Origin of the sequence: Brevibacillus sp. NRRL NRS-603, from assembly GCF_003013445.1 — a bacterium.
GTDB lineage: Bacteria > Bacillota > Bacilli > Brevibacillales > Brevibacillaceae > Brevibacillus > Brevibacillus formosus.
In genome coordinates, this window is sequence record NZ_PXZN01000011.1 from 115,344 (window position 1) to 172,735 (window position 57,392).

The 57,392-nt window shown below is 46.8% G+C and carries 58 protein-coding genes and 2 riboswitches (2 of these 60 cut by a window edge); of the genes, 45 read left to right on the forward strand and 13 right to left on the reverse strand.

Translation table 11 applies throughout. From position 1 onward, the window contains the following. The 17 genes from C7R94_RS06535 to C7R94_RS06620 all read left to right on the forward strand — a co-directional run. Positions 1 to 51, forward strand: the 3' portion of a protein-coding gene (locus tag C7R94_RS06535) for a hypothetical protein (RefSeq protein WP_106779257.1). It extends 777 nt beyond the left edge of the window; 51 of the gene's 828 nt are visible here — the last part of the coding sequence; its start codon lies beyond the left edge, outside the window; it ends in the stop codon at positions 49 to 51. A 4-nt stretch (positions 52 to 55) separates the two neighbouring features. Next, positions 56 to 343 (forward strand): EutN/CcmL family microcompartment protein, encoded by a 288-nt coding sequence (locus C7R94_RS06540; protein ID WP_007720099.1) that lies wholly within the window; start codon positions 56 to 58, stop codon positions 341 to 343. A 2-nt stretch (positions 344 to 345) separates the two neighbouring features. Further along, positions 346 to 687, forward strand: a complete 342-nt coding sequence (gene eutS / locus C7R94_RS06545) for an ethanolamine utilization microcompartment protein EutS (RefSeq protein WP_007720097.1) — start codon at positions 346 to 348, stop codon at positions 685 to 687. Then, complete coding sequence (locus tag C7R94_RS06550) at positions 684 to 1,127, forward strand: EutP/PduV family microcompartment system protein (RefSeq protein ID WP_106779260.1); 444 nt, start codon at positions 684 to 686, stop codon at positions 1,125 to 1,127. The genes eutS and C7R94_RS06550 overlap by 4 nt, the downstream gene beginning before the upstream one ends. A gap of 93 nt (positions 1,128 to 1,220) precedes the next feature. Further along, positions 1,221 to 2,681, forward strand: a complete 1,461-nt coding sequence (locus tag C7R94_RS06555) for a sensor histidine kinase (protein ID WP_106779263.1) — start codon at positions 1,221 to 1,223, stop codon at positions 2,679 to 2,681. Continuing rightward, on the forward strand, positions 2,647 to 3,243 hold the full coding sequence (locus C7R94_RS06560) for an ANTAR domain-containing response regulator (RefSeq protein WP_429780242.1): 597 nt from the start codon (positions 2,647 to 2,649) through the stop codon (positions 3,241 to 3,243). The genes C7R94_RS06555 and C7R94_RS06560 overlap by 35 nt, the downstream gene beginning before the upstream one ends. Before the next feature lie 142 nt (positions 3,244 to 3,385). Beyond that, positions 3,386 to 4,846, forward strand: coding sequence for an ethanolamine ammonia-lyase reactivating factor EutA (locus C7R94_RS06565; RefSeq protein WP_106779265.1), 1,461 nt, complete (start codon positions 3,386 to 3,388; stop codon positions 4,844 to 4,846). A 20-nt stretch (positions 4,847 to 4,866) separates the two neighbouring features. After that, complete coding sequence (locus C7R94_RS06570) at positions 4,867 to 6,228, forward strand: ethanolamine ammonia-lyase subunit EutB (RefSeq protein WP_047069976.1); 1,362 nt, start codon at positions 4,867 to 4,869, stop codon at positions 6,226 to 6,228. A 20-nt stretch (positions 6,229 to 6,248) separates the two neighbouring features. Then, complete coding sequence (gene eutC / locus C7R94_RS06575) at positions 6,249 to 7,190, forward strand: ethanolamine ammonia-lyase subunit EutC (protein ID WP_106779268.1); 942 nt, start codon at positions 6,249 to 6,251, stop codon at positions 7,188 to 7,190. A gap of 30 nt (positions 7,191 to 7,220) precedes the next feature. Then, positions 7,221 to 8,162, forward strand: a complete 942-nt coding sequence (gene mdh / locus C7R94_RS06580) for a malate dehydrogenase (protein WP_015893779.1) — start codon at positions 7,221 to 7,223, stop codon at positions 8,160 to 8,162. Positions 8,163 to 8,590: 428 nt separating this feature from the next. Continuing rightward, positions 8,591 to 9,976 (forward strand): helix-turn-helix domain-containing protein, encoded by a 1,386-nt coding sequence (locus tag C7R94_RS06585; protein WP_106779270.1) that lies wholly within the window; start codon positions 8,591 to 8,593, stop codon positions 9,974 to 9,976. 592 nt (positions 9,977 to 10,568) lie between these two features. Then, positions 10,569 to 10,859 carry an aspartyl-phosphate phosphatase Spo0E family protein gene (locus C7R94_RS06590; protein ID WP_106779272.1) on the forward strand — a complete coding sequence of 97 codons (291 nt, stop codon included), beginning with the start codon at positions 10,569 to 10,571 and terminating at the stop codon, positions 10,857 to 10,859. Between the two features lie 175 nt (positions 10,860 to 11,034). Then, positions 11,035 to 12,390 (forward strand): helix-turn-helix domain-containing protein, encoded by a 1,356-nt coding sequence (locus C7R94_RS06595; protein ID WP_106779273.1) that lies wholly within the window; start codon positions 11,035 to 11,037, stop codon positions 12,388 to 12,390. 119 nt (positions 12,391 to 12,509) lie between these two features. Next, the gene (locus C7R94_RS06600) at positions 12,510 to 13,841 is read left to right on the forward strand and encodes a helix-turn-helix domain-containing protein (protein WP_106779274.1); all 1,332 of its coding nucleotides are present in this window, start codon (positions 12,510 to 12,512) and stop codon (positions 13,839 to 13,841) included. A 963-nt stretch (positions 13,842 to 14,804) separates the two neighbouring features. Continuing rightward, entirely contained in the window at positions 14,805 to 15,104 is a 300-nt protein-coding gene (locus C7R94_RS06610; protein WP_233220489.1) for an aspartyl-phosphate phosphatase Spo0E family protein, read from the forward strand. A gap of 288 nt (positions 15,105 to 15,392) precedes the next feature. Beyond that, the gene (locus tag C7R94_RS06615; RefSeq protein WP_197238596.1) at positions 15,393 to 15,827 is read left to right on the forward strand and encodes a hypothetical protein; all 435 of its coding nucleotides are present in this window, start codon (positions 15,393 to 15,395) and stop codon (positions 15,825 to 15,827) included. A 25-nt stretch (positions 15,828 to 15,852) separates the two neighbouring features. After that, positions 15,853 to 16,734, forward strand: a complete 882-nt coding sequence (locus C7R94_RS06620) for a DUF4279 domain-containing protein (RefSeq protein ID WP_158264655.1) — start codon at positions 15,853 to 15,855, stop codon at positions 16,732 to 16,734. Between the two features lie 820 nt (positions 16,735 to 17,554). Here C7R94_RS06620 and C7R94_RS06630 read toward each other — a convergent pair. Beyond that, a complete protein-coding gene (locus C7R94_RS06630; RefSeq protein WP_106779283.1) occupies positions 17,555 to 18,517 on the reverse strand; it encodes a hypothetical protein in 963 nt (320 codons plus the stop codon). A gap of 330 nt (positions 18,518 to 18,847) precedes the next feature. On the opposite strand from C7R94_RS06630, the gene C7R94_RS06635 reads away from it, so the two are divergent. From C7R94_RS06635 to C7R94_RS06655, 5 genes are all read left to right on the forward strand, one after another. Then, positions 18,848 to 19,252, forward strand: coding sequence for an Rv0361 family membrane protein (locus tag C7R94_RS06635; protein ID WP_106779285.1), 405 nt, complete (start codon positions 18,848 to 18,850; stop codon positions 19,250 to 19,252). A gap of 70 nt (positions 19,253 to 19,322) precedes the next feature. Next, the gene (locus C7R94_RS06640) at positions 19,323 to 19,784 is read left to right on the forward strand and encodes a hypothetical protein (protein WP_106779288.1); all 462 of its coding nucleotides are present in this window, start codon (positions 19,323 to 19,325) and stop codon (positions 19,782 to 19,784) included. A gap of 169 nt (positions 19,785 to 19,953) precedes the next feature. Next, positions 19,954 to 20,574 carry a hypothetical protein gene (locus C7R94_RS06645; RefSeq protein WP_233220490.1) on the forward strand — a complete coding sequence of 207 codons (621 nt, stop codon included), beginning with the start codon at positions 19,954 to 19,956 and terminating at the stop codon, positions 20,572 to 20,574. Between the two features lie 243 nt (positions 20,575 to 20,817). After that, a complete protein-coding gene (locus C7R94_RS06650; protein ID WP_106779622.1) occupies positions 20,818 to 21,390 on the forward strand; it encodes an RNA polymerase sigma factor in 573 nt (190 codons plus the stop codon). Then, positions 21,383 to 22,849 (forward strand): DUF4179 domain-containing protein, encoded by a 1,467-nt coding sequence (locus C7R94_RS06655; RefSeq protein ID WP_106779293.1) that lies wholly within the window; start codon positions 21,383 to 21,385, stop codon positions 22,847 to 22,849. Before C7R94_RS06650 ends, C7R94_RS06655 begins: the two co-directional genes overlap by 8 nt. Positions 22,850 to 22,887: 38 nt before the next feature. Here C7R94_RS06655 and C7R94_RS06660 read toward each other — a convergent pair whose 3' ends face one another. Next, the gene (locus tag C7R94_RS06660) at positions 22,888 to 24,171 is read right to left on the reverse strand and encodes a haloacid dehalogenase-like hydrolase (RefSeq protein WP_106779295.1); all 1,284 of its coding nucleotides are present in this window, start codon (positions 24,169 to 24,171) and stop codon (positions 22,888 to 22,890) included. A gap of 289 nt (positions 24,172 to 24,460) precedes the next feature. On the opposite strand from C7R94_RS06660, the gene C7R94_RS06665 reads away from it, so the two are divergent. Together C7R94_RS06665 and cls are read left to right on the forward strand one after the other, a co-directional pair. After that, the gene (locus C7R94_RS06665; RefSeq protein WP_047069951.1) at positions 24,461 to 25,405 is read left to right on the forward strand and encodes an aminopeptidase; all 945 of its coding nucleotides are present in this window, start codon (positions 24,461 to 24,463) and stop codon (positions 25,403 to 25,405) included. Between the two features lie 82 nt (positions 25,406 to 25,487). After that, positions 25,488 to 26,936, forward strand: coding sequence for a cardiolipin synthase (gene cls / locus C7R94_RS06670; RefSeq protein ID WP_106779298.1), 1,449 nt, complete (start codon positions 25,488 to 25,490; stop codon positions 26,934 to 26,936). 142 nt (positions 26,937 to 27,078) lie between these two features. Here the strand turns inward: cls and C7R94_RS06675 are convergent, their stop codons facing one another. The 3 genes from C7R94_RS06675 to C7R94_RS06685 form a co-directional block, all read right to left on the reverse strand. After that, on the reverse strand, positions 27,079 to 27,468 hold the full coding sequence (locus C7R94_RS06675) for an OsmC family protein (RefSeq protein WP_106779300.1): 390 nt from the start codon (positions 27,466 to 27,468) through the stop codon (positions 27,079 to 27,081). 93 nt (positions 27,469 to 27,561) lie between these two features. After that, the gene (locus C7R94_RS06680; RefSeq protein WP_106779303.1) at positions 27,562 to 29,199 is read right to left on the reverse strand and encodes a M20/M25/M40 family metallo-hydrolase; all 1,638 of its coding nucleotides are present in this window, start codon (positions 29,197 to 29,199) and stop codon (positions 27,562 to 27,564) included. Positions 29,200 to 29,257: 58 nt separating this feature from the next. After that, positions 29,258 to 29,998 (reverse strand): IclR family transcriptional regulator, encoded by a 741-nt coding sequence (locus tag C7R94_RS06685; RefSeq protein ID WP_106779305.1) that lies wholly within the window; start codon positions 29,996 to 29,998, stop codon positions 29,258 to 29,260. A gap of 353 nt (positions 29,999 to 30,351) precedes the next feature. On the opposite strand from C7R94_RS06685, the gene C7R94_RS06690 reads away from it, so the two are divergent. Together C7R94_RS06690 and C7R94_RS06695 are read left to right on the forward strand one after the other, a co-directional pair. Then, entirely contained in the window at positions 30,352 to 31,116 is a 765-nt protein-coding gene (locus tag C7R94_RS06690; protein ID WP_106779625.1) for a dimethylarginine dimethylaminohydrolase family protein, read from the forward strand. A 72-nt stretch (positions 31,117 to 31,188) separates the two neighbouring features. Then, positions 31,189 to 32,598 (forward strand): amino acid permease, encoded by a 1,410-nt coding sequence (locus C7R94_RS06695; protein WP_047069944.1) that lies wholly within the window; start codon positions 31,189 to 31,191, stop codon positions 32,596 to 32,598. Between the two features lie 77 nt (positions 32,599 to 32,675). On the opposite strand, the gene C7R94_RS29980 is transcribed toward C7R94_RS06695, so the two are convergent. Beyond that, a complete protein-coding gene (locus C7R94_RS29980) occupies positions 32,676 to 32,864 on the reverse strand; it encodes a hypothetical protein (protein WP_106779308.1) in 189 nt (62 codons plus the stop codon). 115 nt (positions 32,865 to 32,979) lie between these two features. On the opposite strand from C7R94_RS29980, the gene C7R94_RS06705 reads away from it, so the two are divergent. From C7R94_RS06705 to C7R94_RS06715, 3 genes are all read left to right on the forward strand, one after another. Beyond that, complete coding sequence (locus C7R94_RS06705) at positions 32,980 to 33,738, forward strand: sigma-70 family RNA polymerase sigma factor (protein WP_106779310.1); 759 nt, start codon at positions 32,980 to 32,982, stop codon at positions 33,736 to 33,738. 13 nt (positions 33,739 to 33,751) lie between these two features. After that, positions 33,752 to 33,913 carry a helix-turn-helix domain-containing protein gene (locus C7R94_RS06710; protein WP_233220494.1) on the forward strand — a complete coding sequence of 54 codons (162 nt, stop codon included), beginning with the start codon at positions 33,752 to 33,754 and terminating at the stop codon, positions 33,911 to 33,913. Positions 33,914 to 34,024: 111 nt separating this feature from the next. Next, a complete protein-coding gene (locus tag C7R94_RS06715) occupies positions 34,025 to 34,468 on the forward strand; it encodes a hypothetical protein (RefSeq protein WP_106779315.1) in 444 nt (147 codons plus the stop codon). A gap of 139 nt (positions 34,469 to 34,607) precedes the next feature. Here C7R94_RS06715 and C7R94_RS06720 read toward each other — a convergent pair whose 3' ends face one another. The 3 genes from C7R94_RS06720 to C7R94_RS06730 all read right to left on the reverse strand — a co-directional run bounded on the left by C7R94_RS06720 (position 34,608) and on the right by C7R94_RS06730 (position 38,483). Continuing rightward, positions 34,608 to 35,048 (reverse strand): hypothetical protein, encoded by a 441-nt coding sequence (locus C7R94_RS06720; protein ID WP_106779317.1) that lies wholly within the window; start codon positions 35,046 to 35,048, stop codon positions 34,608 to 34,610. Positions 35,049 to 35,991: 943 nt separating this feature from the next. After that, a complete protein-coding gene (locus C7R94_RS06725; RefSeq protein WP_106779319.1) occupies positions 35,992 to 37,308 on the reverse strand; it encodes a D-arabinono-1,4-lactone oxidase in 1,317 nt (438 codons plus the stop codon). Further along, positions 37,296 to 38,483, reverse strand: coding sequence for an amino acid deaminase/aldolase (locus C7R94_RS06730; protein ID WP_106779322.1), 1,188 nt, complete (start codon positions 38,481 to 38,483; stop codon positions 37,296 to 37,298). The genes C7R94_RS06725 and C7R94_RS06730 overlap by 13 nt, the downstream gene beginning before the upstream one ends. 292 nt (positions 38,484 to 38,775) lie before the next feature. Then, positions 38,776 to 38,875: riboswitch (purine riboswitch) on the forward strand. A gap of 52 nt (positions 38,876 to 38,927) precedes the next feature. Between C7R94_RS06730 and C7R94_RS06735 the strand changes: the two genes are divergently transcribed. From C7R94_RS06735 to C7R94_RS06745, 3 genes are all read left to right on the forward strand, one after another. Continuing rightward, positions 38,928 to 40,361: an NAD(P)/FAD-dependent oxidoreductase gene (locus C7R94_RS06735; RefSeq protein WP_047069940.1), complete on the forward strand. Its 1,434-nt coding sequence runs from the start codon at positions 38,928 to 38,930 to the stop codon at positions 40,359 to 40,361. Positions 40,362 to 40,544: 183 nt separating this feature from the next. Then, the gene (locus tag C7R94_RS06740) at positions 40,545 to 40,877 is read left to right on the forward strand and encodes a hypothetical protein (RefSeq protein WP_047069939.1); all 333 of its coding nucleotides are present in this window, start codon (positions 40,545 to 40,547) and stop codon (positions 40,875 to 40,877) included. Continuing rightward, positions 40,852 to 41,127, forward strand: coding sequence for a hypothetical protein (locus tag C7R94_RS06745; RefSeq protein WP_047069937.1), 276 nt, complete (start codon positions 40,852 to 40,854; stop codon positions 41,125 to 41,127). The genes C7R94_RS06740 and C7R94_RS06745 overlap by 26 nt, the downstream gene beginning before the upstream one ends. A gap of 48 nt (positions 41,128 to 41,175) precedes the next feature. Here C7R94_RS06745 and C7R94_RS06750 read toward each other — a convergent pair whose 3' ends face one another. Together C7R94_RS06750 and C7R94_RS06755 are read right to left on the reverse strand one after the other, a co-directional pair. Next, entirely contained in the window at positions 41,176 to 41,589 is a 414-nt protein-coding gene (locus tag C7R94_RS06750) for a MarR family winged helix-turn-helix transcriptional regulator (RefSeq protein WP_047069936.1), read from the reverse strand. A 206-nt stretch (positions 41,590 to 41,795) separates the two neighbouring features. Further along, positions 41,796 to 42,413 carry a DUF3298 and DUF4163 domain-containing protein gene (locus C7R94_RS06755; RefSeq protein WP_047069934.1) on the reverse strand — a complete coding sequence of 206 codons (618 nt, stop codon included), beginning with the start codon at positions 42,411 to 42,413 and terminating at the stop codon, positions 41,796 to 41,798. Between the two features lie 154 nt (positions 42,414 to 42,567). Between C7R94_RS06755 and C7R94_RS06760 the strand changes: the two genes are divergently transcribed. From C7R94_RS06760 to C7R94_RS06790, 7 genes are all read left to right on the forward strand, one after another. Next, positions 42,568 to 44,043, forward strand: a complete 1,476-nt coding sequence (locus C7R94_RS06760) for a methyl-accepting chemotaxis protein (protein ID WP_106779324.1) — start codon at positions 42,568 to 42,570, stop codon at positions 44,041 to 44,043. A gap of 150 nt (positions 44,044 to 44,193) precedes the next feature. Then, positions 44,194 to 44,316, forward strand: a riboswitch (SAM riboswitch). Between the two features lie 201 nt (positions 44,317 to 44,517). Continuing rightward, positions 44,518 to 45,546, forward strand: coding sequence for a BMP family lipoprotein (locus C7R94_RS06765; RefSeq protein WP_106779326.1), 1,029 nt, complete (start codon positions 44,518 to 44,520; stop codon positions 45,544 to 45,546). 106 nt (positions 45,547 to 45,652) lie between these two features. Then, positions 45,653 to 47,182 carry an ABC transporter ATP-binding protein gene (locus tag C7R94_RS06770; protein ID WP_106779329.1) on the forward strand — a complete coding sequence of 510 codons (1,530 nt, stop codon included), beginning with the start codon at positions 45,653 to 45,655 and terminating at the stop codon, positions 47,180 to 47,182. Further along, on the forward strand, positions 47,157 to 48,227 hold the full coding sequence (locus C7R94_RS06775) for an ABC transporter permease (RefSeq protein ID WP_106779331.1): 1,071 nt from the start codon (positions 47,157 to 47,159) through the stop codon (positions 48,225 to 48,227). Before C7R94_RS06770 ends, C7R94_RS06775 begins: the two co-directional genes overlap by 26 nt. Then, on the forward strand, positions 48,214 to 49,128 hold the full coding sequence (locus tag C7R94_RS06780) for an ABC transporter permease (protein WP_106779333.1): 915 nt from the start codon (positions 48,214 to 48,216) through the stop codon (positions 49,126 to 49,128). Before C7R94_RS06775 ends, C7R94_RS06780 begins: the two co-directional genes overlap by 14 nt. Positions 49,129 to 49,165: 37 nt before the next feature. Beyond that, on the forward strand, positions 49,166 to 49,831 hold the full coding sequence (locus tag C7R94_RS06785; protein WP_106779335.1) for a sulfite oxidase-like oxidoreductase: 666 nt from the start codon (positions 49,166 to 49,168) through the stop codon (positions 49,829 to 49,831). A 1-nt stretch (position 49,832) separates the two neighbouring features. Continuing rightward, a complete protein-coding gene (locus C7R94_RS06790) occupies positions 49,833 to 50,555 on the forward strand; it encodes a nucleoside phosphorylase (RefSeq protein WP_106779338.1) in 723 nt (240 codons plus the stop codon). Between the two features lie 60 nt (positions 50,556 to 50,615). Here C7R94_RS06790 and C7R94_RS06795 read toward each other — a convergent pair whose 3' ends face one another. Together C7R94_RS06795 and C7R94_RS06800 are read right to left on the reverse strand one after the other, a co-directional pair. Next, a complete protein-coding gene (locus C7R94_RS06795) occupies positions 50,616 to 51,059 on the reverse strand; it encodes a DUF2269 family protein (protein WP_106779340.1) in 444 nt (147 codons plus the stop codon). A 2-nt stretch (positions 51,060 to 51,061) separates the two neighbouring features. Continuing rightward, entirely contained in the window at positions 51,062 to 51,415 is a 354-nt protein-coding gene (locus tag C7R94_RS06800) for an ASCH domain-containing protein (RefSeq protein WP_106779342.1), read from the reverse strand. 539 nt (positions 51,416 to 51,954) lie between these two features. On the opposite strand from C7R94_RS06800, the gene C7R94_RS06805 reads away from it, so the two are divergent. The 6 genes in view from C7R94_RS06805 to C7R94_RS06830 are tightly spaced (at most 32 nt apart) and all read left to right on the forward strand, a layout consistent with a single transcriptional unit that may run on beyond the window. Continuing rightward, positions 51,955 to 52,554 carry a glycerol-3-phosphate responsive antiterminator gene (locus C7R94_RS06805; RefSeq protein ID WP_047069924.1) on the forward strand — a complete coding sequence of 200 codons (600 nt, stop codon included), beginning with the start codon at positions 51,955 to 51,957 and terminating at the stop codon, positions 52,552 to 52,554. Continuing rightward, the gene (locus C7R94_RS06810) at positions 52,532 to 53,194 is read left to right on the forward strand and encodes an HAD family hydrolase (protein ID WP_106779344.1); all 663 of its coding nucleotides are present in this window, start codon (positions 52,532 to 52,534) and stop codon (positions 53,192 to 53,194) included. The genes C7R94_RS06805 and C7R94_RS06810 overlap by 23 nt, the downstream gene beginning before the upstream one ends. Positions 53,195 to 53,200: 6 nt before the next feature. Next, on the forward strand, positions 53,201 to 54,268 hold the full coding sequence (locus C7R94_RS06815) for an ABC transporter ATP-binding protein (RefSeq protein WP_106779346.1): 1,068 nt from the start codon (positions 53,201 to 53,203) through the stop codon (positions 54,266 to 54,268). Further along, positions 54,268 to 55,224, forward strand: coding sequence for a carbohydrate ABC transporter permease (locus C7R94_RS06820; RefSeq protein ID WP_106779348.1), 957 nt, complete (start codon positions 54,268 to 54,270; stop codon positions 55,222 to 55,224). Before C7R94_RS06815 ends, C7R94_RS06820 begins: the two co-directional genes overlap by 1 nt. A 27-nt stretch (positions 55,225 to 55,251) precedes the next feature. Continuing rightward, the gene (locus tag C7R94_RS06825; protein ID WP_007720517.1) at positions 55,252 to 56,079 is read left to right on the forward strand and encodes a carbohydrate ABC transporter permease; all 828 of its coding nucleotides are present in this window, start codon (positions 55,252 to 55,254) and stop codon (positions 56,077 to 56,079) included. Positions 56,080 to 56,111: 32 nt separating this feature from the next. Beyond that, positions 56,112 to 57,392, forward strand: the 5' portion of a protein-coding gene (locus C7R94_RS06830; RefSeq protein ID WP_106779351.1) for an ABC transporter substrate-binding protein. Its footprint extends 48 nt past the window's final position; only the first 1,281 of its 1,329 coding nucleotides appear in the window; the start codon lies at positions 56,112 to 56,114; its stop codon lies off the right edge, out of view.

The window sequence follows — 57,392 nt, forward strand, 5'->3', positions numbered from 1 at the left end:
GACAGCATGAGAGAACGCGGTATTACGGTCAGCTATTTAGGAAAAGGGTGATCGCATGTTTTTGGGAAAAGTGATCGGCAGCGTCTGGGCCACGCAAAAAGAAGCAGGTATGGAAAATCTCAAGCTCATGGTGGTTCAGCCGATTGATTGGCGTGGCGAAGAAGGCGGACAAACCGTTATCGCAGCGGATAGGATCGGTGCGGGAATCGGGGAGCAGGTTATCGTCTCTCGTGGGACGCCTGCCCGAATCCTTTTCTCCGGCACCAGTGTGCCGATCGATGCGATCATCGTAGGCATCGTGGATTCGTTTGAGGTGCCGGGTGCCGCAGGAAGAGAGGAATAGGAATGGAACAGGAACGTTCACGAGTCATCCAGGAATTCGTGCCAGGGAAACAGGTCACGTTGGCTCATGTAATCGCAAACCCTGACCCAATGCTCTATACCAAGCTAGGTATCAATGAGGCCGGTGCAATCGGCATTTTGACTTTGACGCCTACCGAAACAGCCATTATTGCCGCAGACATTGCGACAAAGGCTGCTGGCGTCGAGCTTGGGTTTCTCGATCGTTTTACAGGTTCGCTGATTGTCGTAGGAGATGTATCCGCTGTTGAGATGGCAGTCGAGGCGGTCAATCAGGTACTGAGCGAAAAACTGCGGTTTACACCGGCATTGGTGACGAAATCATGACCGGCCGTGTAATGATTATCGGTGCAATCGAAGCAGGAAAGTCTTCTCTGGTGCGGGCGCTGTTCAATGACGAACAGCCTGCCAGGAAGACGCAAGCGCTCGAATATCGGGACTGGGCGATTGACACTCCGGGTGAGTACAGCGAAAACCCGATGTTTTACCGCACGCTTATGGCTACCTCTCTTGAGGCGAAGGTCATTGTGATGGTGCAGGATGCAACAAGGGAACGCAATTATTTCCCTCCTGGCTTTTCACAAGGGTTTCCGCAATCGTGTATCGGGGTCATTACCAAAATGGATCATCCTGATGCAAATGTAGAGAGGGCAGAACAATTCCTGCGTCAATCGCTCGGCAATGCGAAAATTTTCCGGACCTCCTCGCTCACGAGTGAGGGAGTGCCAGAATTGCGAGCGTATTTGCAGGGAATTGTAAACGAGTAAGCGTGATTAACCAGTATTACACCCCTTTCCGCCGCAGCGTGTCTGTGAGAAAATGAGGTCATATCAACTCCTAGCAGGTGAAAAGAGGTTCACATGCAATCAATACGAGAAGTGTGCAAAGCGTCCACGACGTTGAGTGATGACGACATTCGGATTGTGGAGGATCTGGCTTCCAAGCTTCAGATTTTTGCTGATCTGTCTCAAGCGGACATGTTTATCGATTGTCCGACGGTAGATCGGAGCGCTGCGATGGTAGTCGCACAAGCTGCACCGAGTACGGCACGCTCTATGTACAGTGGATCGGTCGTAGGGCATTTGGCGACGGCGATTAATGAGCCGGCTGTTATGTATTGTCTGACTACAGGCAAGCCCGTCATCGGTTCGCGTGGGGTTTCACAGGAGCAGGTCGTGATGCGACAAAGCGTCGTACCCATCACGAATGCGGCTGGAAAAACAATCGGGACCTTGATAACTGAACAAGATATATCCAAACAGGTGGAACAGGAAAAGAACGTCGAAATGCTCAAGGAAACAACGGAGCATTTAAGCGAGACGCTCATCCAGTTCGCTATGCATGATCTGCCCATTTCGTCACTTTTGCACGAGGGTATGATCTTGTTTGATCAGAGCGGGGTTATCACGTACGCGAATGTTCGTGCCCACAAGCTGCTCTCCTTGATTGGCTTTGAACGGCCGGAAAAGGGAGAGAGCATCGAACGTATTTTTTCCTGGAGAGTTACCCCGGAGAATTTTGTGCGCAACGGGGGTTATATTCAGGAGGAGCTGTCAAAAGGCAAACATTTTATCATGATGAAAGCGGTTTCGTCCGTCCGCAAGCAAGACATCATCGGGGGATTCATTCTCCTGCGAGACATATCGGACATTCGGGAAAAAGAAAAGCAATTAATGATCAAATCCGCGGTGATCAAAGAGATTCACCACCGGGTCAAAAACAATTTGCAAACCATCTCTAGCTTGCTGCGCCTGCAAATGCGGCGTTCGCAGTCCAACGAGATTGAAAAGGTATACCGGGAAAGCATCAATCGCATTAACAGCATCGCCATTATTCACGAATACTTGGCACAGGATGGTCTGGAGCAGATTGACTTCAAAGAGATTTTAACCAAAATATCGAAAATAATCGTCTCTTCGATGAGACGTTCTGAGCAAGCTATACACGTCGTGGTGACGGGCGAATCGGTGTATCTGCCGTCCAACAAAGCAACATCGTTTGCCTTGATCGTCACCGAGCTGATTCAAAATTGCATGATTCATGGTTTTCATGAGCAGCAAGAAGGGAAAATCTCTATAGCACTCGTCGCCAAGGAAGACTTCGTGAGTCTGTCTGTGACAGATGACGGTGTAGGCATCGAGGACATGGAGCAAATCCACAAAAAGGGCCATCTCGGCCTGAAAATTGTCGATACACTGGTCAGGGAAGACCTCGAAGGCACGATGCATTTCCGCAACACTGGGAACGGGACAGAGGTTACCATACTCTATCCGATCCAAAAGGAGGATGAAGATGACACAGCCGAAGATTATGGTAGTTGATGACGAGCCGATTATTCGCATGGATTTGCGCGAGATGCTCGAAAATGAAGGGTATTTAGTGGTTGCCGAGGCGAAAAACGGAGAAGAGGCAGTCGAACAGGCCCATCGTCACAAGCCCGATCTGATCATCATGGATGTGAAAATGCCTGTCTTGAATGGAATCAAGGCAAGCAGTATCATTCGTTCCTTTTCAGACAGTTCCATTCTTCTTTTGACGGCTTATAGCCAAAAGGAACTCGTTCAGGATGCCAGAAAAGCGGGTGTGACGGCTTACTTGGTGAAGCCGGTGTCGGAGGATGACTTGATTCCCGCAGTAGAAATCGCACTCAGTCAAAAGGAAAAAGTCGTTTCCCTGAAGAAGGATATAAACGATCTGAAGCAAAAGATCGAGGATCGCAAGGCAGTGGAAAAGGCAAAAGGAAAGCTGATGAGCGCCCTATCCTTGGAAGAGGATGCGGCTTACAAATGGATGCAGCAAGTTAGCATGCAACGGCGCATGCCGCTTGTGAAGCTGGCAGAGGAAATATTGTCAGGCGAGCAGGCCATTTTTACGCAAGGCTAGTACTGACGTTATCATAAAAAGCAGTGACAAGTAGATACGAAGAAAGCAAAGGCGCTTGAATCAGACCGGGAGCGAGGAACCGGCTGTTCAAGCGTTTTTTCGTAGGGCCCGTCTGACACGCCAATGGTTCAAGGAGGTTCATATGGACGAACAATGGATCCAAAGCGTCGGGATCGATGTGGGAACAAGCACGACCAAAATGATCGTAAGCCGATTGCGATTGGGTCGCATGTCCAGCACGTTTTCGCTGCCGCGTTATCAGATCGTGGAGCGACAATTGCTGTATGCGAGTGAAGTACATTCCACACCGCTCATCGGATTTGATGAAATCGACGCAGACGGAATCGGAGCGATTCTTGCAGCCGAGTACGACAAGGCACAAATCAGCTTGTCTCAAATCAAGTCCGGGGCGGTCATCATTACCGGAGAAACAGCCAGCAAAAAGAACGCACAGCATATCGTTCATCTGCTGGCTGAACGCTCCGGGGATTTCGTGGTAGCGACAGCAGGTGCTGACCTTGAAGGCGTGCTGGCGGGCAAGGGCGCTGGCGCAGAGAAACGCTCGCAAGCCATGCAAGGTGTAATCGTCAATGTCGATATTGGCGGAGGCACAGCGAATGCAGCCTACTTCCAACGTGGCCGAGCGATTGCGACGGTTACGTTCCACGTCGGAGGAAGGCTGATCCGTCTCAGTCCACAGGGTGTTGTTCAATACGTGTCGCCGAACATTCAACAATGGCTGACGGCAAAAGGACTGCGTATTCAAGTCGGACAGGAAATCGGATTCGCGCAGCTCACAGAGGTTGCCGAACAGCTGGGACGCAGTATGCTCGATTATTTGACGGGAAAAGAGCGCCAAGTATCAGGCTTGCTCGTAGTGGGGCCGCATTTGCGCGATGCCATCCCTGTTGACGAATTGACTGTCTCAGGCGGTGTGGGTCTGCTCATGAGCGGACCTCCCGTCAGAAATATAGCGGATGCGAGCCGATACGGTGATTTCGGCCCGCTGCTCGGATATGTACTCCAGCAGGAGCGCGAAAAAGGAACGTATCCGGTACAGTGGCTAGACCCGGATCAAACAGTAAGGGCAACGGTAATTGGCGCGGGGATGCAGAGCACGGAGATTAGTGGTTCAACCGTGCATATCAACCCGGAGCTGTTGCCGATTAAAAATATTCCGATTCTCAAGCTGGAGCTTACCGAGGAACAATTGGCAGATGCCACACGACTGCGACAGGAAGTGGCTTCGATCTACCAACTGGGTGAGCGCCTGTTTGAAAAAACGACAGGGATTCCTTGCGCACTCGCGATCTCCGGCATTGGGTACTGCTCGTACGCTCTGTTGCAGACGCTGTCCCAGGAGCTGTCGGAGCAATACCGGGCAACTTTCCCCGAGAGTCAAACGATGGTCGTGATCTGTGAAACAGATATGGCGAAAGCGCTCGGGCAGGCCTTGGCGCTGCGTTGCAAAGGGGCACCGGAAATCATTTGCATCGATCAGGTGCGTGTGGAATACGGCGATTACATCGATCTGGGTGAGCCGATCTCGGGAACGATTATTCCCGTCGTCGTCAAAACACTCGCGTTTGATGAAAAGCCGTAACGTAAGAAGGGGTGGACGTGATGAACACGAAAACGACTGTGCTTGGACAGACCTATCAATTTCGCGATTTGAAAGAAGTTTTCGCGAAAGCTAATGAAGATAAATCAGGCGACCAGCTGGCTGGCATCGCCGCTGCTGATTCCCGGGAACGTGTAGCTGCCAAGCAGGTTTTGGCTGATCTGACATTGGCGGATATCCGCAACAATCCGATGGTTCCGGCAGAAGAAGACGAAGTATCGCGTGTGATCGAAGAAGGCATCAACGAAAAGATTTACAACGAAATCAAGAACTGGAGTGTAGCTGAGCTGCGCGAGTACATTCTGAGCCATCAAGCAGGCGATAATGAACTCAAGCGAATCAGCCGCGGCTTGTCCAGTGAGATGATCGCAGCGACTGCCAAGCTCATGAGCAACCTGGACTTGATTACCGCTGCGTCCAAGATCAAAGTTGTGACGCATGCCAACACGGCAATCGGTCAGAGGGGCGTATTGGCTTCTCGTGTACAGCCGAACCATCCATCCGATAACGTACAAGGCATCAAAGCGTCTCTGTACGAAGGACTGAGCTACGGAATCGGCGATGCGGTTATCGGGATCAACCCGGTTATCGATACAGCGGACAGCGTCAAGGATATTTTGAACATGACCAAAGACGTGATGACCAAGTTTGATATCCCAACGCAAAACTGCGTATTGGCTCACGTATCCACGCAAATGCGTGCCATCCGTAATGGGGCACCAGCAGACTTGATCTTCCAAAGTTTGGCGGGTAGTGAAAAAGGAAACAATGCATTTGGTATTGATGTAGCACTGCTGGATGAGGCAGATGAGCTGATGCGCAAGGAAGGCACCTCCTACGGGCCGAACTTCTGGTATTTCGAGACAGGCCAAGGCTCAGAGCTGTCTGCCGAGGCGCATCACGGCATGGACCAGGTAACAATGGAAGCGCGCTGCTACGGACTTGCTCGCAAGTACAATCCGTTTATCGTGAACACAGTAGTTGGCTTCATTGGACCTGAGTATTTGTACGACAGCCGTCAAGTTATCCGCGCGGGACTGGAAGACCATTACATGGGCAAAATGCACGGTTTGCCGATGGGCTGTGACGTATGCTACACGAACCACATGAAGGTCGATCAAAACGACATGGACAATCTCGGCATTTTGCTCTCGTCGGCAGGGGTTAACTTTGTTATCGGCGTAGCGATGGCTGACGATGTCATGCTCAACTATCAATCGACGAGCTTCCATGATATTGCGGCATTCCGTGAAGTGATGGGACTGCGACCTGCTCCTGATTTTGAAAAATGGCTGGAGAAAATGGGCATCATGGAAAACGGTAGACTGACTGCAAAAGCAGGCGATCCGACAATCTTCATGTAAGATCAGGAGGTGAAAGACGGATGGAACAACAATTAGATTTCTTGGTAGATAAAGTAGTAGCAGAGCTGCAAAAGAAGCTGGGTGAGGCCACAGAACAAGCTCCGTCACCAAAAAAAGAGACAGGCTTGATCCAACTGAGATCGGAGCCAAAGGCAGAGCCAGTAGCAAATGCGACAGCCGCACCGACATCGGCTCCTGTAGTGAATGAGCAGCCTGCTCCATCGAAAGAACCAGAGAGAACCACACATGTGCCGAATCCGAAGTACAAGGAAGGCTTGGATGAATTGCTGTCCAGCACGCCAGCGCGCATCGGAGTTTGGCGTACAGGTGTGAGACCTTTGACCAAAACCATGCTCGAATTGCGCCGCGACCATGCTGCGGCTGTGGATGCTGTATATGGTGAAGTCAGTCAGGCGGTGCTCGACCAGTTCTCTCTGTTCACAGTGGAAACACAGTATGACAACACGGAAAACTATTTGAAGCGCCCAGACATGGGACGTATCCTCACTGAGGAAGGCGTGCGCATGCTCCAAGAGCGCTGCCAAAAGAAACCGCAGGTACAAATCGTCGTTTCAGACGGCTTGAGTGCCGCTGCTGTGGATGCGAACCTGAAAGACGTGCTTCCATCCCTGATGGACTCTTTGAAAAGCTACGGACTGACCTGCGGCACCCCATTTTTTATCAAGGGCGGACGCGTAGCCAGCATGGATCACGTCGGGGAGATTTTGGAGCCAGAAGTATTGGTGCTCTTGATCGGAGAACGTCCAGGACTGGTTACGGCGCATTCCATGAGTGCGTACATGTGCTACCGTCCACGCAAAGGTATGGTAGAATCAGAGCGTACAGTGATCTCGAATATTCATCGTCAAGGTACATCTCCGGTTGAGGCGGGGGCCCACATCGGGACAATCCTCTCCAAAATGCTGGAGCAAAAAGCAAGTGGTGTAAAACTAGTCTTGTAATAGAACCAATGACGACGAGGAGGATTCTACATGACATTCCGCAGAAAAAAAGTAGCCGTAATCGGTAGTGGCTTTACTGGAGCGACAACTGCGTTCATCATGGCGCAAAAAGAGCTGGCTGACATCGTATTGGTGGATATTCCGCAACTGGAAAACCCAACGAAGGGGAAAGCACTCGACATGATGGAAGCTTCCCCAGTTCTCGGCTTCGATGCTAGCATCACAGGTACTTCTGACTACAAAGACATCGAAGGCTCCGATATCGTAATCATCACAGCAGGGATTGCTCGTAAGCCAGGTATGTCCCGCGACGACTTGGTAGCAACGAATGCAGCCATCATGCGCTCGGTTGCCGAGCAAGTGAAAACATATGCGCCAAACTCCATCGTACTCATCCTGTCCAACCCGGTAGATGCGATGACCTATACATTCTACAAAACATCCGGCTTCCCGAAACACCGCGTAATCGGTCAATCCGGCGTACTGGATACAGCTCGCTTCCGTACGTTCGTAGCGATGGAACTGAATGTATCTGTAAATGACGTAACAGGCTTCGTATTGGGCGGTCACGGTGACGACATGGTGCCACTCTTGCGTTACTCCTACGCTGGCGGCATCCCGCTCGAAAAATTGATCCCACAAGATCGTCTGGATGCCATCGTCGAGCGTACACGCAAAGGCGGCGGCGAAATCGTAGCTCTCTTGGGCAACGGTTCCGCTTACTATGCACCTGCGGCAGCTCTGGTAGAAATGGCAGAAGCGATCTTGAAAGACCAGAAGCGCATCCTCCCATCCATCGCTCTACTCCAAGGCGAGTATGGCTACAACGATATCTACCTGGGCGTACCAACTCTCTTGGGCGGAAACGGTATCGAGCAAGTCATCGAGCTGGATCTGACTGCTGCTGAGAAAGCAGCCTTGGATAAATCCGCAGATTCCGTTCGTGCGGTTATGAAAGTAGCTATGCCATAAGCACAGTATGAAAATGAAAGCTTCGCCAGATGTATTGGCGGAGCTTTTTTTACAATGTGGATGGAGTAGCCGTAGTGGAGGGAAGAAGCGGATTTCCAGTCTACGCTTCAGCCTACGCCCTGCTGAGGGCGGGTACTGTTCGCTCCGAAATAAATAGCGGGAGCGCTTCAAAAGTAGAGTTTCGAGGATGTTTTTTCAGAGGTTGAAGCTGAAAACCCCCGCTATTTATTTCGGAGCTGGGTAGGGCTCCAGAGGCGCTAGGACTGGAAATCCGCTTCTTCCTACGAGGCTGTATTCGCAAGACATTGGAGGAATTGTGCGAAGAGTGACGAACTAGATTACTGGAATGTTAAGAATTGTAAAGAAAAATCTTTCAAAAAAATATATTTTATTGTAAAATAAAGGAAAAAAGTAGGGGTTGGTTCTTTATGGGGGGGCTGCAAGGGACGATGCACTGGTCGCTGCGGTCAGAGATTGAAAGACACCGTAGAGAGTGCGGCTATACCTTGAGTAAATTAGGTGAATTGACGGGCATCAACCATGGGAGTTTAAGCGAGATTCTGAACGGAAATCCACCGCGGGCTATGACCATTGGTCAATTAGATGCGCTAGCGGCGGTGTTTGGTCGCGAGCCAGGTTGGTTGTACGAATTGTATACGGAAGAATGCATATCAGAGGGGCGAATATCGCGCCCTCGGTTGATACCATATTTAGTTCGATGCGCGGAGGTTGGGCGGAAAGATTGCATAGACGATGTTGTTCCTAAATTGTTGGACAACCCTAAAAATATTTCGACCCTCTTTTTAGTGGCGGAACAGCTATATGAAAGCGGAAAACAAAAAGAGTCCGTGCCTTTTTATCAGGCTGTCGTTGATAGCGAGAAGGATGGACATTCTGACCAATTCGTAATGAGTCAGTATCGATTGTTTCGGGCTGCACTCGGAACCAATTCAGAAGAAAATGGGGAGGCAGTTATTCGGTTTTCCCCTTATCGGAATCGGCTTCCTGAAAACTATCAGCTGGATGCTTTATTTCAATTAGCACGGGTTTGTTTCGCTTTGCAGAAATGGAAGAAATCAGAGCAGTATGCAGATGAATTACGGTTTCTTGCAGAAACGATTTACATACATGAGTTGGATAGGTTGAAAAGAAACAAGAAGAGTGAACTCCCGGAAGTAGAGCGTCCTCTCGTTTATTACTACGGTATGGGGTATTTATTTAAAGGTGCGGCTTTGGAAATGCAAGGACTGTATGTACAAGCCAAACCGTATGTACAAGGATACGCTGATTTAGGATGGTTTGAACTGCTTGATGAAGCTGGACACCAAGAGGTTGAAAGATTCAGGATTTGGGCAAAGGCTAACCTATACACCTTGGAGGTATTGTCTGGCAATGCAAATATCATTGAGGAGTATGCAGACTATCTCGAAAGTCTTCCCACGATTGAAATACTTGCTGGTTTGATTTCCATTATGAAATCAGCTAATATCTACCGTTTTTGTGTGGATAAGGTAGTGGAGCGGTTTTCCTCACATATTGCCAGTTTTGGTCAATTTACAGATGCAATTGGGTTAGACCGACATCTTCAGTTTCAGTATCAGACAGCCATTTATGAATTCGGTAAAGGGAGGATAGAGAAAGGGATTGAAGAAACCTTATGTTGCCTTACCTTAGCTGATTTGATGAGCCGATATGAGGATACTCTTAAATGTGTTACATTATTTGAAGAGTATCGGCAGTATGCATCCACAACACAAGTGGAACAATATAAAGCAATTGTTACAGGTAGAAAGAAGGCTGACTTGATTTTCTAAAATTATTAAAAAGTAATACGCATTTCCACCTTGCCTAAAGGCTGAGTCCATTCTTTATTTATGGGTTCTCCACTTATAGAAAAGCGATCTAACATCAGTATTGTTATGTTAGAGCATGGTACTGATGGTTAGGTCTCAATCCAATATTCAAACAAATGTTTGAAAACGATTAGTAAGTAGAGGGAGGGGATGGAAGGATGAAAGTTTTTATCCTGGCATTTTTTATTACGTTTGGACTTTTTGGGGGTATACTTAATACGCCGGATCATTATGACAAAATTACGGCCAAGGCCTACCAACATGGCACTCAAGGGTAGGGAAACTTAACAGACAAAGCGATGTCTAATCAAGGTAGAATGGCTAAAATTTCACGTGCCTCCGGGTGTCAATGTTGAAAGTGAACCAGCAAAGATATCTAATGATGGAGTAGTCATTCAATATGGTAATGGAATAGGCGGTTAAATATATAGCAGACCCTAGAAAACATCCCCCTGATGGGATGTTTTTTTCTATTCAATTTTTCTTAATCGGTGAATTTCTGCACATCCCTGTATAGTAAATATATGTAATAAATTGTAAAAGAGAGGGGGCGTTGGACATTACTGCTATCGCAAATTTTTTAGATAGGGATGTTTCTTTTCACCCTGGAAACTCCCCCAAAAGAGGAACAGCATCAGCCCCTAAAAGTAAGTGTACGATCCGGGGCATGGTAAAGGAAATCGGTTGCCACTTAGAGTTGGATAATAGAATTGAACAGTTACGACAGGAAATGATGGAATTGGCAGGAAAGTATGGTCTCTCACATGATAAGGTATTGGCTGTAAGCCAACAATTAGATAAATATATTGTCATTGCACAAAACAGATTGAAAACGGAAAAGTAAAGATAAGGTCATTCTTCTAACACTTCAAGGCCCCCAAAAACCCTTCCGTTAAGTCATTGTCCGAATATCTGCTGACTCCTAGGTCAAAAAGTTATGAACTTGATGACGAAACGCTAGGAAGGTAAAGTAGTGTATTTCAAAAAAATTGTGAAATAAAGCGAAGGGATGAACCTATATGGTAGGGCTGCAAGGGACATTGTATCAGTCACTGCGGTCAGAAATCGAACAATGTCGGAGAAAGCACGGTTATACATTAAGCAAACTGGGTGAATTAACGGGCATTAACCCCGGTAGTTTGAGTGAGATATTAAATGGAAATCCCCCGAGGGCTATGACCATAGGGCAATTAGATGCGTTCGCTGAGGTATTTGGACGTGAGCAGGGTTGGTTATATGAATTGTATACAGAAGAATGTTTATCGGAGCAGAGAATATCGCGCCCACGATTAATTCCTTATTTGACTCGATGCGTGGAGGTTGGGAGAAAAGATTGCATAGAGGCTGCCGTTCCCATATTGCTGGAGAATCCGAAAAATATCTCAATTCTGTTTGCAATTGCAGAACAGCTATATGAGAAAGGGCAACTGAAAGAATCGGTGTCCTTTTATGAATATGTCATTGAGAATGAGAAAGATAGCTTTTCTGACCACTTTGTGATGAGTCAGTACAGGCTTTTTCGAATAGTTGTACAAGGAACGAATTTTGAAGAAAATTGGAAAGCAGTTATTCGATTTGATCCGTATCGAAGGCGCTTACCGGAATATATCCAGTTGGATGCTCTTCTGCAATTGGCCAATGTTTGTTATACGCTGCATAAGTGGAGGCAAATGGAGCATTATTCAGATGAATTAAGAGAATTGTCTACAATTGTCTATGCGGATGAGTTGCGGAGGCGAAAAAACAACATACCGAGTGAAATGTTAGCAACAGAACGTCATCTGGTTGTGTACTATGGACAATCATTTCTTATTAAAAGTATAGCATTAGAAAAACAAGAGTTGTATGTAGAAGCGAAGCGATATGTTGAAGGATATGCTGATTTAAGCTGGTTTGAACTCTTGGATGAAGTTGGACAAATCGAGGTTCAGAAATTTCGAACATGGGCAACCGCCAATTTATACACATTGAATATCCTGATGGGGGATGGTGACGTTATCCCTGAGTATATTCAATTCCTGGATGATCATCCGAAAGAAATACTTTCCGGTTTAGTAACGATTGTGAAAGCGGCCAATGAACATGGTTTTTCCATCGACTCAATATTTGATAAGTTTGCAGAAAATATAGATAGTTTGAAGGGGCGCATAGACGCTATCGGCATGAGTGAACATATCCAGTTTCGGAATGAAATGGCGAAATACTTGCTAGAAAAAGAGAAGTATGCAGAGGGGCTTAATGAAACGTTTCAGTGTCTCTCCTTATCTGATATTACTAAAGACTATAACAATTATAGCAGTTTGTTCAAATTATGGGTGTGGGTATCAAAGTCGTTAGTGGATAAGCAACAAAATAGGCAGAGTGATATATGTTAGGCTAAAAATATCCGAATTAGAGGATATTTTTCTATTTGGATATTAGAAACTGCTAGTTCCTTTAAAATTCATAAAATAAAAAACAAGGGAATTATGCTATATAGGGGGCGCAAGGGACATTGTATCGGTCGCTGCGGTCAGAAATCGAACAAAATCGGAAAAAGCATGGCTACACATTAAGCAAGCTGGGTGAATTAACTGGCATTAACCCCGGAAGCTTGAGCGAGATTCTAAATGGAAATCCTCCACGTGCCATCACCATTAGTCAGTTAGACACGCTAGCCAAGGTGTTTGGTCACGATCCGGGTTGGTTGTATGAATTATACCCGGAAGAATGTATATCAGAGGGGAGAATATCGCGCCCCAGATTAATACCATACTTGATTCGATGCGTGGAGGTTGGGAGAAAGGATTGCATAGAAGCTACTGTCCCCCAAATGATGGAGAATCCAAAAAACATCTTGATTCTGTTTGCCCTTGCAGAGCAGCTATATGAGAAAGGGCAACTGAAAGAATCGGTACCCTTTTATGAGTATGTAATTGAGAATGAGAAAGATAGCTTTTCTGACCACTTTGTGATGAGTCAGTATCGGTTATTTCGTGCTGTACTTGGGACAAATTCAGAAGAAAATTGGGAGAGTGTGATTCGGTTTTCTCCATATCGCAATCGGCTTCCTGAAAACTACCAACTCGATGCTTTATTCCAATTAGCGCGGGTTTGCTATGCTTTGCAAAAGTGGAACAAATCAGGGGAGTACGGTGACGAGTTACGGCTTCTTGCGGAAACTGTTCACATGCATGAATTGGACAGGTTGAAGAGAAACAAAAAAGGGGAAACCCTGAAACCAGAGCGCCCACTTGTCTATTATTACGGAATGGGACATTTATATAAAGGTGCAACACTGGAAATGCAAGGACTGTATGAAGAGGCGAAGCAGTATGTGCAGGTTTACGCTGATTTAGGATGGTTTGAATTACTAGATGAAGCCGGACGTAAAGAGGTAGAAAGATTCAAAGTATGGGCAAAGGCGAACTCCTACACTTTGGAGGTGTTGTCTGGCAATACTAGCATCATTGAAGAGTATGCAGACTATCTCGATAGTCTTCCCACCAATGAAGTTCTTGCTGGTTTAAATGCCATTATGAAATCCGCTAACACCTACCATTTTTGCGTGGATGAGATTTTAGAGCGCTTTGCTTCCCGAATTGCTAGTTTCGATCAATTTACAGAAGCAATTGGATTGGATCGACATCTTCGGTTTCGATATCAGATGGCTATTTATGAGTTCGGTAAAGGGCGGATAGAGAGAGGAATTGAAGAAACGATATATTGTCTTTCTCTAGCGGATTTGTTAAATCGACATGACGAGGCTCTTACATACATAACCCTGTTTGGATGGTTAGGAAATTTGAATAAGCGAATAGGGAACCAAAACGAGTTAGGTGGCTAGCATCCTGTTAAGTCATTGTGAATAAATCGTACAATTTCGAAGAAACATCCTGCCAGGATGCTTTTTTATTCCATTTTTTTAGTCTGTAAAAAACGGCATAATCTTTTGTGGTAAATTATGTAATTAGTTGTAAAAATAAAGGGGGCTAAATTCGCGATATTGCATGAACTTTAGAGATATCCAAGAATATCTTAAAAAGAGGAGATAACGGAATGAATTATTACATAATATTTTTCGTTACTTTATTTATTGCTCTCTTCTTTAGTGTTTTATTTATAAAATGGAATAAGCGTGCAGCGTTGCTGTATCTCTTAAATACTTTCATTGGGTTAATCTTTATTTTTTATACCCTATATTACAATGCCTTTGAGAACATTAGCTTTGTGTTATTGCCATTATTAATCTTAGGAATATACTTGAACATTGTTAAGATAATTAAGATTGTAAGATAATCTTGGTAGTTATATACCTCTCCACTCTTTCATTATCAGGTCTTTTTATAGAGAGATGAAGAATGGCTCATCCTCCAGTCCCCTATGCCAGTCAATAATATATTAATCCCAATGATCAATCTTTATAACTCGTGTAGAATTACTGGAGTCACTCTATCAGGTTCCATTCGCTATCTTCCGGATTTTGATGAATCGACATGACGAGACTCTTACTTGCATAGCACTGTTTGGATGGTTGGGAAATTTGAATAAGCGAATAGGTAATGAAAACGAGTTAGATGGCTAGCATCCCATTAGGTCATAGTAAATATATTGTAGATTGATGAAACATCCTCTGGCAGGATGTTTTTTTATTCCGTTTTTTGCAGTCAGTAAAAACCTGCATAACAATTTATGGTTAATTATGTAATAAATATAAAAACAAGGAGGCGTGGATAATGATGTTCCATAAAGCAATAGAAAACTAAGAACAATCTATAAAAAGAGGAGACACGGGTGTCACTAAAACCAAGTGAATAATCTGGTGGTAAAGGAAGTAGTGAGTCTTATAGCAGCAATTGCATTTAAAAAGGGCGTTCCACCCCTTCGACAGGTTAAAGGAACGCCCGCAGGAGGAGCAGTTAAAGCTCCTATAAGTAAATGTATCACGTTACCTCTAGAGCGAGAAGGAGTAACCTATCACGATATTGATCATTTGAAAAACATTGTGCAACAATCGCGCGGACAAATGGTGCAATTGTATTTAGAGAAGCGTGATTTGTTGGATGCTGAAGTCTTGGAATTAAGCCAGCAGTTGGATCAGTACATTTAAGGAGATAGTAAAATTCCTGTTTGGATTTGGAGAAAATTACCGACTGTCAGGTTTGTCAAATGCGAGGTAACGAAACTGACTAGCAGATAAGCAAGGACCCAAAAACAAGCTTTGCGAATTGTCCATTTCAAGTAAGAAAGTTGTGAATGTGTTACCTCAAAGGGTTGTCGTCACTGATAGTAACAACTGATAAGGCGGTTGGAATTTGAGGTGTGATCGGCATGGTGAACATCGAAAGACTTTCAGAGGAAGTGTCAAAAAAATAAGAAAATAGGAGTTGGAAAAGTTATGATCTCAACATTAAATCGGCTCACACGCTTTCTATTATTAGTTCTAGTTGTAACAATTTTTGCGAGTACGCCACAGGTGGCAGATGCTAGGATCTGCGCAATAGCTCCTTCCAACATGATGATGCAGGATAATAAAGACACTGCATGGAATAATGTTCAACCAACTGCAGAATGCGATCCCAAACCTGCCAGCCCGGTAAAGTTAGATGACAAATACTTGAAGAAAAACAATGTGGATGCTCACAAATTGAAGAAGGCTAATGTGCCGAAGGGTGCTAATATCTCCCATTATGATATATATGAAGACAAATATGATGACTATCTTTGGTTAGGAAAAAAGAAACAAGGAAGGAATGAATGGATACAGTTGTTTTTTGACATTATCGATGCCGCTGACATGTTCCCTTTGAGTAGAAATATACCTGAACATTAGACTTAAAACGGAGGTGATGGTGATTATGGATGTGACACTAGCCACCCATGACAATGAAGAAACATGTATAAGTGCAGAATTTTGGTGTTTGGCAGAAGATCAGTTTGATACCCAGATATTATCAGAAGAGCTGTGTCTGATCCCAACATCGACAAGAAAAAAAGGGGAATTAACTCAAGGGAAAATACCTGCTCCTGATACGAGTTGGGAAATTTCAACATCATATGAGGCCTCACTCGATATCAACAACCAGCTTCTCCCGCTCCTTCGTATGCTAGACGGGAAACAAAAAATTTTAAAAGATTTAAAACAAGAACATAATCTCATCTATGGAATCGAATTCTTCATCTATGCGTACGAGAGACAAATCCCTCGAATGAAGCTGACACAAGAAACGATCCAATTTATGAGTGAGATCGGAGGAGTGGCGATGATAAACATCATCATCTATCCTGACGATCTGCCTCCAAACTTGGAACTCAAAGCTCCCCAAGGTACAAGTATCAGGGTAGCCTTCCTGGTCAAAGGAGCTGACACGCAACCGAATTTGAACCCACAACTTCTTCAAGTTTCCCCACACTCATCTTGGATACAAGGGGAACAGACGTCGGATGGGGCAGTATGGTATCTCGAAACGTTAGAGGAAGAAACAGATGATACAGAGGAATTACTGCTGGCAATGATAAACACGTTGAAAGAGGAAAAAGAGTCACTTATCAGTCAGAAGGAAGAACAAAACCTGTCATATGAAATCGTCGTGTACGCTCATGTCAGAAATCGGCAAGAGCCTGCGATCACTGCAAAAGAAAATGTCATCTCATTTTTGCATGAGATCGGAGCTACGCTTGAATTCGTATTGTTCTACGCGGCAGAAGAAAATCGGTATGAAGACGACGGATTGATATAAGAGACAAGATCTCTTGATGTCCAATTTTATGAAGTAAACAGGAAGAGAAGATAACTGATATTACAATGGAAATCGGGGGCTTAGGTGCTCCCTATTTTCGTTGTAATTACATGGGGGGTTCAATGCAATACTATTCATTCCTCGTTTTTGTGATTTTCCTTCATATCACGAAAGTATATAACTTCATCGAGAGCAGACTCAGCCCACTCGATTTCGCCATAGTCGTTGGTATGGGGGTTTTTTGGCTATTACTTAAATGTTGTGAATACTTATCGGGTGTATTGGAAAAGGTATGTATCAAATTCAAAATGAAAGTATGGCAATTGTATGTGTTCGCATTGATCTTGTATTTTTTATTTTAGTTTCTTATGTACCATACTTTGATCAAACGAAAGTGTGAACAGATTCCCCACGCTCGAAAGTATCTTCTACCCTTGAGACTGGAATGTATTTTTCTGCCTGACTAACTAACTCCTTCGTCTTAGGGTATCAAACCAGCCTGCTGACATGGTGCTCGCGAAAATAATTGTAGAAGGGATTTTATAAAATACTACGAACTAACTACGATCCCCCCTCAATACTTCACTTGGGATGAAGTCGCCATCCATCAAATGATCCCGCTAAATACTATGAATCGAATAATATGATAACCTGATTCCTCTCCTTAAACATAATGCAGCCAGAGATTTAATAGTCTAGGGGTACATCCTCATGCCCATCAAGCTAAGAACCACCTGTCTGAAAAATTAGTCCATAAAAAAAAGAGACGGTTCCCCCGCCTCTTCTCTTTTACTTGTGTAACCCAGTTGACTCTGATTTTCTACCATTCCGTTTCCGTTTTGTGTTCAATTATGTGTACGACTTTTGGTTCAACTGCTTTCATCATTTCTTTCAGTGCTTTTTCGGTGATCGCTACTCCATCACCTTGAAGTTGTCCTCTAGCCTGTGTTTCTGCAATCACATCAATCACTTGTTGTTTCGTGACATTTTTAGATGCTGCAATCTCCACAACAGTTTTACCTTTTGCTAATTCTTGTTTTAATTCTGTCGGGCTGATTTTTAGTAAAGCAAACAGTTTTTCATCGTTTAAAAAGTTGTCAGCACTATAATCAGGCTTACCATTTATAGAGAATAGGCCCTCTACTTTAATGTTTGAAGGTGTATCAGAAGGTGTATCAGCTGTAGGAATACCTACGATCTTAGTAAGACTAATGGTATTGTCCTGAACAAAAACCTGGAAGACCGGTTCATCGAACATCTCATTGGTGTAATTCAACATCCATGTTTTTTGATTTGGATTCTCCATTTGCTCGATAGCAACCTCGTACGTTTCGACGTTGCCATACATTTTATCAATAAGATCAGATACCTTCGCCTTGATTTCCTGATCGGTTAAAGTAATGAGTGACTTCTCCTTAGGCTCCCAATTCTCTTGAATCACGTGTTCAATCTCATCCGTACTACCGTTTGTATGGAGGGTAATCTTTTTGCCGGTTCCTCCTTTTTCCTGTAGTACGATACTTGTTTGCTTCACGTTGATTACATTGTTCCCTTTGGATACATCACCTTGAACGTTGCTTGCATCGATAATCTCAAACGATTTTGTTTCAGGATATGCGAGATACAGCTTCTCAAGCGTTGATTTGCCAACCTCATCCACCTTGACTTGTTCAGAAGTCATCGGTGTTCTTGTAGGCATGTCAATCACGCCAGAAGCCGCAAATGCTGCAACTGGAATCAAAATCGCAGTAGCAACAATTCCACCAATTAATCGTTTTTTCATAATTACTTCGCTCCTTTTTTGTTGTAAATAATGAGAATCGGATTGTTCTATTTGTTCGCTGAATAAGCAGCTTACACACTATATTGCCTCTTTAGCGGAAAAAGGTTCGGTTCATATCTTATTTTTTTCGTGAGCAGACCCCATGCCCCTTAAGCGAAGGAAATTACCTTTCACGAAAGAAGAAATCGGAATACCTCACCCTATCAGTGGAAGACGGATAAGCGGTGTAAACGGCTTTCGGTGTCAGTGGTTCTTTAGTACCATTTATCGAATTGGTAAAACATGTAATTATATACAGATAAACACATTGATTGATTGGGAGGTAAGAGCATGAAAAAGTCTGCTAAAGTTGCTGCAATCCTTCTGCTTGGGGCTGTTGTGGTTACTGGCGGTATTTGGACTTCCAACACTTACGCTTCGGTTAATGAGGAAAATGAAGTAAAGGAAACGGTTCAAATCTATTTGGAAGCTCTTGAGAACGGTGACACTCCAACTATGGTTGAATACACAATTGATGAGCGCTTTGATAATGATAAAGACAAACAGAAAGTGTACGAAAGTTTTGGTACTCAAAAGATGGATATAGATATGGATTCCGTATCGGTAGAAAAGATTGAAGATGAAAAAATGAGTGTTACGTTTCATTATTCGAACAAACATGTTTCGGAAGATATAACTCTTCCAGTTGTTAAAGAAAATGATCAATGGAAAGTAGAAATTGAAAATACAAGATAGTACAACAGCAATCTCTGAACGAGTTTCCGAAGCCGATTGGCCTGAATATAAACACGTAGGAGGTAACAGTATGAAAAAAAGAATTGTAATTCTTTCTAGTCTTTTTTTAGTCGGCGTTGTCTTCGTAGGTAGTAGTCTATACGCTAGTGAAGACGTAGAGTCGTATATAAAAGGTAATCACATGAAGGCAATTCATGCTATGGGAATCGAAGTGAAGGATCAAACATTGGAGAATATGGCTACTATAACTGATGAGAACGGCAAGAAATGGGTGTTCAATGAATTTACTAACAGAACAACACTTATAGAAACAATGAGAGAAAAGTATGAAGAGGATGTAGTTGGTCCGTTTATCAGCATACATGACGAAATTATGCAACAGTACGCTAAGCTCGGCGATTCCATACCGACTATTCTTTTGGATGAGACATTAAAAGAAGGCTATTTTGCGTTCATTAGACAAGATGGGGAAGCCTTGTCTTTCAAAATCAAGTATAACAATGGGTCATGGGAATACGAGTTGCAAAAATAATCTCGAAGTTGCTTCTAGTTAGCCATGACCCCTACTACTAATTTATTATTTGATTGAAAGGGGAGCACTAACGATTAGCATTAATAATTTTAAATCTACGAAAAAAATAGCACTGGCTACTATTGGTTTTATAACAATTGCAGGACTTGCTGTTTACTTTATAGGTGACTTGAAAAAACAGCCTTTCCTTTATTCCAGTGATTCAAATTATAGAATCGTTACTGGTGAAGCATCGTTTAGGGAGACATTCACTAACGTGGGGGGTCTGGCTGAAAATGCAGATATCATTGCCGAAGCTGAGGTTATTTCTCAAGTATATCACCCTGAATATGAATCCCTTAGTGTATATACAGTCTCTGAATTAAGATTAACGAAAGTCTATAAAGGTGATGTAGAGATAGATGATACAGTATCTGTACTGGAAACTGGAGGGGAATTCGATGAAAGAGAGGTAACCAAATATTTCTCAGGAAAGCCAGGATTTGAATTGAATGATGATCTTGGTGATCCTAGAATAATAATGGTAGGGCTTGAAGGAAGTATTCCTATGAAAGAAGGAAATACATATTTTGTTTTCTTAACAGAAGATGACGATGACGTCTATAACATAGTAGGGTCCGTTCAAGGAAAGATTAAAATTAATAGCGAGAACACCATGGTTTCACAAGTTTCTCCAGAGACAATAGATCAGCATGGTGATCTTTATTTCCTTCAGGAAAGTTATTCAGGGCAGGATATTTCTGAACTTAGAAACGAAGTTGAACAACTCATTGCATCCTCTCCCAATTAGCCCCCCAAAGGTTCTCTCAACCGCAAGATCATTACGAAGTAGATAGAAAAAGAAGATAACGGATAATTACAAAGGAAGCCGGGAGCCAAGGTGCTCCCTATTTTCGTTGTAATGGCATAGCGGAGCATACTTTTTGTTAAGGGGACGGGTTTTTCCATGTTTCATATTTTTCTCCTAAGTAACGTGAACCAAACTCCGCGTTCTCGTGAATATACAGTAGAGAAAACGAAGGGAGGGAACGCTGTGGATGAGTGGGAGTTGATTGCCAAATGCCAAGAGAACGAGCCTGAAGCTTTTGAACAATTGGTCAAGCCCTATCTGGCGATGGCATACCGGACAGCGTACTTGATCATTCATGACAAGCATCTGGCGCAGGACGCCGTTCAGGAAGGGCTCATCGAAGCGTATCAGCACATAGACCGACTCGATAAAAAACGGGGAATGGCGTTTCGCAATTGGCTATACCGGATCATTACGTTTCGGGCTCTGAATCTGGTACGCAAGCAGAAGCCTGTGGTGGAGTATGAGGAGATGATTCCGGAAGAAGCGCTGACGCCGTTGGACAACGTGATCCAGCGAGAGGAGCAGCGGCAAATATGGCAGGCGATTCGCAGCATGAAGGCGGAGCATCGCGCGGTCATTATTCTTTACTATTACGAGGGCTTCAGCGTGTCGGAGATCGCCAAAATTACGGGCTCCTTTGAGGGGACGGTCAAATCGCGCATGCATAAGGCGAGGAAGCTGATTGCGCAGCAATTGGACAAGGAATGCAAACGATCTGATTTTTTGCGGGAAGGGGCAATGACTCATGACTAACGAGGAGCGGCAAATCAGAGAGACGCTGATGAAAGTAGCGGGAGCTGTCGAGACACCGAATTTTCAAATGCCAGGCAAGTATCCCGAAGTGCAAGTGAGAAGACGATCAGTTTTCCGTAGCAAAAAATGGGCTTCCATCGGCATCGCTTCCGCTGTCGTACTCGGGCTGCTCGGAACCATGCAAGTGTCCCCAACATTTGCGGCCTATGTCAAATCGATCTTTGCACAAGGTGTGTTCAATGACGAAGGACTGCAACAGGCGGCGAGACAAGGCTTCTCCGAAACATCGAATCTTTCTGTTACGGATCAGGGGATTACCTTGGAGGTAAAGGAAATCATTGCTGATCCGGCGCAGGTAATGGTAGCTTTAATGATTAAACAGTCGGATGGCAAGGAGCTCGGGCCTGAATGGAAGACAGCAAGTAACTCTCAATTCAATGGAGTTGAATTGTTGGATGCCAAAGGGACGGTCATTTCTGACAAGTGGGGAACAGCCTTTGAAGAAAATGTCGGATTCATCCGGTTTATCCTTGGGGAAAAAGGACAAGAGCCCCTTCCGAAAACGTTGTCGATGCATTTTGATGAAATAGGCGATATAAAAGGAAACTGGAAGCTGCAAGTTCCGATCACGATGGCAAAAACAACGGCTGCAACTACTGTGCTGCCTGTCAATCAAACGCAAGTGACGAAGCATGGATTGAAGATGACCTTACATCAGATCGTCAACACGCCAACGACCACCCGAATTGAGTTGGAAACACAATGGACAGAGGCGTCCAAAAAACAATTGGAACAAGAAGCAAAAAAGCTAACCGGAAAGACGACGAACCCTGATTATGCTCCATTTCTTCCGTATCAGCAATATATGCTGGGATATTACTACGAGGGGGCAGATGGCAGCAAGGGGAAGGAAAGGCGCAAAGAAAGATCTCATTCCATTGATCGCTATGGGCATTTCCGCTGGATCATGGACGACGATCCGTTGCCAAAAGGCAAAGCAAAGACGCTTGTCATAAACAGCTTTCACAAGGCAATACCGTATGATATGAGTGTCACCTTCAAGCCAGATGAGTTGAACAAGAAGCCCGTAATCAAACAAGTAGGAGAAGATATCTTCACGGTGAAAGGCGTCCAGCTGGCAAAAGATAAATATTCGGAAAAACAGCAAATAGAAATGGAAGTCGAGGTACTATCCAAAGATATTTCCGATATTTATTTGCCTTGGTGGGTAGCGCAAGACGGGCAGGGGACCACCTACGAAGCTAGAAGGAGTTCTCAATCCACGGGACCCGTTGACCAGTCAGGACGCGAGCGAGTCACGTACAAATTTCTGCTGGAGGACAGCAGAAACTCGGAAGGATACGAAATAACCAAGCTCCCGGAGAAGATAACGCTACGACTGGATGCTGTTCAGAAAAAATATCCGCTAGAGTGGCGAATTCCAGTTACCCATCCATAAAGATAAAACCGCCCTTTGTACGGGGCGGTTTTTCCTGTTTATTTCGCGACCAACTGCGGCTCTTTCTGCCCAAGTCGGATCGTGGCTTCGCTCGGATTCCACATGCCTGTGTTCTCGTCACGTCCTTGCAGGACTACCGTAGGGTTTGCTTTGCCCATCTGTTCGGCACCTTTGGTAATTTGTTGCCCAATTTTGCCGCCCTTGACGCGGTTCACGACGAGCACGAGCTGTACGCTGTCGAGTTCAGTCATCATCTCGAAATCACCGTTGCTATCGCCCGCGATGAAGATAGGACCATGACCATACTTTTTCACCAATACATCCTGGATCACTTCCGTCTTGCCGTGGGCTACTGTAATTGGGTAGTCAGGCTGGTACACATTCGTGATCCGTCCGGCTTCTGTTTTCAGACGCATACCGATGATGTTCTCCGAAGGGAGATTGTAGCCATATTTCGGGAGTGTAGCGAAAACACGAACAACATCCTCCAAGGAAGCACTCACGACATACACGTCGATGCCATTAGCACGCAGCGTGTTCATCAGGTTTGCGACTTCGGAAGTGAGGCGCAGACCTGTTGTATGGGAGGCTTTCACCACGCCCGCTTTGCCTGCCAACGATTTCGGGCTCGTCCAGGTTACTTTTTCAATCGCCATGCCCAGGCCCAGATCATTGGATGCTTCCGCCAACTGTTGCACTTCTTCCACCGTCATGTTCGTGAAGAGGTAGAGGACCCACGGATAGCCAATCGTGTTGCTGTGCGTATCGTTGATCGCTTCATACAAGAAAAACAGCTTGGCTTTAAAATCTGCGAATTGCTCTGTTGCGGTCACTTCCTCCAGCGACTTCGTTCCTTTAAGACCTTGATAATTTTGATATAAGTACGTGTAGTCGGCTACGAGATCAGTCGCGATGGCATCGAGTGTGACAGGCTTGCCGTCGACATTTTTATACGAATCGGAAAACGGTCCTTCTGGTACATTCGTGCGAATGACCTTCCCGAATTCTTCTGGTGTGAGCTTGTAAGCCAAATGGTTGATCTGATAGACAAACAGCGCTTCCTCTGTGTCATGCATGATGCTCGTATTGTCCCAGTCAAAAACGGCATACGGCTTCTTTTTGGCATTGTAGGAGGCACTCTTGATGCCGTTTTTCTCAATCAATTCGTGGACGGCTTGATAAGTCGCAGGTGCCCATTTCCCCTTGTCGAGCATCTGCACGTTGGTGTCCTTGGCCAATGCTGGCATCTGCATCGCGAGCAGAGCGACGATCATCAGCATGGTCAGCCACCACGTTTTGGGTTGTGCTTTTCTGTGTGACATGGTTGTCATCCCCTTCTTTTTTTCTCGATCCCCCAAATGAAAACGCTATCATTTTTTCAAAAGAAAAAGGTCTTCCCCGCGCCTATTGATAAAGCGCGGGTAGAAGACCTCATTGTCTTAAGCGTTTTCATTTGTATTCTAATCATACTAAATTTAACAGTAAAAGCAAGAAGATTCCGATAAACAGGATAAGGGCAGGACTAACGATTCGATCTAGCGAAGACAGAAGAGTTTGCAAGAAAAAAGTGGATATAATCTAAGCATAAATAGATGAGAAGGATGATGCGGCATGACATTGATAGAATCCAGCAAAGCCATTTTGATGAATTGCTTGGCTTTGCAAGCGAATGAGACATTTTTGGTGGTGGCCGACGAACGGAAGCGGGACATCGGGGAGGCACTCTGGGAAGCAGGAAAACAGCTCGGGGCAGAAGCAATGCTGATGGTCATGCAGGAGCGGGAGAAGTCCGGTCAAGAGCCTCCTGCGGCTGTTGCAGCGGCGATGAAGAGCGCAGATGTGGTGGTGTGTGTGACCCAGCACTCCTTGACGCATACAAAAGCACGCAAAGAAGCAGCAGCAAATGGCACGAGACTGGCTACCATGCCAGCTATTACGGAAGACATGTTCCTTGCGGGAGCGATTTCCGCTGACTATACACAAGTAAAAGCACTAACCGAGCGCGTGACCGAGATGCTGACCCGAGCAAGTACCGTGCGAATCGAAAAAGCGGGCAAGTCACTGACGTTTTCCATCGCAGATCGCAATGGGGTGCCGAGTACTGGCATGTACGTCAATCCTGGAGAATCGGGCAACTTGCCTTCCGGGGAAGCGTATATCGCTCCACTGGAAGGGACAGCAGAAGGACAAATCCTGGTCGATGGTTCTATCGCTGGTATCGGAAAAATTGATTCGCCCTTGCTGCTGACGGTCCAAAATGGTCGGATCACAGAAGCAGAAGGAACATCGGCTGAACGCCTCCTGCAAATGCTTGGGGACCAAGACGGGCGGATGCTGGGTGAATTCGGAATCGGAACGAATGACAAGGCGCGTATTACGGGAGTTGTGCTGGAGGACGAGAAGGTGTACGGAACGATTCACGTAGCCTTTGGCAGCAACAACACGTTTGGCGGGACGATTGTCGCGGGGGTACATATCGATCTGGTTGTCAAAGAGCCGGATGTATATTTGGACGACAAATGTATCATGAAGAACGGAAAACTATTGGCAACATAGGATAAACTAGATGGATAGGAAGGATGAATCCCAATAGTTAATGTTGTAATACGGGAGGAATCCTAGAGGTGGATGTGGTGTGATGGCATTGTCTGAAAAGATATTTGCGATAATAACAATAGGTAACCTGATTTTGGCTGCCGTTCTTATTTTCATGGAGAGGCGAAACATTGCGGCAACCTGGGCCTGGTTGATGGTTTTGCTGTTTTTGCCGGGCATCGGGTTTATTATTTATCTGATTTTTGGACATAAGCTAAGCAAGAAAAAGCTGTATCGGCTCAAGGAAGGGGAGTTTTCCCATTTTCGAGCTGCGGTTGATAGACAAAAGCAGTTGCTTGCCCATGGTGAACTACAAGTGAACGACCCTGAGATGGAGAGACACCGCGACATGATTTTCATGAACGTGGTAAGTGATGGAGCGTATTATACGCAGGATAATACCATTCAGGTTTTTAAGGAAGGCCATAGTCTATTCAAGCTCATGTTCAAACAGATGGAGGAAGCACGCGAGCATATACATTTGCTTTACTATATTTTGAATGACGATGATTTAGGGAAACAGCTCATTCAACTGTTGACGAAGAAGGCACAGGAGGGCGTCGAGGTTCGTTTGCTTTATGATGCGGTAGGTTCCTCTGGTGTCTCATCCAGCTTTTTGCGTCCGCTGGTAGATGCAGGGGGAGAAGTCGCCTCCTTTTTCCCGGCGAAGATTCCGTTCCTAAATTTTCGGGTCAACTTCAGGAATCATCGGAAGCTGACGATTATTGATGGCAAGATTGGCTATATCGGAGGCTTCAACATCGGGGATGAATACTTGGGCAAGGATAAGAAGCTGGGGTATTGGCGTGACACCCATTTGCTGATAGAGGGAAGAGCGGTGTACATGCTGCAAGCACGCTTTTTCCTGGACTGGAATTTGTCCGCACCGAAAAGAATGAATGAGTCACTCGCCTATTTTCCGGAGCTTCATGAAGCAGAAGGAACGATCGGGGTTCAGATCGTATCGAGCGGGCCAAACTCGGAAAAAGAGCAAATCAAGCATGCCTTTTTAAAGATGATTTACAAGGCACGGAAGAAGATTTACTTGCAGACACCTTATTTCGTTCCTGATGAAAGTATGCTGACGGCACTAAAAATGGCAGCAATGTCCGGGGTAGATGTGCGGGTGATGGTTCCGGGAAGGCCAGATCATTTGTTAGTATTCTGGGCGACTCACTCTTATCTCGGCGATTTGTTAAAGAGCGGTGTGCGCTGCTTCCTCTACGAAAAAGGCTTCATGCACGCCAAAGCCATTGTGGTGGATACCCAGTTGTCGTCTGTGGGAACGGCCAATGTCGATATTCGCAGCTTCAAGCTGAATTTCGAGACGAATGCGTTTCTGTACGATTCGCAGATGGCAAAGGAGCTGGAGGAACTGTTTGTCTCCGATCTGGCTGATTGCCGGGAAATGACATTGGGAGAGTATGTGAATCGACCACTGCGTTTGCGCTTGCTGGAATCGTTGGCGCGCCTATTGTCTCCACTTTTATAAAAGCTGGCCTGGAAAGCAAAAGAGGACCTGTTAGCCTATGTAAACAAGTACGGGCTGGCAGGTCCTTTCCTATTCACTTTTTATGCGGTTCCGAATGTAACACCCATCTCCGTCAAGTATTGACGGTAAGCGATGCTCCCGGTCACTTGTTAGATACCAATTCGAAGGACTCGGTTACGACGATGCTTCCCTTGACAGATTGGACCATCGGACAGTTTTTGCTCGCGGCTTCAATGGCTTTTTGCACTTTTTCTTGTTTCATATTTTCTCCCGTAATGATGAAGTGGAGGTGAATTTTTTCAACCCGATTTGCCTCTGCCTCATTCCGCTGAACATCTGCTGTTACTTTCATATCCGTGCACGGCATTCTCATCTTGTCCAATACTTTTCGCAGAACACCGCCACTGCAAACAGCGATGGAAGAGACCAGGAGCTGGTAGGGGCGAAAGCCATACTGTTCATCACCCGACACGTGCAGCTCACCGTAGGACAGTTGAGTGACAAAGCCATTTTCTTTCGCTTGAAATTCCATGCGTAACCCTCCCTTGAAATAGTTTTTCTTCATTATAAGGAAAAAGGCTCCCGCGCGACAGTAATCTGTCGGTACAGGAACCTTTTCTCTTTGCTATTCCTTCAATGCTTTCCCATTTTGCAAAAGAGACTGGATGCAACGAGGCAGCATGTCTTTTAATGTATCGAAAGCATAGTCGACGTCCAGACGCTCTGTCCACTGATGGGCGTCACGTCCGACTGGACCGAGGTTCATGACAGGTACATCAAAAGCCTCGAGCTCCTGAAGCGGAATGGAGTAGCCGTTGTCCCACAAAGGCATGTTCGCTACCAATGGCTTCATGGATGCCGCCGGATATTGGAGTCCGACGTAGCTTAAGTCAGAGATACCGCCAAAGTAGTTTTGTTTGACCAAATTGACCTGGTGCTGATCTCTCGCGTATGCTTTCATTTCTTCCATCGTTTGTTGGATCAGAGTATGATTGCGCGAGCTGACTGCCGGGTAAAACGGTGGTGCGAAGAACAAGATCATCATCGGAGACAGTTCTTTGCACAGAATCGCTAATTGATCCACCAGCTCAATCGTGGTGTCGCGGTCGTCCTTGTCGCCGCGGTTGGCGATCACATCTGCTTCCAGCTGGCGCAGTTTTTCTTCCCCGTACGTTTTCTTCGCATAGGCATACAGTTCTTCGTAGGTCATGACGGAAATGGACAGATCACGCGGGCTAAAAGGCGCGAAGTTGGCAAACTGGCTCGCGTGCTTGAGGTAGTTTTGCTTCATGCGCTCTGCGACATTTCTTGCCGATTCCAGCAGAGGTTCTACGACATCCTCCATCTGTTTTTCCAGCAGGAACAGGTTGAACAGCGTCACGGCGCGGTGCGGAATTTGCACAGAGTACTCTTTTTTCAAATCCTTTTGAATCAGGTTCGTCGGTGGAGGAGATGCTTCCCCCTCAACGACCTCGCAAAAGGATGTGTTCAGCTCGAGCTCACATGTTATTTGCGAGGCCATGTAATTGCCGTTTAACCCGGCAAAAGGCTCGCCGACATGAGTTTCTTTGCCATAGCAGAGAAAGCCAGGCAGCACTTTTCCGATAGAGCCTGTGTACAAGTACGTATTCGTATCCCCTGGGTAGCGGGTAAACATCGGCTCGGAGTTGAGTACGGTCGTGTAGCTCAGGTCGAACTCTTCGGCGATTTTCAACAGCGCTGGGACTGCTGCCCGCATCCCGACAGAATTCACCTCTTCGTCAGGGACGGTCAGAAGCAAAACGTTGCCGTCGAACTCTCCAGCAATCGCTTGCTCAATCATCGACATGTGCAGTGTCAGTCCGCATTTCATATCCATGGTGCCACGGCCAAACAGCCAGTTGCCGGTGCGAATATCCTGTTGAACGTCTGCTGGCATATCTGCTTGGTTTTGCTGGAAGAGAGGAGTGAGGGTCTTCGGATCAAAAGCATGCTTCATCCAGGCGCCGTAATCCTCAACGTCGACCACATCAAAATGGCTGACGAGAATGACGGTGTCCCGTACCCCTGCTTTTTTAACCAGAGCAGTGACAAAATGGCGCCCGTCTCCAGTCGGATTCGCACGCACATGATCGGGATTGGCTTGATAATAAGGCAGGGTGCGCAGCTGATCGACGACGTAGCCAGGCAAGTCCTTCTCAGCAGCTGATCCTGTAATGCTAGGGATGCTTACCAAATTGCACAAGAGATCAACGAGCTGCTCTTTTGTTTGCCATTTTTGCATAAAAAACGCCTCCGTTTTCCGTATAGTGAAAACTGTTTCCGATTAGTGGGCAAAAAAATTAAGGCAAGGCACCGATTTTGTGGGAAATTTCTTTGGCACTTTGTTGGGCTTGTTCAATGAGTGAGGACAAGAGCTGCTCGTTGATCCGATAGCTCGGCACGCCGATACTCAAAGCGCCTACGACCTTTTGATTAACACCGAAGATAGGAGCGGCAATGGATGCGGTGCCCTCGGTTTTCTCACCGTAGCTGACTGCGTAGCCGTTTTGTCTGATTTCTGGCAGTCGTTCTAACAGCTCGCGGCGTTTTTCTGCATCCGGGATTAGATCGGTCACGATTTGCTCTGCTTCGGTCGGATTCATGCTGGCGAGAATCGTTTTGTTTGCCGCACCGATATGCAGTGGAATACGCTCGCCCAGATTATCCATGCTTCTGACAGACATGGGACCTTCCACTCGTTCGAGTACGATGGCATGAGAGCCCTGTGGAATGTTCAGATAGACTGTTTCTCGTACATCTGCTGCCAATCGCTCCATAACAGTTCGGGCGACAGCGCGCATATCCATCTTGTCCAGGATGCGCAGTCCGATTTCCATCCACGTATAGCCGACCTTGTACTGCTTGCTCTCAGGAACCTGTAGGATGAGTCCATGCTTGATGAGGCTGCTGATTAAACGGTGTACCGTACTCAGCGGCAAGTCCGTTTGCTCAGCAATTTCCGAGATGGACCAATGCTGCTTGTTTGGATCTGATACCAGGACGGAGATGATGCTCATCGCCCGGTCAATCGATTGTACCAACGTGGGTTACCTCCTGGCTTTGTTGCATAGTGACCCCTCGTTGAAAGTCACGCCAGCTTAATATGACCTCAATCTATCAGAATTTTTCAGCGGAATCAATATAATTTAGACTAGATAAAATTCCATTGACAAAAAATTTGAAACTATTTTACATTAAGAGTGTAATTTTGTATTGCAGAAGTGATTCCACAATGCGGAATATTTCTGAGTTCGTGCTCAGAGAAGAATGAATGCAACGTGGTGGCGAGAACAAGCAAAAGCAGTCGATGCGGAAGCGTTTACATGCTCGTTTCTTTGTCGCCCACTGTTGGACACAAAGGCAAGATTCGAAAACAGAAGGGAGATCTATCATCATGAAATTTTCACGTGCGATTGTAAGAAAACCGGGAAAGAGTTATGTAAATGGTTTGACGACTTCTGATTTGGGTACACCTGATTTTGAACTTGCTCTTAAACAGCATGCCGCTTATGTAGAAGCGCTGAAACAGACAGGTCTGGATGTAACCGTTCTGGAAGCGGACGAGCGTTACCCGGATTCTACGTTTGTAGAAGATACAGCTGTCCTCACGGAAAAGTGCGCCGTCATTACCAATCCCGGTGCAGAAAGCCGCAATGGTGAAATTGAGGATATGAAATTGGTGCTTCCTCGTTTTTATGACACGATTGAGTATATTCAAGCCCCTGGCTTCCTCGATGGTGGAGACGTCATGCAGGTAGACAACCATTTCTATGTCGGTCTGTCGACACGCACCAATGAAGAAGGAGCCATCCAGTTCCGCGAGACTCTCTCGAAATACGGATATGAAGTCACCATTGTACCGTTGAAAGAGTTTTTCCACCTGAAAACAGGAATCGCCTACCTTGGCAATGACTTGCTGGTTCTGGCTGGGGAGTTCATTGATTCTGAAGTATTTAGCCAATACAAGCACCTGGTCGTGGAAAAAGAAGTCGAGTACTCTGCGAACTGCATCCATATCAACGACTACGTGATTATTCCAAAAGGCTTTGAGAGCACGAAAAAGCAAATCACTGACGCTGGCTACAACGTGATTGAGCTGGAAATGTCTGAATTCCAGAAACAAGACGGAGGATTGAGCTGCCTGTCCCTGCGTTTCTAGCGCAGGCAGCTCTCTCTTCGTTTATACACTCCTGATAGACCTCTTAAAAAGCAGGTGAAAGAGAGGAAGCATATGAACACTGGGAATGAAAGAGACACACAGCTGCAACGCTCGATGAAAAGTCGCCACTTGTTTATGCTGTCGTTAGGCGGTGTCATCGGGACAGGGCTTTTCCTCAACGCTGGCTTCACGATCAATCAGGCTGGGCCTGGCGGAGCACTTGTCGCCTATATCGTCGGCGGGATTTTGCTGTACCTGGTCATGACGTGTCTGGGAGAGCTGTCTGTAAAAATGCCAGTAACAGGCTCTTTCCAAGCCTACGCCAGCCAGTATATTGGTCCGGCGAGCGGGTTTACACTGGGATGGATGTATTGGCTAGGGTCAGCTACAACGGCCGGGGTAGAGTTTACTGCCGCGGGCATGGTCATGCAACGGTGGTTCCCGGATACGCCGATCTGGATATGGTGCGCGCTCTTTATCGTTTTGCTCTTTACCTTCAATGCGTTGACGACAAAAGGGTTTGCCGAAACGGAGTACTGGTTTGCCGGAATTAAAGTATTGGCTGTCCTTATGTTTATTATTGTCGGACTAGGTGCTATATTCGGTATTGTCAGTATGGAAGGGAGAGCGGCTCCTTTTCTCTCCAACTTTTCAGCAGATGGGGGACTATTCCCGTTTGGCATTGCGATCGTCTTTGTGACGATGATGAACGTTGTATTCTCTTATCAAGGCTCTGAACTGATTGGAATCGCAGCCGGTGAAGCAGAAAACCCGCAAAAGACCATTCCGCGGGCGATTCGCAACGTTGTGTTTCGTATTCTCGTGTTCTATGTAGCGTCGGTCACGATCTTGTCCGCCCTCTTTCCCTCAAGTGAGCTGGGACTCTTGGAGAGTCCGTTTGTGACGGTGTTTGATGCAGTGGGGATTCCTTTTGCAGCGGATATCATGAACTTCGTCATCTTGACGGCTCTGTTGTCTGTCGGCAACTCATGCTTGTACGCAGCCACTCGCTTGTTGTGGTCCCTTTCCCATAGCAATATGGCACACCCTGTTTTTGGGAAATTGACCAAGCGTAAAGTACCTTTGAACGCACTCTTGGCGACGCTGGCGTTCTCGCTTCTGTCCCTGTTAACCAGCGTGGTTGCAGCGGATACGGTATACGTGCTGCTCATGTCTGTATCTGGTATTGCGGTCACCTTCACGTGGATGGGGATTGCTCTCTCTCAATTTAATTTCCGCCGTCAATACTTGCGTGAGGGTGGAAAAATAGAGGATTTACAGTTCGTAGCACCGTTTTACCCGGTGATGCCGCTCCTGTGTCTGGCTCTTTGCACGTTCATTCTTATCTTCCCGGCGTTTGACCCGACACAGCGAATTGGACTCTTCTACGGAATTGGTGCACTCGTGCTGTTCTATACCTTCTATTATGTGCGCTATGGACGCAAAAAGGCGCATAAACCGAATCTCCCAACGCAAGGCTAAGCCGTCTTACTCCATAGAAAAATGCCCCTGCCATGAATGATGTGGCTGTTGACAAAATGGGTTAGGGATTTTTGTCCCTAACCCATTTTGTATTCATAGCGTATGTGAACTCGCGGGTATCTTATGCTGCCAGGACTTTCATCATTCGTTTTATATTTTGGGCCAACGCCGAAAAGAGACAGTGTTCGATTGTATTTCGAATCCCTCTCTTGTTGTTCGACCTGAAGCAAATGGTCTTTCTGTACATAATCTTCTACTCCCATCATGTTATATCTCTCCCAAAAAGAAAACCGCATAGAACTTAATTCTACACGGTCCCTATGAGTAAGACTTTGTTAACAGATCCAATTGGGGGGGCTTTTTATTTTTGGGATAATTTTTTTGATTGTAAAGCATGAGTATCCAAAATTACATTTACTTACAAAAGTTTACATTACAGGAATATTGAGTGGGAAAAATAGGCTATTTGGTAAAATGGATAGAGTGGTTCGGGACGTGCTGTGTAATATGGCACGTCTATTTTTTTGCCTGAAATACGAACATATAATCCTAATGGTGAGGAGAGATTTAGATATCAAACTTACAGACGTAGCTAATCAGAGGTTGCTGGATGCATTTCTAGCTCAAGAAGACAATCAACAACTATATCAACGAGTGCTTAATTCGCTGGACGATACGCAGAGGAACGATGAATTGGAGAGTAGATTTCTGGAATTCTACGATGAAGTCCGATTTACTAAGTTTATCTCCTCGCTCATCCGTTTTACAGCTATCGAGTTGGCTGTACGTAATAAAAGGACTAGCAACGCATGCCAGCCTACAGACGAAATTGAAAGGGTGATAGACAGTCTTGTTAGTGACTCTGATAAAAGTGAGCGGGAGGACAATTTTGATTGGAAGGATGTATTAGCAGACAAACGAATATTGGATGCTGTTCAAACCCTCACAGAAAAGGAACAGGAGATGCTTACACTTCTATACTTGAGGAATCTAAAAGAAGCGGAAGCTGCCAGCCTGTTAGTCGTTAGCCAGCAAGCCGTATCTAAAACAAAGAAACGAGCGTTACTGAAACTCAGAAAACAGCTAGAGGGAGGCGGGGGACATGAGCCTGTTAACACTGGTAAAGCGAGCACAAAATAATGATGATAGTGCAATGGTAGAGATAATAGAAAGATTTGAGCCAAAGATTCGGAAGTCGTTGAAATTCACTGATATAGGTGTACGTGAAGACATGCGTCAAGAGATAGTATTTCGGATGATTAGAGCCGTCAAAACCTATAGCACAAAAAATCGCTCATTGATAAGAAAAGAATAATTTTTTTGAGTTCGGGTTGTTATTTTTCATCTTCGATTCACTTTAATTAGTACCAAGTGAATAACCGCGCGGGAAATAAGCTTGGAATAAAATTTTGGAGGAAGATGAGACATGAGAGCAAGAGAATATGCGGCTAAATTAACTGTCAACTTAGATCAGCTTCGAAAGATTGAACGTGCACAACGAGAAGTTTACGATAAAGGTCTTGTTAAACCAAGTGATACCAAATTGTTGACAGCTTTGGGTGCAGTTGCTTCCGTCTTAGGACTAGTATTTGTCGCGAGTACTCCAGCAGGAGTGGTAGCAGGTGTTACGGGTATCGTAGCAAGTATCACACCTAGTGCAAAAGATGCGCTAGAGTCTATGGTTAAGGCAGGTTATTGGGAACTTGGGTACATGGAGGACTATTTAGTTGATAACCCTCGTTTTAATCGAATGGAAATTGAACTTCCGTTTATTGAATATAATGTAAATGGTGAAACTATTCGATTTATTACAGGCAAAGGTATCATCTTGCGAGTTCATAACGGTTCCGGTTGGATACCGGTCGACTAAAAAGGAGGGGGTGTCTCAAAAGTCGATTTTCCGACTTAGAGGCACCCTTTTTTTTATTTAAAGCCTTTAAATAATCCATGTTTTTGATTTCATAGTGTTAGAGGGTCTACGATTTGTGAACAGCCATTTTTATATTTACTTAATTAGGAGATTTCCAATTTAGGTTCTCATGTTCAATTGTTTTTATTGGATCAAAGTCATTAACTATTTTATAGACTACTCCCTTATTATTTTGAGTTATCCATACGTAGTTTTTATCTTGAAGGACTTCCAATCCGACTTTTTCTAAGTTATTTACATATATTCTAAATGCGTATGCTCCGCTTGGCTTTGTCTCGCTCACTTTTTTTAGTTCCATACCTGCGAAAGCCTTCAATATTTTATCTGTGTTGTTTTTATCCGTTATGGATATTCGGGCATCATCAGAGTACCGCTTGATTTCTATATTAATGGCATCTCCTTGTTTTAGTTGATTAATTGCAATTTCTTGAAAAGAGGTATACGTCATCTTATCCATGGTATAAAAAACTCCAAACACAACAACTACAGCCACGAATAACAGAAGCATCTTTTTTTTCAAGGTAGTATTCTCCTTCCTGTATAGAAATTTAAAAAACTAACATACACTCAATGAAGACGAGAAAATAAGTGTGATTGTTACATAAATTGTAAAAAATAATAGCTTAAAAGTCTTGAATACCTTGGTTTCATTTTTTGTAGGGACTTTCAACACCAACCTTATAGGTTAAATGAAAAATTAATTGATCCAAGACAGTGCTAAGTACAGATGTAGATTTTTCTTATGAAACAGGTACTGGTTACCAGAATTACCCGAGCTATGCATAGAAGAACTGTGCTGTATTTACGACTGGCAAGTTGTTGGATTATTTAGTATTTACAGAAGCCTGTGGAAAAAGGCGATAAGTCTAAGGCCGTTCCAAATGTAATATTAAACTGAACTGGGTATTGCTCACGGAATCAGGCACGCTGCAGGTAGGTGTTTCTATGCTACCTGTCCGAATAAAAATTTTTTGTAAAAATGAATCGGCCTGTTTCTATTCCTTGATTAATATACACAAAAACTTCGAAACGTCATTTAAAGATTTCGCGGGTGGAATCTTGCGCTCATGTTCCCGGTCGAAGAGTGTGCGTTCAGACACTCCTAATTGCATTGCAAATCCTCTTTTAGTGTACCCGTGAAACATACGTCCTTTTTAATACGTTCCCCGGAAAAGCAACCTTAGTCTCGGAGGTGAAACTTTTGTTTATTAGCTTCTGCTATTCCAATTGATCTTGTACACAGTCCTTTGGCACCGGCAAGATCGACCAAGTACATCTGTTTTGCTGTCCATGCCGCTCTAAGACGCCCACCTGGACTATCATCTGCCATGTCCATAAAAGGTGAATATGGTGTCTTTTTTTGTATAGATATTCCAAGGGTATTATCTTCAGCCTTGTTCCTGCGGATTTTGTCAACAGACCCGGTAATGTGGTCGGGGCATTTTTTATGTGTAGGTAGTGTTTCAGGATATTCCGAACAGCTCGGCTAAATACGGGTTCACGAACAAGCCGTCAGGGTCGAGCTCAGAGCGAATGGCGAGGAAATCGGGCAAGCGAGGATAGACCTGATGGAGCTGCTCGGCGGTCATGGTGTGCATTTTCCCCCAGTGTGGACGTCCGCCATATCGGGCGAAAATCTCCTCCATTCGGGTAAAGTACGCTTCGTAGGGCATGCCCTTGTACATGTGGACGGCAATGAAGGCACTATCACGCTCATAGGCGGGACTGAGCCAGATGTCGTCCTTTTTGACGTACCGGCATTCCAGCGGAAAATGAACGGCAAAGCGTTCCTGCTCAATCGCCTGACGCAGCTCCCGTATGGCATCACCCATATGCTCAGCGGGTAAGCAGTATTCCATTTCGTAAAAACGAACAAGGCGAGGGGTGGCGAAAAGCTGATGGCTGTAGCCGCTCTCATGGACAGAGGGAACGCTTTGAGCGGACAGTCTGCTGACGCTTTTGGTGAGAGAAGGGCGCAATCGGCAGCTCTCCGACAAAAGCCAAAACAGCCCGTTTTCCACCACCATTTTTTTCAAATAGCTCCATCGCTGATTGCCGCTGGGGGGATCGCTGGTCTCGTTCATGAATTTCACCTGAACGGTGTCCGAATAGGGGAAGATAAAAAATTCGAAATGCCGATGCTCGGTTTTAAATGTCTCCATGGAGGACAGGCACTCCTCCACCTGCATGCGACGACTTTGGTAGCGCAGGCGGTAGGCTGGGAGGACACGCAGCTTGACGCGTACGATGATGCCCAAGAGACCAAGAGAGACTTGCATAGCTTTGAACAGCTCCGGCCGGACCTGCTCGGATACTTCCAAAACGTCCCCTGCTGCGGTGACGACTGTCAGCCCGACGACTTGTGTGGAGATGCTGCCAAAATGAATGCCTGTGCCATGTGTCCCGGTGCTGACGGCCCCTGCAATGGACTGGGCGTTAATATCTCCGAGGTTTTCTTGAGAGTAGCCCGCTTGATGCAGGAGGTGACCGAGTGTCTTGAGCTTGGTGCCTGCCCAGACTTCAACGGTATCATCGGCAGGGTTTACACTGACGATTCCTTGGAGATGATCCAGGGATAGCAAGCAGTCTTCTGTCTGGACGAGCCGCGTGAAGGAATGACCGGAGCCGACGACTCGAATCCGTGTACCTGCCTTCTTGCAAGCAAGGACAAGCTGCACGACCTCATCCACGGACTCTGGCATCGCGACTTGCTTCGGCTGGCTTTGTACATTTCCTGTCCAATTGGTCCAGTGATTCGCGTGCTTCTTTACAGTGAGCATAATCCATCCCCCCGATAGGTGGTCACTTCCTCAATGATTTTCCCGCCAGAGATGCAATACAGCCGGGTAAAACGCTCGCAGAGCTCTCCTGCTTTGGCGTGGCGAAAAAAGATCGGGTCTCCCAGTTCCAGCGTTTCCATGCCTTGATAGTGGATCGGTGTCTGTACTTCACCTGCTCCTTCGTTGGGGAATAGCTTTGCTCCCGCTGGCAAGTAGGGCTTGGGTAGTCTGTCGCGCCCAGCAGAACCAGAGGCGATGTAGCCCCCGCCGGCACATGTGTAGATACGCTCTGTGGGCTTGCGGATAATCTCCAGGGCAAATCCGGCAGCAGGATGAAACCGAAAATCTTGAAAGTAGTCAAAGAGCCCAGGCGAAAAAAAACCGGAGCCTGCTGTAACCTCTGTGACGGCGTCTTCTTTACCGGTCAAGTGCAAGCTGCCCGTTCCACCACCGTTTACGAAGCGAAGGGAAATGCCTAGCTCACGAATGGCGTGCACCAGTGTGGCGCGTCGAGCAGCCACTTCTTTCACGGAATATTGCTTGAGGAGACGAATGATGCTGTTTTTCAGGAATTGACGAGGGTATCGGTCACCAACGCCAGCAATTTGAGCTTCGTACCCCATGACACCATCTAGGTAGAGATGATCGGAGGAAGCAACGCGCTTGGCAAGGGAGAGGGACGCCTCGAGAGAGCGAAGTGGAGAGCGCCAGACGCCGAAATGCAGCCCCAACACATCAGACGACATGTCGATATCGAGACAGACCGGCAGTCTGGTTCCTGTTTCCCGGGCGATTTGTTCGAGCTGTTCGGCATGAGGGAGAGAGTCGATCATCAAAGTAATGGAGCGTCCGTTCTTAATCTCAGAGGCGATTGACAAAAGCCAGCTTTTTTCCCAGAGCGGATAGCCAAGCAGCAGGTCATCGAAGCCTGCCTCGCACAGGTGAAGCACCTCAGGAGCGGAATAGCACATGAGACCACGAAAGCAATCGTCCAACTGCAATACATGTTTGAGAATGGCAACGCTTCGAATCGACTTGCTCGCGATTCGAACGGGTTTTCCATTGCTTTGCAAACTGATTTGCTCCGCATTTTCCTCCAGTAGATCCAGATCGACGAAAGCAAACGGCTTGGGAACACCGGCAAAGGCAGACTGATAATAGCGATAATCCCGCATGTACAGGCCTCATCCTTTTTTAAGAGAAATAAAGATCACGTGAAATATTTCTTAAAATTCCCTCTATTCTACCCATTTGTAATCGATTCCTTCCTGAGCAGATGAGCGTCATGTACAGAAAACGCGAATGTTCGTTTTTAAATGTTCGTGTTTTGTGGTAATTGTTGATTGTAAAGGCATGTTAACAATAAAATTAACTTTAAAAGACGAATAAACGGACTGTTTTTGGTTGACTTGATTCAGCTTATAAGCTACTATACATATTGTTGTGAAGAACAACACAGGCTTGACGAATGAAATAGTAATTTGTATTCGTATATCCTCAGAAATATGGTTTGAGGGTCTCTACAGGGAACCGTAAATTCCCGGCTACGAATAGGGCAGTTTTGGTATACCCTATTCGTCGGCCGGGAATTTTTTTCATTTTTTCGGGGAGGGAACGACATGAATAAGTATGATGTGATCGTTGTAGGAGCAGGACCAGCAGGGATTTTTACATGCTACGAGATAATGCGAAAAGCACCGAATGCCAAGGTGCTGTTGATTGATAAAGGGCATGACATCTATAGCAGACGCTGTCCGATCTTGGAGGAAAAGATCAAGCTCTGCCCGCCGCCAGCAGGAAAAAAAGAATTCGCAGGCTGTTTGCCGGCCTGTTCGATTACCAGTGGTTTTGGTGGAGCAGGCGCCTATAGCGATGGCAAATTTAACATCACCACCGAATTTGGCGGTTGGATGACAGACTATCTCAGCCCTTCCACTGTACTTGGGCTGATCAAATACGTAGATGAAATCAATTTGGAGCATGGGGCTACCCAATCGATTACGGACCCGACCACTGAGACGATCAAGAGCATCGAGCAGCGCGGCTATGCAGCTGGACTCAAGCTGTTGCGGGCGCAGGTGCGTCACTTGGGAACGGAGCAAAACCTGGAGATTCTCCAGTCGATCTTCGAGCATTTGAAGAAGCATATCGACATGATGTTCAAGACAGAGGTTGAGGACATCGTTACGGTGAAAGAAGCAGATGGACATCAGGTAAAAGGTGTGATCTTGAAAAACGGACAAGAGTATGAAGCTGATTACGTGGTAATCGGACCAGGACGCGATGGCTCCGCATGGTTGACGGATATCCTGAAAAAGCGCCGCCTGAAAATGTACAACAATCAAGTTGACGTAGGCGTACGTGTGGAAACGTCCGATGTCGTCATGCGCGAAATCAATGAGCACCTGTACGAGGGAAAATTCATTTTCAATACATCTGTCGGAACGCGTGTACGGACGTTTTGCAGCAATCCATCCGGTCACGTAGTCGTGGAAAACCACAGTGGAGTGATGGCGGCAAACGGGCACTCTTACAAAGACCCAGCGCTGGGCTCGATGAATACGAACTTTGCGCTCTTGGTATCTCATACGTTTACAGAGCCGTTTGACAAGCCGAATGAGTACGCGAGAGAAATTTGCAAGCGGGCGAATGATCTGTCTAACGGTGGAGTCATCGTGCAAAAGTACGGCGATATTTTGCGCGGTCGCCGTTCTACAGAGTCGCGTATTAAGGAAGGCTTCCTGGAGCCTACTCTGAAGGAAGCAGTACCGGGTGACTTGGGACTCGTGTTGCCTTACAATACGATGAAAAGTTTGATCGAGATGGTGGAAGCGCTGGACAAGGTAACGCCGGGAATTGCTTCCGAGCATACCTTATTCTACGGGGTGGAAGCGAAATTCTACTCGGCTCGTCCAAAACTGACTGAGGAATTCGAAACAGAAATCAAGGGATTGTTCTGTGGCGGGGATGGTGCCGGAATTACACGTGGTCTGGCACAGGCCGGAGCTGCTGGGGTCTGGATGGCTCGCAATATCGCGAAACGCATGCAATAACGAATGCGCTCTTAACAAATAGGCTTCTTGCCGGGCACGCTGGTGCTTGGCGGGGAGCCTTTTTTCATGACAGAACAACATCAGGAAAGTGATGATCCCGATGTCACGAGGAATTAGGCAGAAGCGTATGGTATAGAAGGGCCAATAATCAAACCACGACTTTTTATTGGCATGGAGGTATCTATGTTTTTTTGTGATGATGACGATACCGCTGTAATTGCACTTTGGATTATTTCCATTGGTTTTGTCATACTCGCCATTGATAAAACAACCAGATTAAGTCAAAAGCCTGCCTGCGACAATGAAAAGTTGATACAGCCCCTCATTCAATTAAACAAGCAAGTCAATGGGAAGAACAAAAATGGCAATGACGACGATGAAGATAAGCAATTTAAACGAATTGAAGAGCAAATTGCCCAACTACGCGACAGTGTTCAAGATATAAAGAAGAATTTGCAGGAGAAGCCATCCAAAAACGGAGGGAAGAAGGATGATCGACAAAAATCTGGCGAATGAGCTGGTAGCGGTAGGCGGGTGGATCGCAGTTCTCGGTGCCTTCCTTGCTGCTATTGGCTCGACTGGTCAGGTGGAACCGGACCCGGATACTTCTACATCGAACGAAGCAAATGACAAAGAATCAAATGATTTGAAAAAACAGGTGGTGCAACAGAAAAAACAATTGCAAAAGCAACAGATACAGCTTGAACTGATTCAATTGGAACAAGAGCTCAACACCATCATCCATAGCACAAGGAAAAATGGCTAATAAAAAATGACTTCACCAAACTGTTTTTGGGCGAAGTCATTTTACTTGTTACGAAGGCTGTAAATTATCGTTCATTTTCTTCAATACGCGGTTAAAGATAGCAAGCTCTGCTTCGTCAAGGCCGCGGAGTGCCAGCTCTTCTTGCTCTTTGGCAGCCTCCAGCCATTCCGGGAACCGTTCGATTGCTTGCGGAGACAAGGACACATAGCGCTCACGCTTGTCATCCCCCTCCGAGCGAATAATCCAGCCCATCTCTTCCAAGCGGGTGAGTGTCCGGGTAATCGTCGGCGCTTCAACATTCAGGTAGTTGCTCAATTGAACCTGGGTGAGCGATTCACGATAGTGCAAGCAAAGGATAATACCCCATTGCGAGCTGTATAATCCCATGGGAGCCATAGTCACATTCAATGTTTTACTGAATATTCTTGCGGTTTGGCTAATTCGATGTCCATAATATTGCATGAGTATATACCTCCAGGAAAGCTGGTCCGATATATCGTACACTTTATTGCTTAAGTAAATATGTACACTAACATACTAGCAGTTTCGGGCATATAAGTAAACGTTTATTCGATGGCGAAATAATGGATTTTCTGACACAAATAGAATCAGGCGAGTGTCATGGAAGAAGACACTCACCTGGCTGAAAAATATGGCGATACAGTGCATTAATCTGCGGACAAGATGCTCAGTGGTCCTTTTTCATTGATGAGCGGCTCCAGCTCATAGACCGAAATGGGGAACATGGGGAAACCGACGTAGTAAGGCGTAATTTCGTACAACTGGAAGTAGATGACCAGTGCTTTGTCGGCGAGGTAATAATCTTGATCGGGCTTAATCGAAGTAAAGCCATTGAGTGTAGGGATGCTTCTTTCTTTGATTTGACGCTTGATGTTTTCGGAAATCACCCTGACGTAATCGCTTCCTGGCTTGAATAATTCACGCAGCGTATACAGCTTGCCTGTTTGGATATCAGCGGTGATCGACCCGAGAAAGGTCATGCCGTGAGCCATTTGCGGTGTGTAGGCGTAGTTGCTCAACACGACGCTGAAAATACCGCGTTCGTTTGTCTTGATCTCGTAGCTTCCTTGCATTTCTGTATTTCCCGGTACCTGAACCCGTTGTTGCTCGTGAATTAAGCCTTGAACCGTTTGATAAATCGCCCGGTTGATATCTTTTTCCGCTTGCTGGTTGGCTAATCCTGCCAATTGCGGATAGTAAATCGTGGTGTTCGGACGGCTAATCGTCCGTGTGAGCACAGTAGCTGGCAATTGATTAAGTTCCACTTTTTTTCGTTTGCCTCCTGTACGTGTGGGTTGTGTAATAGCCTATTCGAAATTGTTTATGGCTGTTCTTACTTTTTTCACAAATTTGGAAAAGGTTTGGCTATATAATGGGGAAAGAATCCGATACATAAGTAAAAGGAAAAGGGGGGCAATTATGATTCAATTGATTCGCAATACCTTGACTGACAAAGAAGGCTTTATGATTTTTATCCTATGGAATCATTTGTGGATGGCGGGACTCATTGCCTACCAAGTGGATGTGAACTTTTGGAAAGTGACGTCCTTGGGATTGCTGGTCACTTTAATTGTTTCGCCGTATTATTTCATTCGCAAAGATAGTATTCTGATTCGTTACCTGGTGGCAATTGGACTCATGTTTTATGCGATTTCATTCGATCACTTTACCGATTACAAGGAGATCACCTTCCTCACTTTTATCGTCATGGGCTTTTTGGCAGCCTATTTGGATTGGAAGCTGGTCGTAACAGCGGGAATTACCCAAATCATTGTCACAGTTATCGGGTTCTACACAGGAACCTACCAAATCTTCGATGGTGATTTTTCGGAGCTCAATTTGCTTATGCGTATTGTCACGATTCTCATGATGATGGGAGCCGTAACGTATCTGTGTCTCGCCGGACAAGCCTCCCTGCAAAAAGCGCACGACGCAAGGCAGGAAGCAGAAGAGAAGGAGCGCCGTCTGGGAGAAATGCTTTTGAACATCCAGGAAATGACGGAGCAATTGGATCGTACAAGCGATCATGTACATGAGCATGCGGAAGGTACGAAGCGCAATACAGATGAAATGATGGTAGCCTTCAAGGAAGTCGCCGTCGGTATGGAATCGCAGGCGAATTCTACGGTAAAGATCGAAGAAGAGGTTCAATCCATCGATCAGGAAATCGAGGCAGTCACTACACAGACCAACGCAATGAAAACAGAATCGCAACAAAACAACCGTCGTCTGACAGAGAGCGTTCAGATGATGAACGAGCTGTCCTCGCAGATGGAGCAAATTGTGCAGGCAGTCAATGTAGCAGCCTCTACGATTCACCAGCTCAATCGGCAGGCGAATCGCGTAGAGGAAATTGTCGGCGCTATTAATCAGATCGCGACACAAACGAATCTCTTGGCACTGAATGCGGCGATTGAATCTGCTCGTGCAGGCGAGCATGGACGGGGATTTGCTGTTGTAGCGGATGAAGTACGCAAGCTGGCAGAACAAAGCGCGACAGCTACGCAGGAAATTACCGACATTCTCAAGTCTCTCCACCAGGAAAGTGAGAATGCGGTGCAGCATATGAGCAATGGGGAAGTGTCTGTTGCAAAAGGCCAAGAGCTGGCCGTAAAAACAGTGGCCTCCATCGAAGCCGTGCGTGCCGGAATGATGGCCTTCCTGGAAGCAGCTGATCAAGTAAGCTCCAGCATGGACCGGGTAAAAGTGCGTTCCGGTGAAGTTGCCATCGAGATGTCGACGATTACAGCCGTAACCGAGGAATCCGTAGCCAACTTAGAAGAGTTGTTTGCGACAGCAGAAAACCAGCATCAAAAAGTGCGTGAGATTACGGAAGAGCTGGGCGAGCTGAATACCTTGTCGCATCGCCTCCAGCAAACCTTTCACGTAAATTAGAGGTTGTTTAAAAAGTCGTCTTTTGATCACGAAGTAGTTCTGAAAGCTGATTCGGCATCGAAATAGAAGTGTTTGGAATTGAGAAAAAAGAATTGCATTTTTGAACCGTTCTGCTAGAATGAATTCCATTGTAACTAAATATATTCACCTACCTTATCAAGAGCGGCGGAGGGACTGGCCCGATGATGCCCGGCAACCACTGATCATGTCTATGCATGAACAGAAAGGTGCCAATTCCTGCAAAACCTGTACCATGGTTTTGACAGATGAGGAAGAGAACGGCTTCGTACGCAAACTCTTCCTCCGGGGAGAGTTTTTTTGTTGTATTTGTAAAAGGGGAGGAGGTAATAGACGAACGATAAAATAATTTTATAAGAGAATATTCGTAAATAGTATTGAAAATATAGGTAAAAAGCCGTACATTACCTAATAGGATAAAGAAAAACGTAAAGTTCGGATAGGGAGAGATACATCATGAAGAAATTATTGCTGGCATTAACGACATTCGCAGTATTGGCAACAGGGTGTTCGACTGGCACAAGCGCACCTGCAGATCAGCCAGGAGGACAAGCAGCAGGACAAGAGGGCGCGGCAAAAAAACGAATTGCCTTGATTTTGCCTGAGAAAATCGGTGTGAATCCGTTCTTCCAACAAATGGATGAGGGTGCGAAGAAAGCTGCACAAGAGCTGGGTGCAGACGTGAAAACGATCGAATCTACCGATCACGGAGCGATTGAGGAAAATCTGCGTGTGGCTGTTGCAGAAAATTATGATTTGATCATCACTTCTTCCTTTACATCAGAGGATGCATTGAAAAAAGTAGCTACCGAAAATCCTGACCGTAATTTTGCGATTATTGATACCGTAGTGGATTTGCCAAACGTACGCAGTGTTACCTTCCGCGAGCAGGAAGCGGCTTACCTGGTGGGAGCTGCAGCAGGTTTGGCAACGAAAACGAACAAAGTAGGTATGGTTGTCGCTCTTGATATTCCGCAGTTGAAAAAATGGACAGTTGGCTTCGAAGAGGGCTTGAAAGCGACAAATCCAAAAGCAGAACTGATGGTCAACTATGTGGGAAGCTTCACTGACCCGGCAAAAGCGAAGGAGTTGGCTTTGCTCCAAGCTTCCAAAGGCGCCGACTTCATTAACGGTGCAGCAGCAGTAGGCGACCTCGGCGTTTTCGAAGCGGCGAAGGAAAAAGGCTTCTTCACAGCAGGTCAGGATGTTGACCGTACGACGATTGATCCAGAGCATATTGTTCTGTCCCAATTGAAAGGGACTGATGCGGCAGCTTATGAAACCGTGAAGACCTTTGTAGAAGGAACGTTCAAACCAGGTGTTGTAGCGTACGGCTTGAAGGAAAAAGGTGTTGGCGTAACTTATGTCACGCACGAAAGCAAAACGCCACTGAACGCTTTTATTGGACAAGAAGTTGTCGATAAAGTGAAAGCGATCAGCGATGAGATTGTAGCGGGAACTCGCCAAGTACCAGATAAATTCTAAACACGCACGTCAAAAAGCTTGTGCACAGTGATGGATGTGACCGACTACGGCTGTGTAGTCGGTCTTCCATTTTCATAAAAGGACGTACAGAAATGAGGGAGTGGGAATGACCGATCGCTTGGAAATGAGGGGCATGACCAAGAAGTACGGAGATTTTACCGCCAACGACAAGGTGTCGTTCTCACTGGCAGCAGGAGAAGTCCATGCGATTGTCGGGGAAAATGGAGCGGGCAAAACGACACTGATGCGGATGCTGTACGGGATGGAGCAGCCGACGTCGGGAGAGATCGTGTTAAATGGCAAGCCAGTTGTTTTTCGCGGACCAGAGGATGCAATTCGAAATGGAATCGGGATGGTTCATCAGCATTTTATGCTCTTCGGTGAATTCAGTGTGACTGAAAATATCGTGATCGGATACGAGCCGAAGCAAGCGGGTTTTTTCAAAAGAAAGGACGCGGAGGACAAGGTACGGGCGTTGAGTGAGCAGTATCGCATTCCGATTCATCCGCAGGCCAAGGTAGCGAATTGCTCGATTGGGGAACAGCAACGGGTCGAAATTCTGAAGGTCCTGTACCAGGGAGCGGATATTATCGTGTTGGACGAGCCGACCGCTGTCCTTACCCCGCTGGAGGTACGCGACCTGCTGCAAACGATTCGAAACCTGGCAGAGAGCGGCAAGAGCGTCATTTTGATTACACATAAGTTGCAGGAAGTCATGGAGGTAGCCGATCGTATTACGGTATTGCGCGGGGGCAAAGTGACGGGAACGGTTTCGCGGAATGAGACAAATGCGGACGATTTAGCCAGATTGATGGTTGGACGTGAATTGCAGGAGCTAGCTGAGCGAGTTCCTCTGGATAAAGCTCCCTTGTTGCAGGTGGAGAATCTCACCATTCGAGAAAAGCAGACACTGCTCGATCAAGTCAGCTTTACCGTGCACCACGGGGAAATCGTAGGAATCGCAGGTGTGTCTGGGAATGGACAATCTGAGCTGCTGCAAGCCATCAGCGGTTTACGAATTGCACAGGAGGGTACGGTGCGGTTGGGCGGCAAGGACGTGACGAACAAATCAGTAGCCACCATTCGGGATGCTGGCTTGGCGCATATTCCGGAGGATCGCTACCTGTGGGGAGCGGCCAAACTCTCAAGCGTCGAGGAAAATGCGTTGATGGGCTATCAGCGAAAGCCTGCCTACAACCGCCGCGGCGTCGTTTTACGGGAGAAATTCCGCCAAGTCGTAAAAGGCTGGGTGGAGCAGTTTGCCATCAAGACAGGCTCCCGACAATTGCAGGAGCTGGCAGGGAATCTGTCAGGTGGAAATTTGCAAAAGCTGATCGTCGCAAGGGAGCTGGGACATGAAACCCCGTTTTTGATTGCGGCTGAGCCTACGCGAGGGGTGGATATCGGTGCCATGGAGTACATCCATCAGGCGCTGATCGAAAAGCGCAATCAGGGAGACGGGATCTTGCTTGTCTCGTCCGAGTTGTCCGAAATTCTCGCCTTGTCTGACAGGATTTTGGTCATGTATAAAGGGCGAATCGCTGGAGAGCTATCACGCCTGGAGGCAACCGAAGAAAAAATCAGCGTGATCATGGCGGGAGGAAGCATTCATGGCAGCAATCAAAGAGCTATCTAAGTCATTGGTTCAGCCGTTCTTGGCTGTCGTCATCGGTTTGTTGACCGGGGCGCTGGTCATTGCTGCAGTTGGCGAATCGATTTTGGGCACCTATCAGGAAATGTGGAAAGGGGCCTTTGGCAGTTTTTATTTCTTTACATCTACATTAGCGAGAGCCACACCTATCATGCTGATTGCCTTGGGGCTTTCCCTCGCATTTCGGGCAGGGGTATTCAACCTGGGGGCGGAAGGGCAAATGGTGCTGGGTGCCGTCAGTGCTGCGTTAGTCGCGATCTATTTGCCAGCACCGGGAATGATCAAAATTGTGGCGGGCATTTTCGCAGGAATGGCGGTTGGCGGGTTCTGGGCGTTGTTGCCAGGCTTTATGGAAGCACGCTTTCGCATTCCGTTGCTCATCTCTACGTTGCTCTTCAACTACATCGCGGTATTGTTTGCGAGCTATCTCGTGACAGAGCCATTCCGGGATCGCTCGGGTTCTGCGGCACTGGCACAGACTGTCATGCTGGAGAAAAGTGCGTGGCTTCCAAAGCTGTTTGCCGGGATGAGTGTCCATGCAGGTTTTTTGTTTGCGATCGTTGCAGCGCTGCTGTTGTTCTGGGTACTTCGCTTTACGCCTTTTGGCTATGAAGTGAAGATGCTGGGCCAAAACTCGCTGTTTGCTCAATACGGAGGAATTAACCGCATTAGGGTGATGCTGACCGGGATGTTTGCCAGTGGTGGACTGGCTGGCTTGGCGGGAACCGTCGAGGTAATGGGGGCGCACTATCGTTTTGTGGACGGGGCGCTGACTGTACCGGGCTTCGCCTGGACGGGCCTGATGGCAGCTCTGCTTGCGAACTCGCACCCACTTGGCATCATTGTGACCTCGATCCTGCTTGCTGCTTTTCAGACAGGTGCCATGGGTGTAGAACGCAATACGGATGTGCCGCTGGAGCTGGCAAGTGTTATACAAGCCGTATTGATATTGTTCATCTCCGCCAAGCTCAGCTACGACTGGTGGAAAAAGCGGAAGGCAAAAGGAGGGGAATCGCATGGAGCTCTTTGATTGGTCCCTTCTCAGTTCTACCATTCGGATGGTCACGCCGATCTTGCTGGCAGCTTTAGGTGGAGCGCTCTGCGCACGTGTCGGAATTTTTAATGTTGGCTTGGAGGGATTGGTACTGGTCGGTGCCTTTTCCGCGATTGTCGGCAATCATTTTACCGGGAATCTCTTTTTGGCCGTTTTGATTGCAGCGCTGGTCAGCATTGTCTTTTCGCTCTTATTCGCGTACATGACGATCAAGCTTAGGGCGAATGAAATCGTCGTTGGTGTGGCGATTAACTTTCTCGCGCTGGGGTTGACGACATTTGCACTGCGGGCGATCTTCGGTGTCAAAGGGGCGTTTTATGATAAGGATATGGCTGGCTTGCCCACCGTCGAGATTCCTTTCATTCACGATATTCCGGTGATCGGAGGCATTGTCTCTGGTCATTCGCCGCTCGTGTACGTTGCGTTTTTGGTTGCGATTTTGTTGTATGTGTTCTTTTATCGGACGGTTACGGGCTTCCGCGTCCTCGCAGTTGGTCTGAATCCCGTTGCGGCGCGCAGTCTCGGTCTGAAGGTGACCGGGCTTCAGGTGCTGGCGATTGTGATGAGTGGCGCATTGTGCGGGATTGCAGGGGCACAGCTTTCCCTGGGGCAAGTCACGATGTTTACAGAAGGCATGACGGCTGGCCGGGGCTTTATCGCATTGGTAGCGATGATGATGGGGCAGTCGCATCCACTCGGTATTTTGGCTTCGAGCCTTTTGTTCGGGTTGATGGATGCGCTTAGTATTCGTTTGCAGGGCTTTTCGCTTCCGACTCAATTTACGGCCATGCTGCCATACGTGCTGACGATTGCGGCGATGTTCTTTTTGAAGAATAAGAGTCAGATCGGTAGCGACAATCAGCAGAGCACCCGTTAAACACAGGCCATACAGCGTAGACAGGGGGAAATGCGATATGAACAAGGCAGATCGGATCAAAAGAATGAAAGTACCCGCCCCAGTGGGACCGGGACTCGCCAAACGACTTCCGCCAGGACAAATCCTGACAGAGCGTTTTCCCATTCTGCATGAGGGAGACGTGCCAGTGTATGACATGAACGAATGGACACTGCGCGTTTTCGGTGAGGTAGACCAGGAAGTGACGCTCTCCTATAAAGAGATCATGGCGATGCCGCAGGTGACAGTGACGAGCGACATTCACTGCGTGACGCGCTGGTCCCGTTTTGACAATGTGTTTACGGGCGTGCGCTTTCGTGATTTTTTACAGGCGATTGGCGTGACTCCGCAGGCGAACTTCGTCATGCTGCACGGTGATCATGACTATACCGCCAATGTGCCGCTTGCTGATCTGGAGCGTGATGATGTGCTGTTGGCTCACTCCTTTGATGGAGAGCGACTGACGGACAAGCACGGCTGGCCGCTTCGCCTGGTCGTTCCTCATCTGTATTTTTGGAAAAGCGTGAAGTGGATCAGAGGAATTGAATTTATGACAGAAAACAGGCCCGGCTTCTGGGAGCAAAATGGTTTTCACTTGATCGCAGACCCGTTCCGCGAAGAGCGGTTCTCCGGTGAAGCGCTGCCGATCCCAGAAGATGAGTGGGAGAAAAAGGAGTTCGATTGAGATGTTGACGAATCTAAAGGTAGATCCAGAACAACTCCCAAAGCGCGTCATTGTGTGCGGTGATCCAAAACGCGCCGCCTTGATTGCATCGAAGCTCGACGATCAGCGTCAAATCGGGGAAAACCGCGAGTATCACAGCTATGCGGGTACATGGAAAGGCGTAGAGGTAGCGGTAGTGAGCCATGGGGTAGGCGCACCGGGAGCAGCTGTATGCTTCGAGGAGCTGGCGAAGGGCGGCGTTCAGGTCATCATTCGTGTAGGAACTGCCGGGTCATATCAAAAGGAAATCGAGACAGGCAGCCTCGTCATCAGCTCCGCAGCGGTTCGCCAAGACGGCTTGACCAGTCAGTTGGTTCCAGCGGGCTTCCCGGCTGTTGCCAATCGTCATGTCGTAGATGCGCTCGTACAAGCAGCGGGAGCAAACGCATCAGACTTGAAGGTAGTCGAAGGAATCACACTGACACTCGATGTCTTTTACAGTGGGGTGTTGGAGTTCCCTCACAAGCTGTACCAAAAAGCTGGCGTTTTGGCAGTCGAAATGGAAAACACCGCCCTGTTCGTGATTGCGGCGCTTCGCGGAATAAAGGCAGGCTCGATTTTGGCGATCGACGGGTATGCAGATGCAGACCTACTCGAATCGTATAACCCGCACACCGATGTGATGGCAAAAGCCATTGAAGCAGAAGCGTTGATCGCACTGGGTGCGGTTATTGCGGTTTCGTAAATTCATTTATAGGAACACCCGGAACTGATTGTAGTTCTGGGTGTTTTATTTTTATCATCTCTACCATACCTCAGGCTTCACAACCATGAACCATAACATGGTCAGCAAAAGAAACAAATAGATCCAGATCGAACGAGTAAGCGACTGCACCAATTTATCCTTGTCCTGGTCAGTTTCATTAAACTTCCGTATCTTCGGCGAAAATGCGCGTGCCAGGAAATACAAGGAGCTTACCAGGATCAATACGGTCATCACGATCCAAGACGACTTCCATGACCAATTCCCACCCATGACTAGCAATACCCCGGATATGACCAAAACATGACCGGCATGCTTCGCCAAACGTGTGGTAGACCTGAAAGTATCCAGATAGGCTTGTTGTTTGGTGAGGTCAGCCTCTCGCAATCTTTTCATCATGGGTAGCAGAACGAAAAACGGTCCAATGGACATCATGGCACTGAGAATATGTAGATAAAGAATCGCCTTATATAATAAAATGCCCACCGTTATTTTTTCTTGCCCGGGCTAAATTCATGGACCCACACTCGCATTTGCGGCAGCCAAGGCATCCCAGGATGAGATGATAGAATGGATTGCTTATATTCCTCTACATTTGAATATCCCTCTTGCTTGGCATTTTCATCGGTCAATTCCCCGAGCGACTGTGAATAAACCTTGTCTATTACAAATTCGTGGCCTTCGAGGGTCATGATTTCACCAACATCTGCGTAGCGTCCATTGCGCCGGGTCGCGGTTTTTTGTCCCGACAATACTTTCTCGATATCCGGCTTCACGGTAATTAAACGATCAATTGTACAGGTTTTTGGCGGCAAAGCGTCAGAACCCATTTGATTTTGCATACATGCCATCCTCCTTTTTTCTTCAAAACCACTTTATCATAAGTCGAGCCATGAATGCACAAGCACACGACTGTATAGTTGGACGGGTGGGTCAGTCTTTAACGGTCACGATTGTACAGAGATAACAAAATTTTAGACTGGGGCCGTTAAACTAACGTACAGGGGCTAACTGGGAACCGGATCACGAAAGATTTGAAACGTTGAAAATAGCCATATTCAGAAAGCAAGCCATCTCCTTTTTCTATGATGTGTTAGCGGTTGATAAGTACCTTGCCGGATTTAGAGAAAACGACCCTTTCCACTCCTCCACTACAGCTTCTTCATCTACTGATTGTAAACCACATCTTTTCCGATAATTAACATTCCCTTTAAGCTTCCTTAACGCTCGTACAGTACCATTCAAAGTGACAAGTGAACACATCCCTTCGGTTGGAGCCATGGAGAAACCCCCGACAGCCTTTCCAAGCACTTTCATAGAGAGTTCTTTGGCATTGTCATGTCGCAGGGTTTTTTGTCTTGGGCATAAGGAGGCGTAAGCGATGAACCGGGAACAGTTTCGTGCAAGACTGGCACAGTACAAGCTAATCGCTTCCGTAAAAGAAGCGAAGCACCTGGAAAAAGCGGCAGAGGCAAATTTGAGTGCTGCGGTACTCTCGATTGGCAACATTGGTGTGATTAAAGGCTACGTAGATTATTTTAAGTCGAAAAATATCCCTGTATTTCTTCATTTGGAGCGGATTGGCGGAATCAGTCATGACCGGGAAGGCATTGCATTTTTGGGGCACTACGTCAAGCCAGACGGGATCGTCACTACGCGCAACACACTGGTCAAGCTGGCGAAAAAGCAAGGCCTGCTGACGATTCAGCGCTTGTTTTTGGTAGATAGCGATTCGATTAAATCAGGCCTAACTTCTCTGCAAGATACACAGCCTGACGCTGTTGAGCTGATGCCTGGTTTGCTGCCGGAGTTTATCGAAGAATTTCGTAATGTGATCGATACCCCGATCATTTCTGGCGGGCTGATTCGCAAGCAAGAACAGATGGAGGAAGTATTAAAGCATGGAGCGACAGCTGTTTCAGTCGGAAGTCCCCTGCTGTGGAAGGAGTGTAAGAACCTTGATTCAAGCGTTGTTATTTGATTTGGACGGGACCTTGCTGGACAGTCGGGATGCGGTCGTGGATGCCGTTGCTTTTACGGCTGAGCAGTACGCACCGGGACATTTTAGCAGGGAGGAGCTTCTTGCGCGTTTTGGAGAATCGTTTGATGACTTTTTAGCGGCAGTTGCTACAGCAGCAGGCGTCCCTGACAAAAAGGAAGTGCTGACGAGATACTTCGCGTATGTACGGGAGCATCATGAAGAACATGTCAAGCTGTTTCCGTTTGTTCGCGAAGGGTTGGAAAAGCTGAAGGCGGCGGGCTTTACGATGGCGATTGTCACGAACAAGCAACGGGAATTTACATTGGCTGGTCTGGAGATGGCAGGGATTGAGCATCTGTTTGAGGCAATCGTCACGGTCGATGATGTATCACGAGGCAAGCCGTCGGCTGAGCCTGTACAAAAAGCGCTGGGAGCGCTAGGCAAAAATCCCGAGCAAGCCATGATGATCGGCGACAGTCGCTATGATGTACTGGCTGCGGTAGGAGCGGGTGTGCAATCTGTCGTGCTGGAGTGGTACGGACAAGAGAAATGGCCCTACGCTTCTCCGGATTACCGCTACGCCGATTTCGAAACATTTGTTACGGAGATGCTGGCCGCAAAGGCACAAGGAGGGAAATAAAAACAGATGGCACGTGTGGTATTGGAGCAGGTAACGAAAGCCTTTCAGAATCAAAGCGTGGTCAAAGGATTGGATTTGGTCATTCCAGACGGCTCCTTTACGGTTCTGGTAGGTCCGTCCGGCTGTGGGAAATCAACCACACTCAGGATGATCGCTGGCTTGGAAACAGTGACGGACGGCAAAATCATAATCGGTGATCAAACGGTGAACCAATTGCCACCTGGCAAGCGTGATATTGCGATGGTTTTTCAGAATTACGCCCTATACCCAACAATGAACGTGTACGACAATATCGCCTATGGCTTGAGAAACCGCGGAACGTCGAAAAAGGAATGTCAGGTGCTGGTAGAGGAGATCGCGGAAATCGTCGGACTATCCGATTACCTCAAGCGCAAGCCTTCTCAGCTCTCCGGTGGTCAAAGGCAACGTGTTGCACTCGCGCGGGCCATGGTGAAAAAGCCAAAGGTCTTCCTGATGGACGAACCGCTCTCCAATCTCGATGCGAAGCTGCGAAATCAGATGCGTGTGGAATTGACGAGCCTACATAAGCAGCTCGGCAGCACCTTCATCTACGTGACGCATGATCAGGTCGAGGCGATGACCATGGGCGATCAGATCGTCGTCATGAATGACGGACACATTATGCAAGTAGCGACCCCGATGGATTTGTATCAGGAGCCGGAAAATCTGTTTGTTGCCCAATTTATCGGTTCCCCGCCGATGAACATTGTTTCTGCGGAGGACAAGAGAGAGCACGTATGGGGATTCCGCCCGGAAAAAGCAGTGTTGTTGCCTGCTGCTGTCTCTGCCATCACGAGCGAGGAGATGTGGAACGCACGAGGTCAGGTCGTATCCAGGGAAATTCTAGGCTCGGACACGCTCCTTCACGTGGAGACGGAAAAAGGCAGGGTCATCGTCAAAGCGGACTCGGAGGTCGCGATGCAGGTCGGCTCCTCGGTCACGGTCACTGTGCCGTGGGAGTACATGTATGTGTTCGAAAAAGGGAGCGGAAAACGAGTGGGTCGCATGAGTGGACGAGTGCCTGTATCGACACGCGCAGGAGGGGATAGCTGATGCGAAAAGCGGCAACTGTACAGGAGTTGCCGGGTGTAAGCCAGTCGAAAACAGAAGTGCGTTCACAGGCATTTGCATGGTCTGACCTCGCATCCCGGCTGCGTCCGTACTTGTATCTGGCACCCGCATTGATTTGCTTCGTCCTGTTCTTCTTTTACCCGATTGGCTCGATCATTTATTTGAGCTTTCAGGACTGGTCATTGATCAATTTGGAGCAAATGGAATGGGTAGGCTTGCAAAACTATCAGGACTTGATGAAGGACGGAGATTTTCATCAAGTATTGGGAAATACCGCGGTCTTTACCATTGCGACAGTGGGGATCGGCTTGACGCTATCTTTCCTGCTCGCCCTATGGCTGAACAAAAAGGCAAAGGTGTACGGCATTATTCAGGCGACTGTTTTCAGTCCTCACATCATTTCGCTGGTATCTGTCTCGATGCTGTGGATGTGGCTGATGGACCCGCAGTTTGGCCTGTTGAACGCAGGACTGGAAGCGGTCGGACTGCCTGCGTATACGTGGCTGACTGACCCGAAAAGCTCCCTGCTGTCACTGATTATTGTCAGCATTTGGAAAGGTGTCGGCTATAACACGCTCATTTTCATCGCAGGATTGCAAAGTATCCCAGGCGATATATACGAGGCAGCAGCTCTCGATCAATCGCCGTGGTGGCGGACGCTGAGACAGATTACGATACCGATGCTGTCGCCGACGATTTTCTTTTTGCTGATTATCAATACGATCTCATCCTTTCAAGCGTTCGACACGATTGCCATTATGACGCAGGGCGGTCCAATCAATAGTACGAACATGCTTGTCTACTACATTTACGAGCAGGGCATGGACTTCTACAATGGCGGGATTGCTTCGGCTGCCTCTGTCATTTTGCTGATACTGGTAGGGATTTTAACAGCTGTACATTTCCTGGTGATGTCCAAGCGCGTGCATTATCGTTGATGAACTCGTCGTGAAAGGAGGAGCAGCATGTATCGAGTGGTTTTGGCTTCACGCAAGACCGTAGAATGGATTGGTCTTTTGATCGTGGCTTTCCTGTTTGTGTTCCCGTTTCTGTGGATGGCATCGACGGCTTTCAAAACGATGCCAGAGGTCCGGCAATTTCCCCCTACGCTTTTGCCTGAGACGTGGGAGTGGAGCAACTTCGCCCAAGCCTGGGAATCAGGTCCGTTCCTTATGTATACGTGGAACAGCATTCTGGTTGCGGTAGGGATTTTGATCCTGCAATTTTTGACGGCGGTGCCTGCGGCTTACGCTTTTGCGCGCTACAAGTTTCCCGGTCGCAATCTGTTGTTTGGTCTTGTCTTGATTGTCTTGATGATTCCTGGACAAGTCATCTTTTTGCCGATCTACGTGCAACTGAGCGGTTGGGGACTCGTCAACACGCTGTGGTCGCTCATCCTGCCGTACGCAGCCAGTGCTTTCGGAATCTTCCTGCTCAGACAAGCATTCATGCAGGTGCCCGATGAAGTGATCGAGGCAGCACGTCTGGATAACGCGTCCGAATGGAAGATCATGTGGACGATCATGGTGCCGATGGCAAAGCCAGTGCTAGTCACTTTTGGACTGTTTAGCTTTATTTATCACTGGAACGACTATTTCTGGCCGCTGATTATGACCAATAGTGACGAGGTGCGCACCTTGCCGATCGGAATATCGAGCTTGCACATGTCCGACGGCGGAACCTTGTGGAACGTCATGATGGCGGGCAACATGATCCTCATTCTACCGATTCTCGTGATTTTCTTCGTGGCACAACGGCATATTATCAAAGCGTTCATCTATCAATCCAAATAATAAAAGATAGCTCTTAGGGAGGAAATCAAACCATGTTTTCCATGAAAAAGACTGGAACGATTCTATGTGCATTGACTATCGGTTTGTCAGGAGTGTTGGCTGGGTGCGGATCATCTGGAAAAGAACAGTCTGCTAGTACTGGCAGCACTTCTCAGCCAGCAGCGTCTACAGCATCCAGCGGCCCTGTCGAAATTGATTTCTGGTATGCGTTGGGTGGCGTTCGTGGGAAAACAATTGAGGATATGGTCAAAAAATTCAATGAAACACATAAAGATATTGTCGTAAAACCAGCCTACCAAGGTGCGTATCAAGAGAACCACTCCAAAGTACTGGCATCTGTAGCAGCGGGCAACAATCCAGATGTCACGATGGTCGAGATCGCTTCGATCGCAGCATTTGCGGATGCAAAGGTTTTGGAAGATCTGACTCCCTACTCGCAAGGGGATGAAAAGAAGTACATTCCAGGTCTCATGAAAAACTCTTATTGGAATGACAAACTGTACGCAGTGCCATTTAACCGCTCCACTCCACTGCTGTACATCAACCGTGATATGTTAAAAGAAGCAGGACTTGATTCAAACGGTCCGAAAACATGGGATGAGCTCGTTAGCTTCTCGCAAAAGCTGAGCAAAAAAGAGGGAGACAAAATTACCCGGTACGGCTTCTCGACGCCTGTTGATATCTGGTTCTACGAAGCGCTTGTTTTCCAAGGTGGGGGCAACATCCTGAGCGAGAACGGCAAGGAGCTGACGATCAACAACGAAGCGGGAAAAGCACCGCTTGAGCTCTGGTCCAAAATGGTGAGGGAAGGTATCATGAAAAACCCTCCAGGAGAGAACTACAATGCGTGGGATGTAGCGGAGCAAGACTTCCTGAATCAAAAAGTGGGCATGATTTTCACCTCGACAGGCTCCTTGACGGAATTGAAGAAAAATGCCAAATTTGACATGGGTGCAGCCTTCCTGCCAGCCAATAAAACGTTTGGTACGCCAACAGGCGGCGCGAATCTCGTGATGCTGGCGAAGTCGACCGATGCAGAGAAAAAAGCGGCGTGGGAATTCATGAAGTGGATGACCGATACCGAGCAAACGGTTCCGTGGTCCATCGCTTCCGGTTATATGCCTGTCACGACAGAAGCTATCGATTCTGCTGAAATGAAGGCATTCTATGAAAAAGAACCAAACTTCAAGGTTGCGGTAGATCAGCTGCAATACGGCTATCCTCGTCCAATGGCTCCAGGCTACAAGGAATTGCAGGATGTGATTCAAAAAGAACTGCAGCGTGCGATGCTTGGCCAAGCGACAGTAGATGAA

Excerpts from the sequence above, each read along its gene's own strand:
- C7R94_RS06540 (WP_007720099.1), top strand. The coding sequence starts at position 56 with ATGTTTTTGGGAAAAGTGATCGGCAGCGTCTGGGCCACGCAAAAAGAA.
- eutS (WP_007720097.1), top strand. The coding sequence starts at position 346 with ATGGAACAGGAACGTTCACGAGTCATCCAGGAATTCGTGCCAGGGAAA.
- C7R94_RS06550 (WP_106779260.1), top strand. The coding sequence starts at position 684 with ATGACCGGCCGTGTAATGATTATCGGTGCAATCGAAGCAGGAAAGTCT.
- C7R94_RS06555 (WP_106779263.1), top strand. The coding sequence starts at position 1,221 with ATGCAATCAATACGAGAAGTGTGCAAAGCGTCCACGACGTTGAGTGAT.
- C7R94_RS06560 (WP_429780242.1), top strand. The coding sequence starts at position 2,647 with ATGAAGATGACACAGCCGAAGATTATGGTAGTTGATGACGAGCCGATT.
- C7R94_RS06565 (WP_106779265.1), top strand. The coding sequence starts at position 3,386 with ATGGACGAACAATGGATCCAAAGCGTCGGGATCGATGTGGGAACAAGC.
- C7R94_RS06570 (WP_047069976.1), top strand. The coding sequence starts at position 4,867 with ATGAACACGAAAACGACTGTGCTTGGACAGACCTATCAATTTCGCGAT.
- eutC (WP_106779268.1), top strand. The coding sequence starts at position 6,249 with ATGGAACAACAATTAGATTTCTTGGTAGATAAAGTAGTAGCAGAGCTG.
- mdh (WP_015893779.1), top strand. The coding sequence starts at position 7,221 with ATGACATTCCGCAGAAAAAAAGTAGCCGTAATCGGTAGTGGCTTTACT.
- C7R94_RS06585 (WP_106779270.1), top strand. The coding sequence starts at position 8,591 with ATGGGGGGGCTGCAAGGGACGATGCACTGGTCGCTGCGGTCAGAGATT.
- C7R94_RS06595 (WP_106779273.1), top strand. The coding sequence starts at position 11,035 with ATGGTAGGGCTGCAAGGGACATTGTATCAGTCACTGCGGTCAGAAATC.
- C7R94_RS06615 (WP_197238596.1), top strand. The coding sequence starts at position 15,393 with ATGATCTCAACATTAAATCGGCTCACACGCTTTCTATTATTAGTTCTA.
- C7R94_RS06620 (WP_158264655.1), top strand. The coding sequence starts at position 15,853 with ATGGATGTGACACTAGCCACCCATGACAATGAAGAAACATGTATAAGT.
- C7R94_RS06630 (WP_106779283.1), bottom strand. The coding sequence starts at position 18,517 with ATGAAAAAACGATTAATTGGTGGAATTGTTGCTACTGCGATTTTGATT.
- C7R94_RS06635 (WP_106779285.1), top strand. The coding sequence starts at position 18,848 with ATGAAAAAGTCTGCTAAAGTTGCTGCAATCCTTCTGCTTGGGGCTGTT.
- C7R94_RS06640 (WP_106779288.1), top strand. The coding sequence starts at position 19,323 with ATGAAAAAAAGAATTGTAATTCTTTCTAGTCTTTTTTTAGTCGGCGTT.
- C7R94_RS06655 (WP_106779293.1), top strand. The coding sequence starts at position 21,383 with ATGACTAACGAGGAGCGGCAAATCAGAGAGACGCTGATGAAAGTAGCG.
- C7R94_RS06660 (WP_106779295.1), bottom strand. The coding sequence starts at position 24,171 with ATGTCACACAGAAAAGCACAACCCAAAACGTGGTGGCTGACCATGCTG.
- C7R94_RS06665 (WP_047069951.1), top strand. The coding sequence starts at position 24,461 with ATGACATTGATAGAATCCAGCAAAGCCATTTTGATGAATTGCTTGGCT.
- cls (WP_106779298.1), top strand. The coding sequence starts at position 25,488 with ATGGCATTGTCTGAAAAGATATTTGCGATAATAACAATAGGTAACCTG.
- C7R94_RS06675 (WP_106779300.1), bottom strand. The coding sequence starts at position 27,468 with ATGGAATTTCAAGCGAAAGAAAATGGCTTTGTCACTCAACTGTCCTAC.
- C7R94_RS06680 (WP_106779303.1), bottom strand. The coding sequence starts at position 29,199 with ATGCAAAAATGGCAAACAAAAGAGCAGCTCGTTGATCTCTTGTGCAAT.
- C7R94_RS06690 (WP_106779625.1), top strand. The coding sequence starts at position 30,352 with ATGAAATTTTCACGTGCGATTGTAAGAAAACCGGGAAAGAGTTATGTA.
- C7R94_RS06695 (WP_047069944.1), top strand. The coding sequence starts at position 31,189 with ATGAACACTGGGAATGAAAGAGACACACAGCTGCAACGCTCGATGAAA.
- C7R94_RS29980 (WP_106779308.1), bottom strand. The coding sequence starts at position 32,864 with ATGATGGGAGTAGAAGATTATGTACAGAAAGACCATTTGCTTCAGGTC.
- C7R94_RS06710 (WP_233220494.1), top strand. The coding sequence starts at position 33,752 with ATGGTAGAGATAATAGAAAGATTTGAGCCAAAGATTCGGAAGTCGTTG.
- C7R94_RS06715 (WP_106779315.1), top strand. The coding sequence starts at position 34,025 with ATGAGAGCAAGAGAATATGCGGCTAAATTAACTGTCAACTTAGATCAG.
- C7R94_RS06725 (WP_106779319.1), bottom strand. The coding sequence starts at position 37,308 with ATGCTCACTGTAAAGAAGCACGCGAATCACTGGACCAATTGGACAGGA.
- C7R94_RS06730 (WP_106779322.1), bottom strand. The coding sequence starts at position 38,483 with ATGCGGGATTATCGCTATTATCAGTCTGCCTTTGCCGGTGTTCCCAAG.
- C7R94_RS06735 (WP_047069940.1), top strand. The coding sequence starts at position 38,928 with ATGAATAAGTATGATGTGATCGTTGTAGGAGCAGGACCAGCAGGGATT.
- C7R94_RS06740 (WP_047069939.1), top strand. The coding sequence starts at position 40,545 with ATGTTTTTTTGTGATGATGACGATACCGCTGTAATTGCACTTTGGATT.
- C7R94_RS06745 (WP_047069937.1), top strand. The coding sequence starts at position 40,852 with ATGATCGACAAAAATCTGGCGAATGAGCTGGTAGCGGTAGGCGGGTGG.
- C7R94_RS06750 (WP_047069936.1), bottom strand. The coding sequence starts at position 41,589 with ATGCAATATTATGGACATCGAATTAGCCAAACCGCAAGAATATTCAGT.
- C7R94_RS06760 (WP_106779324.1), top strand. The coding sequence starts at position 42,568 with ATGATTCAATTGATTCGCAATACCTTGACTGACAAAGAAGGCTTTATG.
- C7R94_RS06765 (WP_106779326.1), top strand. The coding sequence starts at position 44,518 with ATGAAGAAATTATTGCTGGCATTAACGACATTCGCAGTATTGGCAACA.
- C7R94_RS06770 (WP_106779329.1), top strand. The coding sequence starts at position 45,653 with ATGACCGATCGCTTGGAAATGAGGGGCATGACCAAGAAGTACGGAGAT.
- C7R94_RS06775 (WP_106779331.1), top strand. The coding sequence starts at position 47,157 with ATGGCAGCAATCAAAGAGCTATCTAAGTCATTGGTTCAGCCGTTCTTG.
- C7R94_RS06780 (WP_106779333.1), top strand. The coding sequence starts at position 48,214 with ATGGAGCTCTTTGATTGGTCCCTTCTCAGTTCTACCATTCGGATGGTC.
- C7R94_RS06785 (WP_106779335.1), top strand. The coding sequence starts at position 49,166 with ATGAACAAGGCAGATCGGATCAAAAGAATGAAAGTACCCGCCCCAGTG.
- C7R94_RS06790 (WP_106779338.1), top strand. The coding sequence starts at position 49,833 with ATGTTGACGAATCTAAAGGTAGATCCAGAACAACTCCCAAAGCGCGTC.
- C7R94_RS06800 (WP_106779342.1), bottom strand. The coding sequence starts at position 51,415 with ATGCAAAATCAAATGGGTTCTGACGCTTTGCCGCCAAAAACCTGTACA.
- C7R94_RS06805 (WP_047069924.1), top strand. The coding sequence starts at position 51,955 with ATGAACCGGGAACAGTTTCGTGCAAGACTGGCACAGTACAAGCTAATC.
- C7R94_RS06815 (WP_106779346.1), top strand. The coding sequence starts at position 53,201 with ATGGCACGTGTGGTATTGGAGCAGGTAACGAAAGCCTTTCAGAATCAA.
- C7R94_RS06820 (WP_106779348.1), top strand. The coding sequence starts at position 54,268 with ATGCGAAAAGCGGCAACTGTACAGGAGTTGCCGGGTGTAAGCCAGTCG.
- C7R94_RS06825 (WP_007720517.1), top strand. The coding sequence starts at position 55,252 with ATGTATCGAGTGGTTTTGGCTTCACGCAAGACCGTAGAATGGATTGGT.